53 protein-coding genes, 4 tRNA genes, 1 other RNA gene, 1 pseudogene and 1 riboswitch (1 of these 60 running past the window's edge) are annotated in these 57,671 nt (G+C 44.4%); of the genes and pseudogenes, 7 read left to right on the plus strand and 52 right to left on the minus strand.

The genetic code is table 11. The features are described 5' to 3' along the window. Nucleotides 1-187: 187 nt before the first annotated feature. From Q8R38_00005 to rpmH, 52 genes and pseudogenes are all read right to left on the minus strand, one after another. Nucleotides 188-427: an iron dependent repressor, metal binding and dimerization domain protein gene (locus Q8R38_00005; GenBank protein ID MDP3790425.1), complete on the minus strand. Its 240-nt coding sequence runs from the start codon at nt 425-427 to the stop codon at nt 188-190. Nucleotides 428-619: 192 nt separating this feature from the next. Continuing rightward, nucleotides 620-1,258 (minus strand): annotated as a pseudogene (locus tag Q8R38_00010) (ABC transporter ATP-binding protein). A gap of 4 nt (nt 1,259-1,262) precedes the next feature. Further along, on the minus strand, nt 1,263-2,408 hold the full coding sequence (locus tag Q8R38_00015; GenBank protein ID MDP3790426.1) for an ABC transporter permease: 1,146 nt from the start codon (nt 2,406-2,408) through the stop codon (nt 1,263-1,265). After that, entirely contained in the window at nt 2,398-3,690 is a 1,293-nt protein-coding gene (locus Q8R38_00020; GenBank protein ID MDP3790427.1) for an ABC transporter permease, read from the minus strand. Before Q8R38_00020 ends, Q8R38_00015 begins: the two co-directional genes overlap by 11 nt. A gap of 11 nt (nt 3,691-3,701) precedes the next feature. Next, the gene (locus tag Q8R38_00025) at nt 3,702-4,928 is read right to left on the minus strand and encodes a Fe-S-containing protein (GenBank protein MDP3790428.1); all 1,227 of its coding nucleotides are present in this window, start codon (nt 4,926-4,928) and stop codon (nt 3,702-3,704) included. A gap of 21 nt (nt 4,929-4,949) precedes the next feature. Further along, a complete protein-coding gene (locus Q8R38_00030) occupies nt 4,950-6,296 on the minus strand; it encodes an alginate export family protein (GenBank protein ID MDP3790429.1) in 1,347 nt (448 codons plus the stop codon). 36 nt (nt 6,297-6,332) lie between these two features. Beyond that, on the minus strand, nt 6,333-6,839 hold the full coding sequence (locus Q8R38_00035) for an iron transporter (GenBank protein MDP3790430.1): 507 nt from the start codon (nt 6,837-6,839) through the stop codon (nt 6,333-6,335). A gap of 28 nt (nt 6,840-6,867) precedes the next feature. Beyond that, a complete protein-coding gene (locus Q8R38_00040; GenBank protein ID MDP3790431.1) occupies nt 6,868-8,067 on the minus strand; it encodes an FTR1 family protein in 1,200 nt (399 codons plus the stop codon). A gap of 57 nt (nt 8,068-8,124) precedes the next feature. Further along, nucleotides 8,125-8,553 carry a transcriptional repressor gene (locus tag Q8R38_00045; GenBank protein MDP3790432.1) on the minus strand — a complete coding sequence of 143 codons (429 nt, stop codon included), beginning with the start codon at nt 8,551-8,553 and terminating at the stop codon, nt 8,125-8,127. Between the two features lie 89 nt (nt 8,554-8,642). Then, nucleotides 8,643-9,593 carry a 1,4-dihydroxy-2-naphthoate octaprenyltransferase gene (gene menA / locus Q8R38_00050; GenBank protein MDP3790433.1) on the minus strand — a complete coding sequence of 317 codons (951 nt, stop codon included), beginning with the start codon at nt 9,591-9,593 and terminating at the stop codon, nt 8,643-8,645. 8 nt (nt 9,594-9,601) lie between these two features. Further along, nucleotides 9,602-9,781, minus strand: coding sequence for a hypothetical protein (locus Q8R38_00055; protein ID MDP3790434.1), 180 nt, complete (start codon nt 9,779-9,781; stop codon nt 9,602-9,604). A gap of 23 nt (nt 9,782-9,804) precedes the next feature. After that, nucleotides 9,805-10,077, minus strand: coding sequence for a PqqD family protein (locus tag Q8R38_00060; protein ID MDP3790435.1), 273 nt, complete (start codon nt 10,075-10,077; stop codon nt 9,805-9,807). Then, nucleotides 10,070-11,101 (minus strand): radical SAM protein, encoded by a 1,032-nt coding sequence (locus Q8R38_00065; protein MDP3790436.1) that lies wholly within the window; start codon nt 11,099-11,101, stop codon nt 10,070-10,072. Before Q8R38_00065 ends, Q8R38_00060 begins: the two co-directional genes overlap by 8 nt. Nucleotides 11,102-11,189: 88 nt before the next feature. Beyond that, nucleotides 11,190-14,474, minus strand: coding sequence for a CusA/CzcA family heavy metal efflux RND transporter (locus tag Q8R38_00070; protein MDP3790437.1), 3,285 nt, complete (start codon nt 14,472-14,474; stop codon nt 11,190-11,192). A 1-nt stretch (nt 14,475) separates the two neighbouring features. Next, complete coding sequence (locus Q8R38_00075; protein ID MDP3790438.1) at nt 14,476-15,732, minus strand: efflux RND transporter periplasmic adaptor subunit; 1,257 nt, start codon at nt 15,730-15,732, stop codon at nt 14,476-14,478. Continuing rightward, a complete protein-coding gene (locus tag Q8R38_00080) occupies nt 15,719-17,008 on the minus strand; it encodes a TolC family protein (protein ID MDP3790439.1) in 1,290 nt (429 codons plus the stop codon). The genes Q8R38_00075 and Q8R38_00080 overlap by 14 nt, the downstream gene beginning before the upstream one ends. Nucleotides 17,009-17,092: 84 nt before the next feature. Beyond that, nucleotides 17,093-19,312 (minus strand): heavy metal translocating P-type ATPase, encoded by a 2,220-nt coding sequence (locus tag Q8R38_00085; protein ID MDP3790440.1) that lies wholly within the window; start codon nt 19,310-19,312, stop codon nt 17,093-17,095. Continuing rightward, on the minus strand, nt 19,312-20,370 hold the full coding sequence (locus Q8R38_00090) for an FAD-dependent oxidoreductase (protein ID MDP3790441.1): 1,059 nt from the start codon (nt 20,368-20,370) through the stop codon (nt 19,312-19,314). The genes Q8R38_00085 and Q8R38_00090 overlap by 1 nt, the downstream gene beginning before the upstream one ends. Nucleotides 20,371-20,427: 57 nt before the next feature. Continuing rightward, a complete protein-coding gene (locus Q8R38_00095) occupies nt 20,428-20,586 on the minus strand; it encodes a hypothetical protein (GenBank protein MDP3790442.1) in 159 nt (52 codons plus the stop codon). Nucleotides 20,587-20,604: 18 nt separating this feature from the next. Next, a complete protein-coding gene (locus Q8R38_00100) occupies nt 20,605-20,940 on the minus strand; it encodes a YHS domain-containing protein (protein MDP3790443.1) in 336 nt (111 codons plus the stop codon). 164 nt (nt 20,941-21,104) lie between these two features. Further along, nucleotides 21,105-21,392, minus strand: a complete 288-nt coding sequence (locus Q8R38_00105; GenBank protein MDP3790444.1) for a metal-sensitive transcriptional regulator — start codon at nt 21,390-21,392, stop codon at nt 21,105-21,107. Nucleotides 21,393-21,470: 78 nt separating this feature from the next. Next, nucleotides 21,471-22,085: a sulfur carrier protein ThiS adenylyltransferase ThiF gene (gene thiF / locus Q8R38_00110; protein MDP3790445.1), complete on the minus strand. Its 615-nt coding sequence runs from the start codon at nt 22,083-22,085 to the stop codon at nt 21,471-21,473. Then, on the minus strand, nt 22,082-23,140 hold the full coding sequence (gene thiH, locus Q8R38_00115; protein ID MDP3790446.1) for a 2-iminoacetate synthase ThiH: 1,059 nt from the start codon (nt 23,138-23,140) through the stop codon (nt 22,082-22,084). Before thiH ends, thiF begins: the two co-directional genes overlap by 4 nt. Before the next feature lie 11 nt (nt 23,141-23,151). After that, nucleotides 23,152-23,925: a thiazole synthase gene (locus Q8R38_00120; protein MDP3790447.1), complete on the minus strand. Its 774-nt coding sequence runs from the start codon at nt 23,923-23,925 to the stop codon at nt 23,152-23,154. Between the two features lies 1 nt (nt 23,926). Next, complete coding sequence (gene thiS / locus Q8R38_00125) at nt 23,927-24,127, minus strand: sulfur carrier protein ThiS (protein ID MDP3790448.1); 201 nt, start codon at nt 24,125-24,127, stop codon at nt 23,927-23,929. Then, on the minus strand, nt 24,099-24,752 hold the full coding sequence (gene thiE / locus Q8R38_00130) for a thiamine phosphate synthase (GenBank protein MDP3790449.1): 654 nt from the start codon (nt 24,750-24,752) through the stop codon (nt 24,099-24,101). The genes thiS and thiE overlap by 29 nt, the downstream gene beginning before the upstream one ends. A 36-nt stretch (nt 24,753-24,788) precedes the next feature. Beyond that, nucleotides 24,789-24,904, minus strand: a riboswitch (TPP riboswitch). Between the two features lie 43 nt (nt 24,905-24,947). Then, complete coding sequence (locus Q8R38_00135) at nt 24,948-25,949, minus strand: 7-cyano-7-deazaguanine synthase (GenBank protein ID MDP3790450.1); 1,002 nt, start codon at nt 25,947-25,949, stop codon at nt 24,948-24,950. A gap of 7 nt (nt 25,950-25,956) precedes the next feature. After that, complete coding sequence (locus Q8R38_00140) at nt 25,957-28,020, minus strand: phospholipase D-like domain-containing protein (GenBank protein ID MDP3790451.1); 2,064 nt, start codon at nt 28,018-28,020, stop codon at nt 25,957-25,959. A gap of 146 nt (nt 28,021-28,166) precedes the next feature. Next, nucleotides 28,167-29,483: a replication-associated recombination protein A gene (locus tag Q8R38_00145; protein ID MDP3790452.1), complete on the minus strand. Its 1,317-nt coding sequence runs from the start codon at nt 29,481-29,483 to the stop codon at nt 28,167-28,169. Nucleotides 29,484-29,510: 27 nt separating this feature from the next. Further along, a non-coding RNA gene (gene ssrS / locus Q8R38_00150) (6S RNA) lies at nt 29,511-29,674 on the minus strand. Nucleotides 29,675-29,736: 62 nt separating this feature from the next. Next, a complete protein-coding gene (gene pheT / locus Q8R38_00155; GenBank protein MDP3790453.1) occupies nt 29,737-31,776 on the minus strand; it encodes a phenylalanine--tRNA ligase subunit beta in 2,040 nt (679 codons plus the stop codon). Nucleotide 31,777: 1 nt separating this feature from the next. Beyond that, a complete protein-coding gene (gene pheS / locus Q8R38_00160) occupies nt 31,778-32,812 on the minus strand; it encodes a phenylalanine--tRNA ligase subunit alpha (protein MDP3790454.1) in 1,035 nt (344 codons plus the stop codon). Between the two features lie 33 nt (nt 32,813-32,845). Then, nucleotides 32,846-33,193 carry a 50S ribosomal protein L20 gene (rplT, locus tag Q8R38_00165; protein MDP3790455.1) on the minus strand — a complete coding sequence of 116 codons (348 nt, stop codon included), beginning with the start codon at nt 33,191-33,193 and terminating at the stop codon, nt 32,846-32,848. Between the two features lie 16 nt (nt 33,194-33,209). Then, nucleotides 33,210-33,410, minus strand: a complete 201-nt coding sequence (gene rpmI, locus Q8R38_00170) for a 50S ribosomal protein L35 (GenBank protein ID MDP3790456.1) — start codon at nt 33,408-33,410, stop codon at nt 33,210-33,212. A 24-nt stretch (nt 33,411-33,434) separates the two neighbouring features. Further along, complete coding sequence (gene infC, locus Q8R38_00175; GenBank protein ID MDP3790457.1) at nt 33,435-33,929, minus strand: translation initiation factor IF-3; 495 nt, start codon at nt 33,927-33,929, stop codon at nt 33,435-33,437. Nucleotides 33,930-33,969: 40 nt separating this feature from the next. Then, a complete protein-coding gene (gene thrS / locus Q8R38_00180) occupies nt 33,970-35,685 on the minus strand; it encodes a threonine--tRNA ligase (protein ID MDP3790458.1) in 1,716 nt (571 codons plus the stop codon). Nucleotides 35,686-35,706: 21 nt separating this feature from the next. After that, nucleotides 35,707-35,792: transfer RNA gene (locus Q8R38_00185), tRNA-Leu, on the minus strand. 16 nt (nt 35,793-35,808) lie between these two features. Then, nucleotides 35,809-35,885 (minus strand) — tRNA-Val (locus tag Q8R38_00190). A 20-nt stretch (nt 35,886-35,905) separates the two neighbouring features. After that, a tRNA-Cys gene (locus Q8R38_00195) sits at nt 35,906-35,980 on the minus strand. Continuing rightward, nucleotides 35,981-36,424, minus strand: coding sequence for a prepilin-type N-terminal cleavage/methylation domain-containing protein (locus Q8R38_00200; GenBank protein ID MDP3790459.1), 444 nt, complete (start codon nt 36,422-36,424; stop codon nt 35,981-35,983). Beyond that, complete coding sequence (locus Q8R38_00205; GenBank protein MDP3790460.1) at nt 36,421-37,068, minus strand: phosphopantothenoylcysteine decarboxylase; 648 nt, start codon at nt 37,066-37,068, stop codon at nt 36,421-36,423. Before Q8R38_00205 ends, Q8R38_00200 begins: the two co-directional genes overlap by 4 nt. Then, on the minus strand, nt 37,065-37,607 hold the full coding sequence (locus Q8R38_00210) for a flavoprotein (protein ID MDP3790461.1): 543 nt from the start codon (nt 37,605-37,607) through the stop codon (nt 37,065-37,067). The genes Q8R38_00205 and Q8R38_00210 overlap by 4 nt, the downstream gene beginning before the upstream one ends. Next, on the minus strand, nt 37,604-37,807 hold the full coding sequence (gene rpoZ / locus Q8R38_00215; protein ID MDP3790462.1) for a DNA-directed RNA polymerase subunit omega: 204 nt from the start codon (nt 37,805-37,807) through the stop codon (nt 37,604-37,606). The genes Q8R38_00210 and rpoZ overlap by 4 nt, the downstream gene beginning before the upstream one ends. After that, nucleotides 37,785-38,378: a guanylate kinase gene (gmk, locus tag Q8R38_00220; GenBank protein ID MDP3790463.1), complete on the minus strand. Its 594-nt coding sequence runs from the start codon at nt 38,376-38,378 to the stop codon at nt 37,785-37,787. The genes rpoZ and gmk overlap by 23 nt, the downstream gene beginning before the upstream one ends. Then, nucleotides 38,378-39,355, minus strand: a complete 978-nt coding sequence (locus Q8R38_00225) for a YicC/YloC family endoribonuclease (protein ID MDP3790464.1) — start codon at nt 39,353-39,355, stop codon at nt 38,378-38,380. The genes gmk and Q8R38_00225 overlap by 1 nt, the downstream gene beginning before the upstream one ends. Further along, nucleotides 39,271-39,768: a nucleoside-diphosphate kinase gene (locus Q8R38_00230; protein ID MDP3790465.1), complete on the minus strand. Its 498-nt coding sequence runs from the start codon at nt 39,766-39,768 to the stop codon at nt 39,271-39,273. Before Q8R38_00230 ends, Q8R38_00225 begins: the two co-directional genes overlap by 85 nt. A gap of 230 nt (nt 39,769-39,998) precedes the next feature. Then, nucleotides 39,999-40,859, minus strand: a complete 861-nt coding sequence (locus Q8R38_00235) for a ParB/RepB/Spo0J family partition protein (protein MDP3790466.1) — start codon at nt 40,857-40,859, stop codon at nt 39,999-40,001. Next, complete coding sequence (locus Q8R38_00240) at nt 40,856-41,713, minus strand: ParA family protein (protein ID MDP3790467.1); 858 nt, start codon at nt 41,711-41,713, stop codon at nt 40,856-40,858. The genes Q8R38_00235 and Q8R38_00240 overlap by 4 nt, the downstream gene beginning before the upstream one ends. A gap of 97 nt (nt 41,714-41,810) precedes the next feature. Continuing rightward, nucleotides 41,811-43,394, minus strand: coding sequence for a membrane protein insertase YidC (gene yidC / locus Q8R38_00245; protein MDP3790468.1), 1,584 nt, complete (start codon nt 43,392-43,394; stop codon nt 41,811-41,813). Nucleotides 43,395-43,412: 18 nt separating this feature from the next. Further along, complete coding sequence (gene yidD, locus Q8R38_00250; GenBank protein MDP3790469.1) at nt 43,413-43,622, minus strand: membrane protein insertion efficiency factor YidD; 210 nt, start codon at nt 43,620-43,622, stop codon at nt 43,413-43,415. After that, nucleotides 43,619-44,005 (minus strand): ribonuclease P protein component, encoded by a 387-nt coding sequence (gene rnpA / locus Q8R38_00255; protein ID MDP3790470.1) that lies wholly within the window; start codon nt 44,003-44,005, stop codon nt 43,619-43,621. The genes yidD and rnpA overlap by 4 nt, the downstream gene beginning before the upstream one ends. Beyond that, nucleotides 44,002-44,139 (minus strand): 50S ribosomal protein L34, encoded by a 138-nt coding sequence (gene rpmH / locus Q8R38_00260; protein ID MDP3790471.1) that lies wholly within the window; start codon nt 44,137-44,139, stop codon nt 44,002-44,004. The genes rnpA and rpmH overlap by 4 nt, the downstream gene beginning before the upstream one ends. A gap of 208 nt (nt 44,140-44,347) precedes the next feature. On the opposite strand from rpmH, the gene dnaA reads away from it, so the two are divergent. From dnaA to Q8R38_00295, 7 genes are all read left to right on the plus strand, one after another. Further along, complete coding sequence (gene dnaA, locus Q8R38_00265; protein ID MDP3790472.1) at nt 44,348-45,721, plus strand: chromosomal replication initiator protein DnaA; 1,374 nt, start codon at nt 44,348-44,350, stop codon at nt 45,719-45,721. A gap of 157 nt (nt 45,722-45,878) precedes the next feature. After that, entirely contained in the window at nt 45,879-46,970 is a 1,092-nt protein-coding gene (gene dnaN, locus Q8R38_00270; protein ID MDP3790473.1) for a DNA polymerase III subunit beta, read from the plus strand. A gap of 4 nt (nt 46,971-46,974) precedes the next feature. Further along, nucleotides 46,975-47,280 carry a DUF721 domain-containing protein gene (locus Q8R38_00275; protein MDP3790474.1) on the plus strand — a complete coding sequence of 102 codons (306 nt, stop codon included), beginning with the start codon at nt 46,975-46,977 and terminating at the stop codon, nt 47,278-47,280. Further along, nucleotides 47,277-51,098: a DNA topoisomerase (ATP-hydrolyzing) subunit B gene (gyrB, locus tag Q8R38_00280; GenBank protein ID MDP3790475.1), complete on the plus strand. Its 3,822-nt coding sequence runs from the start codon at nt 47,277-47,279 to the stop codon at nt 51,096-51,098. Before Q8R38_00275 ends, gyrB begins: the two co-directional genes overlap by 4 nt. Nucleotides 51,099-51,107: 9 nt before the next feature. Then, on the plus strand, nt 51,108-53,708 hold the full coding sequence (gyrA, locus tag Q8R38_00285) for a DNA gyrase subunit A (protein ID MDP3790476.1): 2,601 nt from the start codon (nt 51,108-51,110) through the stop codon (nt 53,706-53,708). Between the two features lie 7 nt (nt 53,709-53,715). Continuing rightward, a tRNA-Glu gene (locus Q8R38_00290) sits at nt 53,716-53,793 on the plus strand. 103 nt (nt 53,794-53,896) lie between these two features. After that, nucleotides 53,897-57,671 carry the 5' portion of a GNAT family N-acetyltransferase gene (locus Q8R38_00295; GenBank protein MDP3790477.1) on the plus strand. It continues 1,826 nt past the right edge of the window, so only the first 3,775 of its 5,601 coding nucleotides appear in the window; its start codon is at nt 53,897-53,899; its stop codon lies beyond the right edge, outside the window.

The following is a 57,671-nucleotide window of genomic DNA, read 5'->3' on the forward strand; positions in this document are numbered from 1 at the left end:
GCGCCCGGGGCACGCGTTCTTTGATATACGTGAACGGCAGAATGTCATAGAGATAAAATATTAGGCTCTTCGCGAAAAAATTGTCTTTTTGCTATGGCCGTGGTGTCTTTAGTCTAGTGCCCTCGACGGGGAGATTGGACATTTACGCTGTGTTTAAGCTGTGCCCACAAGGACGCATCCGCAACAACTAACGCTCATGTTTGCAGCATTCTCCTGAAGGTATATCTTTCCCGTGGGGACAAATCTTCGGATGCCCTAAAAAAGTACATATCTTATCGGTCGCCTCCTGAGTTAAAATATGCTCCAGCTCACAAGCGTCTTTGTTTATCCTTATCCTGTCCATATGCAAAATATTAAATAACAATGTTTCTGCTAAACGATGACGGCGGACTATATCCCTTGCCAGGATTGCCCCCTCTTCTGTCATGGAGATATTACCTTCCTGGATACGAAGCAAATTAGATCCGGATAAATGCTCTAAAAAGGCCTTGTCCACTGTTTTGAGCCTTCGCAATAATTCCGAAATCTTGCTTACCCCTCTTTCCTGCAAGGACCATATACCCTCCAGCACTTCATCTTTAGTTTTATCAAAATTACATGCGCTTACCGGAATAGCTACTATCTTTCCATGCTCTAAATATATCTGCCTATCGGCCATCCTGCCCAACTCGGGATTATGAGTCACCATGACAATGGTATGCCCCTCTGAATGCAGTTTATTAAAGATAGCCATTACCGCTTTCTCATTGGCCTCGTCGAGATTTCCCGTCGGTTCATCCGCTAATATTAAACCTGGGTAGTTAATAAGCGCCCGGGCGATACACACCCTTTGCTGTTCGCCTCCGGAAAGCTGGCCGGGCAGATGCGCGGCCCTATCTTTAAGGCCCACCTTATCAAGGGCCTTCATAGCTTCGTCTTCATCCGCCATGCTGTGATAGTATTGGGCGATCATTATATTTTCAACGGCGGTCAAATAATTGATCAGGTGAAATTCCTGAAATATAAATCCGATCCTTTCCCTTCTTATTTTCGTCAGCTCTTCATATTTCAATTTGGATAGATCCGCGCCTTCCAATGTGATTTGGCCGTTTGTCGGTTTATCCAGGCAGCCGATTAAATTAAGGAGCGTGGTTTTGCCGGATCCCGAAGGGCCCATGATAGACACCCATTCCCCGGGCCTGATAGATAATTGTATTTCTTTTAAGGCATGCACCTGGCCGTATTTTTTTGTAACATTCTTAAAACTTATCACATCCATAACATTATTCTCCTCTCAATACAGTTGCAGGCTCTATTTTTAAGGCCATCCTTATCGGCAAAAGCCCTGCCAGCGAAGATATCGCCGCTGAAACCACTACAGTTATCGGTATTACAATCAATCTGAATGATATTGCGCTTCCGAATACGCTTTTGCCGATGACCTGCACAAGGATAAAACCGGCAAGATATCCAAAGAAACCCGCGTTGACTCCTAAAAAAGTTGTTTCAGCCAGAAATTCAATCAAGATATCCCTGTTCCTGGCACCCAATGTCTTTCTTAAGCCTATCTCCTTTTGCCGCTCCAGGGTCATCGCTGTCATCGTAGCCCCCACGCAAAGAAAAGTTGAAAAAAGAACGATGATGGTCACGAGAAGAAGGAGGAGTTTTATTTTATTAATAATCAACCCTTCGGATTGAGAGATCCTGCGAATTAAACTTAAAGAAATATCACTGTAACTCTTTTCTATCCGCTTACCCAGCTCCTGTAATTGGTCTGAGCTTCCCATCATGCTCAGATACACAATATTTATCTCATCATTTCTTCCGGATAACTCCTGCGCGGACGAAAGATTACAGAATACCTGGTTTTCTTCCTGGCCTCCCGTTTTAATAATTCCTTCTATGACAAATTCCTTTGTCTTAGAAGTAAGTGTATCGGAAAGTTTTATCTTTTCTCCTATTTTGAGCCCCAACTTTTTGGCGACCTCATAACCGACCAGGATGCCGTTTTTATCTCCCCTTTCGCCGATCCATGCTCCGTTAATCTTCCAGTATGGATAGACCTTTTTTATCTCATCCGGCCATGTGCCCGCCAGGACTACTCTTTGAGCGTTAATTTCGCTTATTGTATATAGATAAGGTATTGCGCCGATAAGCTTCTTTTCATCCAGCGAGCGGATCATGCTCTTTAGATCCGCCTCTTTAAAATAATCTGCTTTCCCGGTATCGCGGGGCGAGATCACAATATTGGCGCCGTAAGAACGTAGTTCCCTGTTCATCTTCAGGTTTATATCATAATAAAGGCTTAAAAGGGCCGATACTACGCATGCGGCAATACTCAAAGCAAACAGAGCCAAAAACAACCGGAACTTCCTCTGAGTAAATGACTTTTTTATTACTCTAAAAAACAATACGATATTATTGTTCATGCAAAACCTCGATCGGCCTTAAGGCCAGGATAAACTTTATAGGTGAGAGGCTTCCTATAATCGCGATACACGTTGACAGGAAAAAAACTACCGGCAGGACAATCGGCTTAATTGAAACGCCATATCCAAAAACGCTCCTGGCAATTACTTGACAAAATAGAAAACCTGCCGCGTACCCTAATAGGCTTCCGCATATACTTATTATTACTACTTCGGCTATAAATGCTCCGGCTATTCTAAATGAATCCGCGCCGAGGGCTTTTGACAGCCCGATCTCTCTTGTCCTTTCCAGGACTGATGTAGTCATGAGGCTCCATATACCGAGGCCGGCCATTATCATCGCGAAGGCCGTCAAAATGAACATAAGGATCTTTAGTCTTGTTAAGATATTGCCCTCTGCCTCAGCCACTTTTCTTATGGGCTTGGCGCAGACGGTCGGGATTGCCTCTTCGATCTGAAAGGCCACTGAGCTGACATAAGCGGTGCAATACCATTTTTCGAATTCGGCGCTCGTCAAGCTATCGGGATCCTCGGACGCATGATCGGACAATTTATTATTGGGCGTGGTCAGCGCACTTACCTCTACCTCCTGCACATGACCCGTCAAATTCATTTTTTCCTGCAGAAACTTCAACGGGACGTAAAACTTTTTTATGTTTTGGTCGTCTCCTTTTACAATCCCTTTTACATAGAGCTCTGAGTCTATTAAACCATCCGGCCCATAAATAACTATTTTTACGGGTTCGCCGGGCTTAAGAGAGAGGGCCTTTTCGGCGGCTTCATTGACGAGCGCCGCGCTATAGTCTGATTCATCATCTATCCATTCTCCCTTTACTGCCAGGTAGGGTCTTGTTTTTTTAATCCCTTCGACAAAAGTTTCTCCCGTAGAAATAGTATTATTTTTCTCAAACCACGTCCCGTCAATGACAAATTTGTGATTATTAACCTCTCCCGTGCCGGTCAGGTGCGGAGCGAATCCTTTTATGTTATAGCGCCAAAATATCATTCTTAAGTTTTCCAGATACTTTTCCTCTATGAACGACCTGTTTTTAATAGGATTGAAATCGATCCCTTCTATTTCGAAAGGCAGGCTTCTTTCTTTTGGAATTACGAGAATATTAGCCCCGTAAGTTTTTAGTTCTTCGGCCATCTTGTCGGAGATGTCCAGAGATATATTAAGCAGAGCCGTCGCGACGCTCGCTCCTAAGGCAAGGCAGGCTATAGCCAAAACCTTATTTCTTTTCTGCCGCATAAAAGATTTTTTTAATACCCTTATAAACATATCTTAAGCCTTTACTCTCTGAATACTTCCTTCTTTTTTTCTATATCAGAAACCTTGATCGATAAGAAATCGTTTTCCTTCCTATAGGCAAGCGGGATAGGATTGCACCCACCGGGTAATCCTATCGTATCAAGATTCATCATTACATCGCAGGCCAGGCAGACGATCTGGCCTTTTTTCCTCTGATAATAGCCGACGGGCCCGCAAATATCACAGGCATCAAAACCTATGCCGAAAATACCCGCTCTTTTTTCAACGATAATAAAACGGATGTTAACCCCGTCTTCGGTAGCGCAGGAAAAACGATGCAGGTTTCCGTCGCTCACAGCTTCAACAGGAATGCGCACCGCTCCATTTTGAGGAACTGTTTTTTCGGATGGCGACAGCGTTATCTTTCTGGAGGCCCAGGCATAATTAGCGATCATAATAGCTATCACTATTGCCAAAGATAAATAGCCGGATCTTATCCAGTAATTTCTGATTAAGTGTGCGGCTTTTATCTTACGCTTTTCGGCAGGATTTAAATTGCTCCTCTGTCTATTCTCACCCTTGTACCTTCCTATAAATAAACCGGCCCCTAATACAAACAATAGCACATAACATGTCAGCTGGCGATAATTTATCAAAGGGGCCACGATAGTGACAGTCTTCGCGGTCGCGGGTAAAAATCCTAAAACGAGGAGGCCGGACGCCAGAATAATCAGAGCATGGGCCATACTGCTTATAAAAACGACGAAAACCAGGAGAAGCGATCTCTTTTTATCCAAAAACCGGCTGATCCGCGCAAAAATCTTACCCAGGATGATTGCTATGCCGCCGCCCAGCATCCCCGCGACAATCTTAAGGATAAGCTCTGTATTTAGATTGTTTTCAGCGCTAAAAATAGACCGGGAGAATAAGGATATTTCTATAAAATCCTGCAGGGATAAAAGAAAGGCGATATTGAAAATTAAAGATTTTTTAAACTTAAAGGCGTTCGGGCGCCGCATAAAAACAAATACGGCAAGGCATAGAATTATTGCCAATAATGCCCAGACCGCGTCAAATTCTTCTCTCAGTTTGAAAAACTTCAAAGGGCATGCTGATAAGACTCCGGCAAGGAAAGAACAGGCCAGGCCCCACCACAAACATTTCTTTAATCTTTGCAGATCCAGACGCTCGAGCAAGATCGCCCCGGAGGCAAAGGTTAAAGCTATCCTTATGCCCTTTTCTAAAATAAAAGCTATTACCTCTAGCATCAGCTATATTTTTTACCCTTTTTAAAATTTTATCTGCGTCTGCACATAGAAATAATTGATATCCTTACGCGAATCTACGGCGTCCTTGAAAAACCTTCCGAGAAAAAACCGGTTCGCGCTGAGTATCAAGTTTACATTTTCCGTGATTTTAAAATTGGCTATCACGTTGACTTCGCTTCCAATGTTACGGCTTATATCGGCCGGTGTTTTATCCGCCAGAAAATAATGGTAGTCGATGTTCAAGTTTATCCTAGGATGCAAATCCATTGATATGCCACCGATTATAATGTGCATACCACTTGCCCTGAAATCGCCTACTGTAATACCGCTCACATCCGGGACAAGGCTTATATCGCCTACAATGTATTGGTCATTATATATGTTTCCATGGAATTCACTGTAATATTTGTCATCCGTCTTATTATCACCGCTTCCAAAGGCATAGCCCGCGAAGAGGCGCGGATTATATTTTGATTTGAACGTGTACCCCGCTTCAACGTGCCCTCCATACGCGCTGATCGTGTCGTGGGCTCCGCGTTCCTCGTTCTCTATATTGCCGAATTGATAAAGCGGCTCAATCTCGTAATCAAACTGTTCCATGATCTTACCCGCGAACCTTGTTCCGATCGTATACCACGTGGCGTCATCCGCCAGGTCTGAATGGAAAAATTCGAAACCGCCATGGTGATAGAAGAAATAAAGATCGGCTGTCGTATCTTCCGTAATTTCGTATTGTGAGTACGCGCCATACAGGGCCGGCCTGTCTTTACTTGTCCCTTTATTAAGATTAACATATCTTGCTGCTATCCCATCTACCCAGAATTTGTCGCCCAATAAAACCCTAGCCTTTGCCGCGTCCCACACGAGACCGTCATAAAAGTCATTCGTACCCAGGAAAAATCCGGAGCCGTAACATAGCTGCTGCCGACCCACCTTTGCTTCCAACGGTATATGCTCCATATCGGAAAGTTCCGCGTATGCCTGATAGAGATTGCCCTTCGAATAATCGCTGTCGCCTTCATTGTCTTCGCGCATATAGAATTGCCCCTCGGCAAAGACTTTAAGCTCTTTTATGGGGCTGAGCAAAAAATTCACCCTGGTTCTCGAAAGTATCTGCTCATCGTGCGTATCAGGCGCGTAGCTGAAATCGCCGAGATTCTGATTTGTCACAAAATCGCCGCGCACCCTCTCTTCGGCGCCTATATTATAGGTAATGCCCTTTTTCTGGGCTGTCTTTTCTTCGTGTTCATCATGGATTTTATCGTGAATCTCGCCCCGGGTTTGGCATTCTTCATTAGCCCATAGAGGATGCGCCAATAATAAGACCGCCGATACAATTATTATTATTTGTCCTTGCTTATACCACATGCCAATATTCTCCTTTAATTTATTCTCTTCTCACTATTACCATTTTCTGGGAACATATGGAAAGTCCCATTCAACCACAATAGGCTTTCTCCAGAATCTACCCGGCACGCCGGTTTCACTGTCTGTGTGCAGCATAAAGTCCTGTTTTAAGGGAGACTCTATAATAAATGTAACCTTATAATTACCCGCTCCCGCCATCTTTATATTGGCTCCATAGTGAGGGCCGTCGTCGGCGTTCATCGGCATGAATGTGCCTTCTATCACCTGCCCGTTATTTGTATTTTTCAGCTTATACGAGATGGACAGATACGGTATCCATTCTCCGGAGCCAAAACCCACCCTGTTCCCTGCTGTCGCCTTGATATCGCATTCAAGGTGCAGATCCGATTTCTCAGGTGTTAACCCCATCATCGGCTCCATGGGAACAGGCTGAAAATATACCGCGGCTATCTCCATGAATTCAGCCTCCTGTGGATCACCGATAGGATACTCGGTAAAGCCAAACGCGCTTCCGGCTAAACAACATAATGCAAACGCTGCCATGATAAAACTAAACACACCACTTTTTACTCTACCCATGATTTCCTCCTTTTTTTGAAAACGTTACACGTAAACCGACCAGTGCGGCTATTATCAATAAACCCTGGGGTATGATGGTCTGCCAGTAGGGATATATTCCGAGAAACGGCGCACTTGGGCCGCTGATTATTAAAGACGGATCAATGAGCCCGCCCTCTATAAGTTCCATTATGCCTTTTCCCGCAAAGACAAATGCCATGTAATAGAGAAGGGCGCTCGTAGCGATAAAAAACGGTTTTAACGGTAGTCTCATGCTTCCAAAACGGACTCCTATAAATACGGCGGTGAGCGCAATACAGCCGATAATAAATCCGCCGAAAATAACCCCTACTCCTGCCGCGCCCTGGCCTGGCACAAGCGCGGAATAGAAAAGGACCGTTTCCGCCCCTTCACGATAAACCGCCAGGAATGCGGCAAACCACAAGGCATACATACTCCCTGTGGTCAATGACCTGTCCACCTTACCTTTAATATAGCTCATCCATTTATGCGCCTCCACCTTGCTGATCAACCAGAAGCTCACGAAGAAAAGAACAACGACCGCGATGAGCATGGTAATCCCTTCCATAATTTCCTGATTAGCGGCATTGATACGAAAGACCCACTTTACCAATATGCCGGTGATAATACTTAAGGCGATCGCGATAATACAGCCGTGATAAATTATCTTTACCTTATCCTTATGCCCTGTCTTGATTAAATAGGCTATGATGGCGCATATGATAAGGATTGCCTCGAATCCTTCCCTTAAGATAATGAAGAATGAATAGAAAAAGAGCGCCGCGGGGGCTTGCGACTTTTCTTTATTGCGATCCAGCTCGTGAAGCGTTACTTTAAGCTCCGCGAGCAACTCTTTTATGGAATCCTCTATGACTGGGAATGGGTCGCCTCTTTTTATCATTTTACGGATTTGAGCGAATTTAAATTCCAATTCGGAATTACGTTTGGCGGAAATGGTTCTCCGGATGGGGCCTTCCAGGTATTCAAAATTTTCGAAGTATGCGCTTTCCCATTCTGCCTTCGCGTCCTTCATCTCGCCTTTTCTATAAAGCTCCAGGGCCCTTTCGGAATGTTTCTCGATCCCGACGACATAATCACTTAATTTTTTTCCTGCACCGCTATCCTGCGCCACACAAGCATGCGTCTGAAAGGCGAGAAACAGCGCCGCAATCAGCATTATCTTTCGTATCATCTCGGTAAAAACCTCTTTCTTTATTGAAAACAATTTTCAATTACTAAACAAAAAAAACTATTTCTTATGTTTGCTGCATATCCCGAATATCTGAAGCTTGTGCCTCAACGGGGTAAAATGCTTTTCTTTCGCTAATTTTTCCTGCAACTCCTCTATTTTCGGCTTTACCACTTCCGTATAGCTTCCGCATTTGACACAGATAAGATGATCGTGATGTTCATGTCCATATCGATGCTCAAACCTTGATATGCCGTCCCCAAAATCGACCTCATTGCAAAGGCCGGCTTCTTCCAGCAATTTCATCGTCCTATATACGGTAACATAGCCTATTTTGGGGGTTTTTTTCTTCACGATTTTGTATAATTCGTCCGTAGAGAGGTGCATCTCCACCGAGAGGAATACTTTCAGTATCTCTTCCCTCTGAGGCGTGTATCTTAGACCCTTCTCCCTGATAAACTTTTCCAGTATCTCGATCTCTTTTTTCATGTCATCTTCCACCTTTGTATGATTTTTTATTGAAAAGTGATTTCAATAATATCACGCTCATCGATTCCTGTCAAGAATTATTTTTAATTTTATCTAAAAACCTTCTCTAAGATAAAACCGCAGGACATAAGCAGAGAGAAAACGATAATCAGCGCAATCGCTGAGGCATTAGCGGGAAGAAGTTTCTGAACATCCATATAGTGTTTATGCGCTGTCTTTGCCGTTTTAAAACTAAGTGGAGCGCTCAAGAATACCAAAACGCACGATAGGGGAAAGATTTTCATTATCAGACCTATCAAGGTAAGTACGAATGCTAGCGGCTGCAGCCAGATAAAAACCAGCGCCGCGTTTTTTTTACCTAAACGCACTACCAGATTTTTTTTACCGGTCTTATCATCTGCTTCAAAATCCGGAATTTCATTTATCCATAGAACCAAACCGGCTAGAATACCCGTAATAACGCCGGCACATAGGGACACCTTGTCAAAATGCCGAACTTGCGCGTAATACGCACCGCTCACCAAGAGTGGACCAAAGCCTATAACTACAGACAATTCGCCTAAGCCTCTGGCGGAAAGATTGACCCGCGGCTCGACATAGCCGACAGCCAGAAACATCCCGATTATACCCAAAACCAATACAGGCCAGCCGCAAAGAACGACCAAAACCAAGCCGATAGCCGCGCCCGCACTCAAGAGCCCGATGCCTGCCTTAAGCAAAGTCTGCGGCTTAATAAGGTTTTCTTGTATAACCCTTGAGCCGCCGCTATATGGCGTAACGGTTTCATTAATATTATCCGTTCCGCTCAAAAAGTCAAAATAGTCGTTCAAGCAGCTTGCGCCGAAATGGATGCAGGCCGAGCTCACCAAAACCGCTAAAAATAAGCCGAAGTTAAAATACCCTTGGTTATAGGCTATCGCCGTACCCAGGAGAGTTAAAACAATGGTTAATAAAACAAATGGCGGGCCTAAAACCTTAAGCCAGGCATAAACCGTTTCTGTAGGCGACTGGGCAATAAGCCGCCGAATCTTAACCGGCATTGCTTAAGTTAAAATAAGGTTGAAACGATGTAATTGCCGTCTTTCTTCAGTGCGGGCGAAACGCCAACAGCGGTCTTTAACGCAAAAGCCTCCATTGAAACCGATTCGGGTGAAGCATATTTTTTTGACCCTGTACCCTTTTTGATATCCTGGTTCTTAGTCACTCCGGTTGATCTCATCTTGCTCATGCCGTTACCCTCCCTTTCTTTATTTATTCTTCCAATATTCCTTTTTCAACAAACAAACGTGCACATTCACTAACTTCAGATAAAAGACTTGAGAAGTCTGTAGTCTCAAATTCACCTGCCACTTTTTCTGCGATTGCTTCAATGTTATTGTTACCATCGCAAAGCTGGAAAATTTTCGCGGCTACCGGGTTTAATATCCTCGGTAGAGCAAAATCATCCTTATGGACTATTACAATCTGGTCATTTTCCCCATCCAGTCTCCAACGTAAATTTGTGGCTATCCTGGGTTTACTCATAATGGATATCTTCAGTGACATAGGGGATAGTCCTCTCCGCAATCAAATCCTTCATCTGTTCGTATTTCTTTATAAATGAAATCACTTCCGGCCGCTTCCAGCCTTCCTTTAAATATTCTTCCCAAATTTGTTTTATCGACTGCTTACGTAAATTGCCATAAGTGAAAGGCAATAGCAAGTCTAGCCTTAAAGTTGCTTCCGGAGTAATGATGCACCAGATATTGGGAGCAGCCGAACGCACGCTAAGGTAAGTCTTTAAAACCTGCTTTTCCGGAGAGGGTGCAATGATTGTCATTTTATCAGAATATTTCTTGGCCGATTCATCCAGTGATTTAAAAAATTCGGTATACTGTTTATCGCCCAGGGCGATCGAAGCGGAATTCAGGGCAGCCCGGCCTGTCAAGACCAGCATATCCGTGACAAAATACTCCAGATCCATTTCCGCGCAGAGCGCGATCACATTACCCACATCGAAATAATTCACGCTGGAGGGCACAAAGGAAACATGGACGCGCACGCCGTTATTTTTAAGCAGTTTTACCGCAGCGACGGATTTTTCCCAGCTGCCTGCCAAGCCTCTCGCTTTTTCATGGGTTTCGGCCGTTGAGCCGTCTATGCTGATCTGCACCCACTTTACCTTGAGTCGCGCCATTTCTTTTGCCGCGGCCTCGTCTACCTTGGTGCCATTGGTAATTATCCCTACTTGTATATCATATTCTCTTAACTTGCTGACGATCTGCGCCCAGTCATCGCGTAACAGTGCCTCGCCGCCGGTAAGATAAACCTCGAATACCCCTAATTCTCCCAACTGTTGGGCGATCTTAATAGCTTCGGAGGTATTAAATTCTTTTGCGGAAGACTTTGAATTAGCATTGTAATAACAATGTACGCAGGAAAGGTTGCATTTATTGGTCAATTCCCAAAGCCCAAAAATGGGGGCCTTAAAATACTTTGGCAGTATCTCTTTCTTATTTAAGGTATCGATGCGCTGCGTAAAACTATTTGTAAATGTTGGCTCGGACATAAGTTAGCATTTTATCTTGTTAACCTTATTAAATCAAGGGGAATTCCACTATTTTAAATTGTGCCAGTGACTATTTATCGAGGGTTTTTTAAATGTGCTTTCCGGACGAGAGACTGCTAATATCGACCGTTCCGTGCTTCATCTCATATTTCCATTTCCAAATCGCATATATGGGCGGGTAGACTAATAACTCCATAATAAAACTTGTAAATACACCGCCTATCATGGGGGCCGCGATACGTTTCATCATGTCAGCGCCGGTGCCCATGGACCACATGATCGGAATTAAACCCATAAACATAGCCATAACCGTCATCATCTTCGGCCTTATGCGCTTTACGGCGCCGTGAATTATCGCTTCCTTCAGATCTTCGTATGTCTTCATCCTGCCCTCTCTTACTCTCTCATTATATGAAAGATCCAGGAATAACAGCATAAAAACACCTGTTTCCGCGTCCAGGCCCATCAGCGCTATCATGCCTACCCAGACAGCGATAGAAATATTGTACCCAAGTATATACAGTATCCATATCGCTCCTACGAGGGAGAATGGCACCGCGAGCATGACTATGGAGGCCTTTACCGGAGACTTGGTATTCATGTAGAGCATGACAAATATTATAAAAATAGTTATCGGTATCACAAGCTTCAGTCTTTCTCTGACCCGCATCATATTTTCATACTGGCCGCTCCATTGTAAGCTATACCCTGTGGGTATTTTGAATTCTCTGTTTACTATATTTTTTGCCTCTGTAACGTAACTGCCGATATCGCGGCCGGCAATATCGACATAGACATAACCTGAAAGCATGCCGTTTTCGTCCCTTATCATGGCGGGGCCCGTGACGAGGTGTATGTCGGCGAGCTGGCCAAGCGGTATCTGCGCGCCGCTCATCGTAGGAACAAGTACGCGGCGAAGTTTATCCAGATCATCTCTTAATTCACGGGCATAACGCACATTAACCGAATACCGTTCTCTGCCCTCAATAGTAGTTGTAACACCTTCGCCTCCTATCGCTGACATTATCACCATTTCAGCATCTTTTATTGTCAGGCCATATCTGGCCAGTTGGTCGCGTTTAATATCAAAATCAACAAAATAACCGCCTGTGACACGCTCGGCATAGATAGAGCGCGTGCCTTTAACGCCCTTCAAGATCATTTCAAGATGCGTGCCTATTTTTTCTATTTCATCCAGATTCGCGCCGTATATTTTTATTCCCACAGGCGTGCGCACCCCTGTCGATAGCATGTCTATCCTTGCCTTGATAGGCATGGTCCAGGCATTCGTTACGCCGGGGAATTGGAGTTTTTCGTCCAATTCATTTATTATATCTTCCCATGTAATACGATCTCTCCAGATGGCCTTAAACGGCGCCTGTAATATATCCGGCATCCATGAATACCAGCGATGCACTTTTCTCCATTGATCTTCCGGCTTCAATATTATTGTGGTCTCCATCATGGAAAAAGGCGCCGGGTCCGTGGATGTCTCCGCCCTTCCCGCCTTACCGAATATCCTCTCAACCTCAGGCACAGTCTTTATAACTTTATCCATGGTCTGAAGCAGCGCCTGAGTCTCTGTTACGGATATGCCGGGTAAAGTGGTGGGCATGTAAAGTATAGAGCCTTCATTCAAAGGCGGCATGAATTCGTTCCCCAGCTTAAAATATATGGGGATGGTTAAAATCATTAATACTATGGCCGCTATTATTGTGGTCTTGCGGTATTTCAGGACAAACTTACAGGCAGGTTCATAAATAGCGAATAAAATTTTACTCACAGGATGTTTTTCTTCTGGATAATATTTTCCGACGGTAATCGCATTGACTATATTTGATAACCATTTGGGCTTAAAGTGCTTATAATCCATTCTTGTAAAGAGCATGCGCAGCGCAGGGTCGAGCGTGATGGCCAATATAGCGGCGATCGCCATGGCCAGGTTTTTGCTGGCCGCGAGCGGCCTGAATAATCTTCCTTCCTGATCGACGAGAGTAAATACCGGCAGGAATGCCACTGCTATGACCAGCAACGAAAAGAATACTGATGGGCCCACTTCCTTTAAGGCCTTCAGCCTGACCTCATGAAAATCCCCGACGCGCCCTCCCGACTGCCACAACTCCAGCTTCTTATAGGCATTCTCCACTTCCACGATTGCCCCGTCGACCAGAACTCCTATTGATATCGCTATGCCGGATAGCGACATGATATTTGAGGTCAACTTGAGTCCATATAAAGGTATGAATGAAAGCAGCACCGCAATCGGTATTGTAACAATGGGTATTATAGCGGAAGGAAAATGCCATAAAAATATCAGGATGACAATACTTACTATTATCATCTCTTCCGTCAATTGATGCTTCAAGGTGTCGATGGAGCGTTTTATTAACTCCGAGCGGTCGTAAGTGGTAACGAGCGCTACCCCTTCGGGTAACGAGGCCTTGACCTCCTGGATCTTTTCTTTAACACTGTTGATCACATTAAGGGCGTTCTCGCCCTGACGCATGACGATTATACCGCCTACTGTATCGCCCTCGCCATCAAGGTCAGCGACGCCGCGGCGTATATCCGGCCCTAGAACAACCGCGCCGACATTTTTTACTAAAATGGGCACTCCGGACTTGTCAACGCTGATAACTATATCCTCGATATCTTTGACGGATTTCGCGTAACCTCTGCCGCGTACCATGTATTCTTTGCCTGAAAATTCCACGAGCCGCCCGCCAACGTCATTATTTCCGTCGCGGATGGCGTCCACTATTTTAGCTATCGGGATGTTGTACTGCAGAAGAGCGGATGGGTTAACATTGACCTGATATTGTTTCTGAAAACCGCCTACGGACGCGACTTCTGCCACGCCCGGAACACTCTGCAGCCAATAGCGCAAATACCAATCCTGGAACGACCGAAGTTTTGCCAGGTCGTTTTTACCGGATTTGTCGACAAGCGCGTATTGGTACACCCAGCCCACGCCTGTCGCGTCAGGCCCCATTTCCGTTTTTACGCCTTCGGGCAATTTGGGGATTATCTTGCTTAAGTATTCCAACGTGCGGCTGCGCGCCCAATATATGTCTGTCCCGTCTTTGAATATGACGTATACGTAGGAAAATCCGAAGTCAGAAAATCCGCGGATCGCCTTGACTTTCGGCGCACCGAGCATCGCGGTTACTATAGGATATGTTACCTGATCTTCGATAATATCGGGTGAGCGGTCCCAGCGCGAATAGATTATAACCTGGGTATCGGACAGGTCGGGGATAGCATCAAGGGGTATATTCCTGACACAGTATACTGCCGCAACTATGGCCGCAACAGTAAATATTATTACTATATATTTATTCTTTGCGGAAAACTCTATTATTCTTTCGATCATATTATTGGCCGTGTTTGTGTTCGGCGCTTTGGGATGCGGCCTTTAACTTGCTTTCCGAATCTATCAGAAAATTGCCGCTCGTTATCACTATATCGCCTTCTTTCAAACCATCCAACACTTCATAATAACCTTCGGCCTTGGGGCCCAGCCTGACTTCGCGCGACTCCAAAACGCCGCTTTCTTCCGACAGGTAGACTATCTTTCTTAAGCCCGTATCCAGAACAGCGTCTTGAGGCACCGCCAATTTTTCGCCCATGTTTTCTTTGATCTTGGCGTTAACAAACATCTCCGGTTTTAATTTGTCGTCAGGATTCGGTATCTTCACCCGCACCTGATTGGTTCTTGTCGCAGGATCCAGCACCGGATTAATGGAAACTACAACGCCTTTGAATATTTCGCCCGGATAAGCAACCGCCTCTATCTCTACAGGTGTGCCGACTTTAACAAGGCCTATCTCGTATTCATAGATAGCTACATAAGCCCATACGCTTTCTCCTTTTGCGGGAAGGTAAAGGCTCGTATCGGCTTTTCTTGAATTTTGCAATTCGACTATCTGTTCATCGCTCATGCCGAGAAGCTTCAACTTGCGGCGAGCTGCCTGCGTAAGCGACTTTGCCCTTTCCACAACATCCAAAAGCGGCGAATCCTTCACATTATCTTCATTCTTAATTGCTTGAATAAATTCTTCCTGCGTTACCATCAATTGCGGGTCATACGCTATCTTGCCCGACGCGCGTATGGCCCTTATTAATTCTAATCTTTTGACGAGCTCGGTTCTCACCCCTATAAGCTGTTGTTTTTCAGGGCTTATCATCACGGTGGTACCGGAAACTGCTGCGGCTTGCGGCTGTTTTGTTATCTGGATGACCTTGCCGCTGGCCGTAGATATTACCTCTCCGCAAATAGGGCAGATTATCCTTTCGCCCGGTTTCAGCATCGTCTTCACGTACATGGTGCAATCTTTCATCGTGCAATCGTGTTCTATGCATACTTCTTCTAAGCTTTTTTCCGGCGCCTGCGTTACGGTTTTTGCGGGCTCCGGGGATTTTTCTATCTTCACTAATTTCATGCCGCATATAGGACAATCACCAGGCCTGTCTGATGTGTATGCCGGATGCATAGGACAACGGTACACGACCTTGTCTTGACCTGAAACGGTGCCTTCTTTTTGGGCGCATCCTTGAATTACAAACGATATGCCAAAAATCAGTACAAGCGCCGTTATCACTACTATAATATTCTTGCTATTTTTTCTCATTAGCTTCCTTCTCCTGTAATTCATCTAAAGTAATACCCATAGCCTTTTCAAGATCGGCAAGCGCTATCCTAAGTTCTAAGATCGCCTTGTAGTGGTCGATCTTAAAGTCTTCCAGATTACGCTGGCTGTCTAATAATGTCAGAAAATCTGTTACCCCCGAAGAATAGCCTTTTAACGAGGCCTTTACGGTCTCGTCTGCCTGCGGAAGAAAGGCCGTCTCATACAACTCCACCACTTTTTTATTGGCTTCCACTCTCGCGTGAGCATCCCTTACGTTGAACAAAACCATATTTTCTTTAGCTCTGTATTCCGCCTTTAACATATCAAGTTCGGCCTTCATCTCTTTTACGCCGAAAGCCTGTTTTTGAAAAAACCAAAGCGGCACCGTAACGCCGAGCATGCCTGCCCACATTCTTTTTTCAGTCTTGTCGGGCCCGACCATCTGTCTGAATCTTACGACAAAGTTCGGCATGAATTCATTGATCGACAAATCATATGCTGCTTTGCCCCTCTCTATGCCGTACCGGTACGCCTTAAGCTCCGGGTTATAAAATTGCGCGGTCGCATAGAATTTTTCGAGCGGATAATTAAACGAAATTGCGTCCTCAGCCGAAGGAAGCCCCATCTCTTCCTTAGGGTCTCTGTTCATGAGGGTATTGATCTTAGCCTGCGCGGAGAGCCTTTTCTGCTCGAGCATAATAAGTTCATTATCTATCTTTGCCAGTTCCACCTGGGCCCTCAAAGCGTCGGCTTGCGTCCCGGTATCTGTCGAATATCTTGCGGTTGCGCTTTCTGAGAATTGTTCGAGAAGATTTTTCTGGTCCTTTATCACATCAATTGATTTATAGATGAGAGAGAGTTCCGCATAGGCACTCTTGACTTGTGATATTATCTCTCTCTCTTTAGTTTTATAATTTTCATACGCCATCTTCGCCAATTTTGACGCTATCTTAGCGCGCAAATACAATTTCGTCGGGAAGGGGATCTCCTGCGTGATGCCGTAGGTAGTCATCGGTTTGCCGCTTAAGTCTCTGTCTGCGGTGATTCTATCATATTCCATATCGAACATCGGATCATCCAGGCTTGCCGCCTGCCAGATTCTGGCGCTCGCTGCTTCATACGCTCTTTTGACTACGGAAATTTCGGGGTTAGACTTGAGAGTCTCGTCGATAGTGGCTTTTAGGGTAAATGACCCTTCTGCAAAGGCATCATAATAGCCCAGCATGACACCCCCCAGAATCAAAATAAGAATTATAGCTATATATCTAATCTTCATATAATTATGTTATTATCGCAAATATAGCACATGAAACTTGTTTTGGCAAATACCGGCTCTTAACCGCCATAGTATAATCTGCTCTTATCCGCTTCTTTTGTACCTTCTCATTAACAAAGAGTTTCCTACTACCGAAACAGAACTAAATGCCATTGCCGCCCCAGCTATCATTGGATTCAGCAAAAATCCTGTAAAAGGATAGAGCAGCCCCGCGGCAATGGGTATTCCGACAATATTATAAAAAAACGCCCAAAAGAGGTTCTGCCTTATTTTACTCATGGTATATCCCGACAATTCAATAGCAGCGACCACATCCCGCAGGTCATCCTTTATCAAAGTAATATCCCCGGATTCAAGGGCTACGTCCGTACCTGAACCTATAGCAATACCCAAATCCGCCTGCGTCAGGGCAGGGGCATCATTTAGTCCATCGCCAACGAACGCGACTTTTATCCCTTCGGATTGTAAGCGCACGATCTCCTTTAGTTTTTCTCCCGGCAGTACTTCGGTTAAAACTTTATCTATGCCCAGCTCCTTCGCAATTACCTGCACTGTGCGCCTATTATCTCCCGACATTATAAGTATTTCTTTCCCCATTTTTTTAAGTCTAGAGATTGTATCATGCGCAAAATTTTTTAAACTATCTCTGAACGCCAAGAGCCCAGTTAACTTTTCATCTTTTATTAAATACACTACGGTCTTGCCTTCATTTTCCAACCTTCTCACATCCTCTTCCGCCATGCGGACATCAATACTTTTCTTTTGCATGAGGCTGCGGTTTCCCACAATAATTTCGCTGCCATTTATACTGCCTACTATGCCATTGCCCGGCAAAGACACGAATTTATCTACCGAATAAAGAGAAATTTTATTCGACTTCGCGGCGTTTATAACGGCTTCGGCTAAAGGATGTCCCGATTTGTTTTCTAAAGATACGCCGAGCCGTAAAACTTCCCGTTCGTCACAATTGTAAGTTTTTATATCCGTAAGCTGCGGCTTACCAATAGTCAGGGTCCCGGTCTTATCGAATATTACTACCTTAACCTGCCCGGCTATTTGTAAAGAGGCCGCGTTTTTGATAATAATCCCATTTTCCGCGGCCTTACCCGTGCCTACCATAACAGCCGTTGGTGTTGCTAATCCCAATGAGCATGGGCAAGCAATGATTAGTACGGATATAAAAGCACTTAGCGCAAAAACAAAATCTTTTCCTAAAAAAATCCAGCCAAAAAACGAAAGGCAGGCAATTATCAATACTGTTGGAACAAAGATGGCGGCGATTTTGTCTGCCAACTGCTGAACAGGAGCCTTAGACCCCTGCGCTTCTTCAACCAACTTTATTATCTGGGCCAGAGTTGTTTCGCGGCCCACCTTTGTCGCTTTAAATTTAAATGATCCGCTTTTATTTATTGTTCCCCCGATTACGGTATCGCCAATTGTCTTTTCAACCGGCATGCTTTCACCTGTGACCATAGACTCATCTACGCTTGAATAACCTTCGATGATCTTGCCATCAACCGGAATTTTTTCTCCGGGCTTAACTATAATGATGTCACCTATAATTAATTCCTCAACGGGCATTTTTTCTTCCATGCCATTTCTTACAGTGGCGGCTATTTTTGGCTTAAGACCCATCAGTTTTTTGATCGCTTGTGATGTTTTCCTTTTGGAAATCGATTCGAGGTATTTTCCCAACAAGATAAAAGTGGGCAGAAAAGCGGCTACTTCATAATAAAGATTTTGCATGCCAAATGACTTATCCTGTGACCATATCATAATGCTTACAAATAGACTATACAGGTAAGCGCTCCCCACCCCCAAAGCCACCAGGGTATCCATGCTGGCTCGATGTAGTTTAACTATGGTAGAAAATCCTCGACTGAAAAATTGATAGCTGCAGATTAAAACCCCTGTCGCCAAAATAAACTGCCATAATGCCATGGCCTCCATAACAAACTCAGGAACTGGTAAATCAACACAGGAACCCATCGAGATATACATCAGTGTGGAGGAGAGCGTTACCGCTATAATAAATTTTAATTTTAAGCGGTTTGTTTCTTTATCGGATTGTCTTTCCCTATTTAAAGAGGCATCTTCGGGCTCCGCGCTATAGCCTGTTTTTTTAATCGCTGTTATGATATCGAGTGTATTTATTGTTTCGGGATTATACTCTATATATGCCTTTTCTGAAGCAAAATTGACACGAGCGTTCTCGATGCCCTTAAATTTCTTTAAAGAGATCTCTATATTGGCTGCGCAGGAGACGCAATGCATCCCGAAAATATTTAAAATGATTTTTTTCATTATTTGATTCCCATTTGCAGAAGATATTTCTTTACACTTAGGGATGCCTTAGCCCCTTCTCCCGAAGCGATAATTATTCTTTTTCCAAAACAATTGGTAACATCGCCGCAAGCGAATATGCCTTCGACATTGGTGGAACAGTCGGGGTTTATTGCTATTTCTCCTTTTTCATTTAACTTAACCAGGTCCCTGCAAAATTCAGTGTTTGGAATAAAGCCCATCTCGATGAATACGCCACTACAGGAGACCTGTTTTGTTGTCAACTTATCGGAAGATTGGATGACAACACCATCTATTCTATCTTCCCCTTTGATTTCAATAACAGTATTGTTCTCGATGATATTTACAGCACCGCCCCTTTTAAGCTCTTTAATATTATATGGGTTGGCGGTAAGCCTATCTTTTGATATAAGCGATACTTTGCATCCCGCATTTTTAAGTTCGGTAGCTGCCCCAACAGCAAAATCTCCTCCCCCCACAACAACTACATCTGCTTCTTTAAATAACGCGGCGTCCTGGACATAATAATATGAAACTCCGCGCCTCACAAACTTCTCTTCACCTGGTACACCCAGTGTCTTTTGTTTTATCCCTGTAGCAATGATAAGCGCATAAGTAGTTATGCTGCTTTCGTCCTTGGTAAATACCTCAAAAATGTTTCCTTTCCGGATAATCTTAACAACTTCGTCTATCTTGTGCTCTAAGTAATGCTCATGTAAAAATTGACGCTCAAATTTCTCCACGAGCTCTTTCCCGCTAATAAAATCAAAACCCATGTAGTTTTTAATTTTTGCGCTGTTAATAGCCTGACCGCCGATATTATTTGTTACCACGAAAGTGTCGATTTTTAAAGCAGACGCATAAACAGCTGCTGTCAATCCTGCCGGGCCTGCGCCGATAATAACCAGGTCGTAAACATATTTCGCCATGGCCTCCTCTGAAGACCCCTTAAATTTTTCCAAGCATCCCTTGGAACAAAAAAAGTATTTTTTGCCTCCAATCTCAAAAACGAATTGTTCGCTTTCCACTCTCATGCCGCAAATAGGGTCTTTGATCATTCGAGCCCTCCTTTATTTAAAGAGTGAATGAAAAGATTTAAATCAAGATCCTTCTAATCAGTGCTTGCTGCCATGCTCGGTATTTTCATGTATAAGGCTATGCTCGATTGCGCCTATTCTTAAACATATATCAACAAGCGTGATGGTTGTAAAAATAATATATACAACGCCGGCGGCTACTAATAGTTTCCAGTAAATGGGCTTTATTTTATTCATAACCTTTTCCCTCATTTGTTAACGCGTATGGCCTTCATGTGTTGTATGTTCGCCGCTGGTAACCTCTTTCGCCTTTGCGATATATTTCTCCGGATTATTTTTGAATGCGTCGATGCACATCGGGCAGCAGAAATTGTAGATCTTGCCCTTATGTTCATAAGTCGTGTTTCCGTCCACTTCTTCACCGCTTATAGGGCAGGTCTTATTGCCTACATTAACGGCATCTGTGTCCTGCGCATATGCTTGACCTGAATCTTTATGGCTATCCATATCACACGACATGGCAAAAGATATCCCGCTCATCCCGAAAATAACTATCGCCGCAAACAATATAATTTTTATTTTACCGATCATCTTAATCTCCTTCCGTTATCTTTTTTCCATTTTTACTATTTCACTATGGGCAGTTTAACGTCTTGCCCCGGACAATATACAGCACCCTTCTTTACAACGCGCCACGGGTCTAATAAGCCAACGAATATAGTTTCTCGCCATTTTGATCATCCCCCTTTCTGATATCAGCTCGTCTTTCTAAATTTGGAGATTGTCTCCACCACTTCATTGATTTTCTTTAACTTTTCTATCTCGGACTTTCCTTTAAGAGCGGTGACAACACAGCCTTCCACATGCTTTTTGAAAATCTCATCCTCAACCCTGTAGAGCGCGCCTATGATAGAGCGTATCTGGGTAATGATATCTATGCAGTATCTTCTTTCCTCAATCATATGCTGTATGCCGCGGATCTGGCCTTCGATCTTGTTTAAAAACTTTATCTGCTCTTCATGCGTGGTTATCTGTTTTTTCATAGATATGCTCTCCTTTTTATACAGTGTAAGTATACCATACCCCCCTATGGTATGTCAAGTATTAAAAAATAAATGCGGCTAAATTTTTCTTACCACGTATTCCAAAATACAGTCGGCCTGTTTGGCAGCAGCTACATTCACTCGCGGTGATAAGGCGGGCTTATGGCAGATATCGGACTTAAGATCCCCTATCATGACGAGATTATCTTTTATCCTATGGACCCTTATATCGTCGCTTGAGCCGACACCGCCAAGACCTGAAACCGCTACGATAAACTTTTTCATCTGAAGTAGCTTTTCCAGAAGCATCCTCTTGTATTCGGCCGTATCAAGGCACTCCGCCACGATATCACATCCGCCGAATATCTCATCTATATTATTCTCGTCTATCTTTTTATTCACTGCTTTAAGTTTAAGGGCCGGATTTATCCTTAATAGGTTTTCTTTAAGCGCCTCTACTTTAATCCTGCCCACCTGATCCAGAAAATAGAACTGCCTGTCGAGATTCGTGGCATCCACCGTGTCGAAATCCGCTATAGTGAGATTCGCAACGCCCGCCCTTACTAAATTCATGGCGCAATTCGACCCTAAGCCTCCCGCGCCCGCGATCCCAATTTTAGCGGCCTGGACTTTTTTGAAACTCTCTTTGCCCAGCTTCTTAGCTATATCAGCGTGAAATATATCTATCGTCATATATGCATCCAATCTTTGAATACTGCCTGATACCCATTCTTGTCGAGCATCGCCTTTATCTCTTCTACGCCTCTTGAGTCTGATATCTCAAATTGGGCTGTGCAGTCATCGGCTTCATATTTTATCGTATGGCCTCCGACGCGTGTAGTGGAGCCAGCGGACATCCTCGTAATGCCCAAGGGTATCAGGTTCTCGCGCAATTCCGGCCTTTCGCGCGTAGACAGCGCTATCCCCAGTCTCGGAAGAAAAATTCTTAGGGCCAGTATTATCTGGACTAAATTTTTATCACTTACTTCATGATCCGCTCTAAAACCGCTTACCTGAGGCCTTATTCTGGGAAGCGACACTCCTATCTCAACATCCGGAAATTTGTCCCGCAGATACTTCGCGTGAAGGCCAAGAATAAATATCTCTTTTCTCCAATCGGCAAGCCCCAGAAGAACACCTATATTTATATTTCTCATGCCGGCCTTTGCTCCGCGCTCCGGCGCGTCGAGACGAAAACGATAGTCACTCTTTGGCCCTTTTGGATGCATATTATCATATATATTTTCGTCGTATACCTCCTGATATATAGTAAGCCCGTCGGCACCTTCGCAAATAAGCTGCGAATATTCTTCCTCGGTAAGAGAGTAGACTTCTATCGATATGGATGAAAAATATTTTTTTAGCAGCCTGACGCAATCTCTGATATAACTTACCGGGCTCATCGATCTGGATTCGCCTGTAAGTATGAGAATATGCCTTAAACCCGTCGAAGAAATGGCGCGGGCCTCATCTTCTACCTCTTTGAGAGTAAGCGTTCTTCTCTCTATCTTGTTATTAACATTGAAGCCGCAATACAGGCAAAGATTATCGCAGTAATTTGAAAGATACATCGGCGTATATAGCCCGATGGTCTTGCCAAAATATCTTAATGTAAGGCCACGGGCATTTTGAGCCATCTCTTCCAAAGAGCCTTCTGCCGCAGGAGACAGCAGGGCAGTAAATTTTTGAATCTCGGATTCATAACTGCCGGAATTTTTATATCTTGAAAATACTTCATAAAAACTCATATCTTTTCCTGCTAACTCTCTCTTAAAAATCCGGTTAATGGGCTGGATGCGCTTGCATTAATAGATTGGGACGGGATACCACCCAGATATCCGAGCCTTCCGGCCTTGACAGCTATGCTGAATGCTTTTGCCATAACGGCAGGATCTTGGGCTATAGCTATCGCCGTATTTACTAATACAGCCGCACAGCCTAATTCCATACAGTCGCATGCGTCGGAGGGCCTGCCAAGCCCCGCGTCTACAATAACCGGGATCTTTATCTCTCGCACTATGATCTCGATCAGCTCTCGTGTCTTAACACCTCTATTGCTTCCTATCGGAGAGCCCAGCGGCATTATGGCCGCCGCTCCTGCATCGACCATCCTTCTTGCTGCTGATAGATCAGGGCTCATATATGGGAATACCTTAAATCCGTCTTTGGCCAGTATCTCGGTTGCCTTTAATGTCTCCATGTTATCCGGCAATAAATATTTATTGTCCTGGATAACTTCTATCTTGACCCAATCGCACGCGCCAGTTGCCCTGGCCAACCGCGCTATTCTTACGGCCTCATCGGCATTTCTCGCTCCGGACGTATTAGGCATAACTATACAATTTTTTGGCACATAGTCCAGTATGTTTTCCGTCTTAGAGGCGCTATCAACCCTTCTTAAAGCAACGGTGGCCACTTCTATCTCTGATTCCTCCAGCGCCCGTTTCATTACAGAATAATTAGAAAATTTGCCTGTGCCGATAAAGAGCCTGTTTGATATCGATTTACCACCTATATTCAATATATCCTGCACTTTATCCTCCTCCAACAAAGCTGACTATCTCGACATTGTCGTTTTCTTTCAACGCGATGCCCCGCCACTCGTCTTTTGAAATTATCTTAAGGTTGTATTCTACCACTATATGTTCCGGCACGAGCCCTTTTGCCGATATGAGTTCCATCAAATTCACCGGTTTATCTATCGATTCACTTTTGCCGTTTATCTTTAGTACCATTTTTGATTGCCCTCTTAAATTCTTTGGTTTTTTTAACTACATCATCTGCCTGGGTAATGCCTCTTATTAAAGCTATATTCTTCGCCCCCTTATTAAGGCAGCCGCCTATATTCGCGAGATCTATCCCGCCGATAAAGAATACCGGTTTTTTCGCTATATTTAATACTTTATCTACTCCATCGATACCTATGCAATAATCCTTTGTTTCCGTTTCAAATAGAGGGCCAAACGCCACATAATCAAAATCTTTTTCGTTAGCTTCCCTGAACTGTTCTTCCGAATGAGTCGATATGCCTATTATTTTTTTGCGCCCCAGAAGACGGCGGGCCATTTCAAGAGAAAATAACTTAATGTCCTCCTGGCCCAGGTGGACCCCGTCGGCGCCTACCTCTTTCGCGAGCATAGGATCATCGTTGACTATGAATGTCACGTTGTTGTTTCTACAAAGACCCGACAACTTCTTGCCAAGCTCAACAAGTTCTTTGGCGGTCTTATTCTTCTCTCTCATCTGGATAATATCAACTCCGCCTTTAATGGCGTGCTTTGCGATCTCAATGGCATTGCGGCCGCATCCATATTCTTCGCTTATCACCAGGTATAGACTATAATCTTTTATTTTTTTCATACTCCTCAATAAAATGACCCTTGTGCCGAAGCATAAGGGTCCTTAAAATCTATTCCCCACGCTGGCATTATCCAGATCGGGTCCATTGGGTAATCCGCTTAAATCTTGCGGAACTCTCAGACCGAAATCATCGGCCTCCCCTCTTGTTCTGTATATTAAACCACCTGCCAAAATGTTTGTCAAACGAATACTTTATTATATTCTCAAGCTCTCGACTGTTTCTTTGTCTGCGGGTTTGGCAAAAATAGTATCTTTGGGCAAAGAGCCGGCCTCCCAATAATTAACGGCTACTGATTTTTCGCCGCGAAATTTGGTATGATATGCGGCCACGCTTGCCGCCAGATTAACAAGCTTATCGTCTGCCTTGCCTCTTAATATAGATAGCGGGCCCTGGTGGTCTTTCATTATAAAAATAATATCGCCGGATTTAGCAAGCGATTCTAAGATCTCGTTTTCCGCGGCGTCCCTGCCCACGACGAGCCTTACACTATCAGAAAGCCTGAAATGCCTGCCTACGGAAAGAATAGCAAGATTTTCTTTGATAAACTCGCCGTGCTTCATAGCTTCCTTAACCCTTTGCGCAAAGCAGGGGTCTGTAAGTAAGCATCCTCCGGCGGGGCTCGGATATTTTGTAATGCCAAATTTTTCCGCTAACGCCATCTGCGGCTTGCGGGACCTTCCTCTTATATCCAGAAGCTTTTCTCTGTCAACTATGCCTTCGAGCTCAGGCTTTGTGAGAGGCAGATTTTTTGCCGTAAGCGGCCTCAAAAGAATACCTCTGACTCCGGCGGTCTTCTCGATAAGATTAAGAGCGTCCTTCCTCTGCGACATCGGCCGCTCGCCCAGGACCTCCCCTGTCACCAAAAATGACGCGCCAAGCTTTTCCATGAGAGACTTGGCGTGTTTAAGCATATAAATTTTACAGTCTATGCAGGGATTTATGTTAGAGCCGTGGCCATACCGCGGATTCTTTACGATCTCGACAAAATCATCGGTTATATCTATGGTCTTTAGCTCGACTCCGAGCATCTTTGCCGCGGCCTGAGCGGGGCTTTCGCCCGTTTTTTTCGTGCCGCACATGCAGAGTTTCGCCGAAAAATTGACCGCAATGACATCGATACCCTGTTCAAGCATCAATTTCACCGCAAGGATGCTGTCTAACCCGCCGGAAAGCAAGACTATCGCCTTCTTATTCATCGACACATTATATATCATGGTTAGGATAACGGGAAGGATTTTTCAATGCGGTAAAATAACGCCAGGCCCTGCATCGCCTGTCCCACCATTGCATAGTTTCGGTAATATATAATACGAAACCCTTTTTTATATAAGAATCATTTACAAATATTTGATTGCCATCGCCGCCTTTTACTTTTCCATACAGGAAGACCGTTCCTTTTTTTATTATAACAACTCCTTTATATTGCGCGTCGTTCCAATATAACAAGTTGAGGTTTTTCTTAATCCTGGAAGGGGAGAAATCGACGTCTTTTTCTTCAGCAAACCAACGCCCATAGGTAAATACAGCTTTACCGGCGCCTTCATAAATCGTCCAGCTATCAGATACTCTATATAGAACAAAATCTTCTTTGGCTATCAATAACCCTTGTTCCTTCTCAGCAAAATCTTTTTTATATTTATTAAGCTCTTCGAGTTCTTTGCCAATGATCTCGCCTCTGTATAGCTCGGCAACTGTATGTATTTCCTTGCGGGGAGGCGGAGAACGCGCTGAAGAGCATGAACTGTCATCAATCCTGTCTTCGTCGTAGCCCTCACGCCACAAACTTTCAAATTCATCATAATATTCTCCGACTTTAAATGGGATTAAAATTAGGTTTTCCATGTTCTTATTTTCGGCGGCTTTAGTCCAATTGTAACTACCTGTAACTGTATTATTCCCTATAATTGCAAATTTATTATGCATCATGCCGCCTTTTATCCTGTAATATTTTATTACCATATAGCCACGATTTTTTTTAGCCATTCTGCCGGGATCTATATTGCGCATGTCGTCTTCAAATCTATGCAGATGCCTTACCGCTGAAGCAGGGTGGTTTTGTTGGATCTTATCGAGAACTATCTCTATATTCACTCCGGACTCTTTAGCGTCAAAGAGTTCTTTTGCGATTTTTTTATTGGTAAAATAATGCAGGGCGATCTTTATTGTATATGGTATTTCCGGCCTGCATTCTTTGTTTGCCCTAGCTTCACTTATCAGCCGTATCAATTCATCTTCGCATCTCCCTCTTGGGGAGAATAAAGACATGATCCCGCGGCATAGCGAAGGCCCGCGGATTTTCGGCGGCGAACGATCCTTACACCCCCACAAACAGCAGAATTCCTCCTTAAAAGACTCTATAAAAGGAAGGATTATTAGGTTCTCTCTGTTTAATTTTTCCGCCTGACCTGTCCAATTATAACTACCTGTATATATCTTTTTATCGTCTATTATCATAAACTTGTTATGCATCAGGCTACCTTTTTTATAATAATATTTTATTTTTACATCGTAAGATTCGAGTTCTCCTGCCAGCTTATTTGAGTCGCGCTTGCCGTTCAGAAATAATCTCACCTTAACACCCCTTGATGCCGCTTTCTTTATCGCTTCGGCAATTTTTATACTGCTAAAATCGCAGATAGCGGCATCTATCGTACAACGGGACGCGTTGATCGCATCTAATAGCTCGTCTTCGCATCCGCCCTCCGGAGAAAAGAGCACTTTGATGTCATTTGCCAGCTGGGCATATAGCTCACTGCTGATAGATTCGATATGCAGATAGCTGTGCGGCCCCACAGGTAACGTTATATACTTACTCGCATAACTATCTTTTTCATCCAGAAAATAATGTAAAATCGAAGCGCGGTATTCGGATGTTTTTTGATAGGTAACATACAGCCCCTTGCTCTTGGGGATCTTTTCCACGTGCAGCTGCCATGCATAATATTTTTTTAGTTCCTCTCTTATTGCCGATATATCATAATTATTCTGCAGAGCTTTAGCGATGAGGAGATTGATGTAGAGATATGAAAATTCTTTTCTATTTTGTTCTTCTGCGGCTTTGCCGTTATCCGACACTGCGATACCTTTGTCCGAATAAACGGTAGACACTATCGGATGACTATTCAATGGCGGGCTTATAGATCTTAATGGAGAATCAAGGCAGGCATCTGTTGATATTGAAAACAACAAAAAAGACCATATAGTTATCAGGCTGATAATGCTATATGGCCCAAAGATTTTTTTTACAACGCGTGGCCCTTCTCTCATAGGTGTTACCCTTTCGAGACATAGGCGCAACAATTGTTCAATTTTTTACAGCATGCTTCTCCTTACTTAGCGTCTAAAAAAAGTATAGCCCCGAATTGCCGAATGGCAATAAGGAATCGCCAGCTTTTGTATTACTTAATTTTATATTATTCTGGTCTCTGTTTTAATTTGGCGAGCCACTCTTTGATCTTCTTTTCGTGCCCGATATCGGTGGGGATATAATAGACTTTATCTGAAGGCTTATATTCCTGTTTCACGTAATGATCCTCAAAATCATGGGCATACTTGTAGTCCTTGCCGTGCCCGAAGGCTTCTGAATCCATCGTCGCGTCTTTTAGGTGGTCCGGCACCTCCAAAACTTTTCCCTGCTCAACATCTTTGAGGGCGCTCTCTATTCCCAAATATGCCGCATTGGACTTCGGCGCGCATGCCACATAAACGGCCGCCTGCGCCAATGGTATACGCGCCTCCGGCATTCCGACAAATTCAACCGATTGAAGCGCCGCGGCCGCAATCACAAGAGCCTGCGGATCGGCGTTGCCTACGTCTTCAGAAGCGCAGATTATAATGCGCCGGGCTATAAAACGTGGATCTTCGCCCGCATATATCATCTTCGCGAGCCAGTATAGCACGGCATCCGGATCCGAGCCGCGCATAGATTTTATAAATGCCGATATCGTATCGTAATGCCCATCCTCGTCCTTGTCATAAACAACCGCTTTTTTCTGGATAGACTCTTCGGCTATCTTGAGCGTAAACCGGATTTTTTTATCCTTGTCCGGCGCGGTGGTCAATGCCCCGATCTCAAGCGCCGAGAGGGCGCGCCTGGCATCGCCTTCGGAGATCTTCGCAAGGAATGCCGTTGCCTGGTCATCCATAACTATCGGCATCGCACCAAGTCCGATAGTCTTATCGGACACTGTCTTCTTTATAAGTTTAAGGATATCGCTTTCAGAAAGTTTTTTGAATTCAAATACCTGTGAGCGAGAAAGTAGCGCCGCATTGACATAGAAAAATGGATTATGAGTTGTGGTGCCTATCATAACCGGATTGCCCGCTTCGACATCCGGCATCAAGACATCCTGCTGGGCCTTATTAAAACGATGTATCTCGTCGACAAGAAGAATGGTGCGCCTGCCACCTATAGATTCGCGCTTCTTTGCAGCGTCTATGATCTTACGCATATCCGCAACGTTGTTCGACGCGGCATTGATCCTTTCAAAATGCGATTTCGTCTTTTCGCTTATTATGAGAGCTAGTGTGGTCTTGCCGCATCCTGGAGGGCCGTAAAGTATCAGCGAGGAGATCTTGTCTGATTCAATGAGCCGGCGCAGTAGCCTTCCTTCACCGAGAATATGCTCTTGCCCGGTAAAGTCATCGAGTGACTTCGGCCTCATCCTCATCGCCAAAGGCTCGTTGTCTTTTTTCGTCTTCCGCGTTTCGTCGTTCGTAAATAAGTCCATAAATATATAAGATATCCCGCCTAATTAAAAATCCCCGCGATTGCCGTGTGAAATCGAATTATCTTGATCCTGTTATTTACAGGTGGGTGCCCTCCAGATAAGCGCTAAAAGCTCCTACCCGAGTTAGGCTCCCAATATTAATGCTATTGGCTCAAGATTCTTCGCTCAAAGCACGCGCACCGCAGGGAATTTTTTACTTCCAAGACAAGTATAGCACATAAAATAGTGTAAATCAAATTGCGGTAAGCCTTGGCTATCTTAAGCTGGCGCCAAGATTGTCCTGAAGTGCGCGCACCGCGCGAGAATGGGCGTCCTGGACCTCTTTTTCCTCGAGCGTTCTATTAATATCCTGGTACTCCAGCCTGTAGGTAAGAGAAACTTTTCCTTCGGGGATCTGCCCGCCGCGGTACCTGTCTATGAGCTGAACCTTCTTCAATAATTCGCCCGCGCTTTCTTTTATAAGAGAAGATATGCTGGCGTTCGACACGCTGCCGTCAACGACTATTGACACATCCCTTGTCGATGATGGGTATCGCGCGATGTTTTTGAAGCGCTTCTCCATCGACGCGAGTGTTAAAAGTTCCTCGCAATTGATTTCAAACATATAAACTTTATCTTTTATATCAAAATTCTTTGCGACCACGGGATCGATTTCGCCTATAATGCCTACAGGTTTTCCTGCGGCCTCTATAAGGGCACATGCGGCAGAAGAGAAAGTCTTGTCTTGCGCCTCTTTTACGGAAAATTTTTCAATACCCAGGCTCATAAAAAGTGCTTCCAATACCCCTTTCAGATCAAACAGGTTCACCGGGCGTGATTTGCCGACCCATCCATCATATATTTCACCGGTAAGGCCCGCTGTGAGATTTCTTCTCTCCTCAAAAGAGTTTGCGCCTCTCGCAAAATAGACCCTGCCGAGCTCAAAAAGTTTAAGATCGTTATTTTTTCTATTTATATTATACCGAATGGTCTCGAGCATCCCGGGCATCGCTGATGGACGCAAAATTTGCTGCTGGGCTGATAAAGGATTTTTTACGGCCGCGGCGTCTTTATCGTCTATCCTCGCGAAAGCAAGTTCTTTTCTGCTAAGAAGACTATATGTAATAATCTCGAAAAGATGCAAGCTCTTTAAAACTTCGCGGATCTTATTATCTACATTGATGCCAAGAGGCAACCCCGGGCCTTTTTCCGTCACAAACGGCAGCGTCTCCGGAATATTATTGTACCCATATATCCTCGCCACTTCCTCTATCAGGTCTATTTCATTTTGCAGGTCCTGCCTGAAGTTCGGCGTTTCAAATTTTAATACGCCTTTCGACTGGGATTTGCTTTTTAAACCAAGGGATGCGAGAATCTTGTTTATCTTCGAGGACACTATATCTGTGCCCAGCACATTGTTAACTTTATCTACGCTGAGGCTTACTACTTTTTTTACCGGCTTTGCCTTCCCTATATCTATATAGTCCTGTGCTTGCCCGCCCGCGGCTTCCAATATAAGCGCTGTCGCCCTGTCCGACGCATATTTGATATTATCGATATCTACTTTTCTTTCGAACCGATAGCTTGATTCGGTTGAAAGAGCTAATCTTCTCGCCGTTCTTCTGACGGAAACAGGGTCAAAATATGCCGCTTCTAATAGGATATCTTTTGTGCCGCTGCCGACTTCTGTCCTTACGCCTCCCATTACTCCCGCTATCGCGACAGGGCCGGAAGCATCCGCTATCACCAGCATAGATTCATCAAGAGCTCTTTCAGAGCCGTCTATGATAACTATCTTTTCGCCTTTTTTAGCGTTACGGACTGTGAGGCTATTTCCGGAGAGATTACCCAGATCAAAAGCATGCATAGGCTCTCCCGTTTCGAATAAACAGAAGTTTGTAATATCTACTATATTATTTACACTTCTTAGCCCTATCGACTCGATCTTGTCTTTTAGCCATTTGGGGGACTCACCCACTTTAACATTTCTTATTATGCGGGCGGTATACCGCGGACACAACTTCTTGTCTTCTACCTTAATAGGGAATCGGGATCCGGGGGCTGCGGGCCGTATAGTTTTTACAAAAGGGGGTTTTAACTTCTTTCCGGTGATCGCCGCGACTTCACGCGCCACGCCTATATATGAAAGCCAGTCCGGCCGATTCGAGGTTATCTCTATCTCAAGGACAGAATCCTGGCTTTTTCGTTCTATAGAACCTACGGATAAACCGGCCATGGTAAGAATTGCCGCGAGCTTTTCGGCGGGCATGCTTATATCAACGTAATCTTTTAACCAGCTATATGATACTTTCATACTAAAATTGTCTTAGCATCCTTATGTCATTTTCAAAAAACATTCTTATGTCTGTGATACCATACTTTAATATAGCTATTCTCTCCACGCCCATGCCAAACGCGAAGCCTGTAACTTTTTCCGGGTTGTAACCTACATTCTTAAATACTTTGGGGTTTACCATGCCTGCGCCCAATATTTCGAGCCACCCATTGCCTGCGCATAGGCTGCATTTTTCTTGACCTTTGACCCTTGACCCTTGACCCTCGCATAATATGCACGAAATATCCACCTCGGCGCTTGGTTCAGTAAACGGAAAGAAGCTGGGGCGGAATCTCATCCTGGTCTTCTCACCAAACATCCTCTTGGCGAAAGTGATAAGGGCTCCTTTGAGATCGGAAAATTTTATATTTTCTCCGACCGCAAGGCCTTCAACCTGATGGAACATAAATGAGTGGGATGCGTCGGTAGCGTCGGGCCGGTAAACCTTGCCCGGTATGACTATCGCGAGCGGCCAGGGATTTTTTTCCATAAACCGCGCCTGCACCGGTGACGTGTGGCTCCTTAATAACCATTTATCGGAAAGATAAAAGGTATCAAACGCGTCGCGCGACGGGTGTTCCAAGGGTATATTAAGGGCTTCAAAATTGTAATGCTCGTTCTCTATCTCCGGCCCCTCAACGACTTTAAACCCAAGCGATACGAATACATCGCAAATTTGACTTATTGTCTGTGAGATAAGATGGGTGGCGCCTAATTCCGCCGGGATACCGGGAAGTGTTATATCGACTTTCTCCAGTTTCGCGCCGCCGGTTGCGGACGCGCCTTGCGCCTTCTCATCAAGCGCTTTCGTAACATCGCTCTTCAGCGCGTTAATAAGCTGCCCGACCTCTCCTTTTTGCTCGGGCGGAACCTGCCCCATCATTTTAAATAATTCTGTGATAAGGCCTTTTCGCCCCAAATATTTTATACGTAGTTTTTCTACAGCATCGCTATCTGAAGCGGCGCCTATGTCAGCGAGCGCATTGGTCTTAAGATCTTTGATTTTTTCTTTCACCTATAAAATCCTTGCGACCCTAAAAAACTTATTTTACGCCTTAGCCATCTCTACAAGCCTACCAAATGCCTTCTTATCCGAAACAGCCAGTTCGGCAAGTATCTTTCTATCGACAAGAACTTTCAGCTTTTTTAGCCCAGCCATAAATTTTGAATAAGAGATATCGTGTTCCCTGCACGCCGCGTTTATTCTGACTATCCAAAGTGAACGGAAGTCTCTTTTTTTGGCTTTCCTGTCTCTAAAAGCGTAGCTTCTTCCTTTTGCCACTGATTCCATAGCTCGACGGTAAAATCTGTGACGCCCGCCCCACTGGCCTTCAGCAGCCTTAAGTATTCTTTTTCTGTGTCTTTTTGTCGCAACCGCGTGTTTTACTTTACTCATTTCCCCTCCTCCTTAATTACGCACCGTAAGGCAAAAGCAGTCTTATCGCTGAGCTGTCTGCCTTAGAGACGTACCCGGCCTTGCCAAGCTGTCTCTTGCGCTTAGACGCTTTCCCGCCCAATAGATGCCTTCTGCCTGCCTTCCAATGTTTAATCTTACCTCTTTTACTTATACGTATTCTTTTTTTGACACTTTTACTTGTCTTAAGTTTTGGCATTGTATCGCCTCCTAAAGATTATATTTATTTTGCCCTGATAATCATATTGATAAATCGGCCTTCGAGCCTTGGAGACTCCTCGATCTCTCCTATGCTTGAAATATCACTCGACAACTTATCCAGGATCTTGCGGCCTAAATCGATATGCGCCATCTCTCTGCCTCTGAATATCATAGTAACCTTTACCTTGTCGCCTTTCTTCAGAAAGTCCTCGAGATGTCTTAGTTTAAATTGGTAATCGTGTTCGCCTATCTTGGGCCCCATGCGGATCTCTTTTATATGCACTACCTTCTGCTTTTTCCTGGCTTCCTTCTCCTTCTTTTCCTGTTCGTATTTATACCTGGAGTGGTCCATGATCCTGCAGACAGGCGGCACTGCGGTTGGAGCTATCTCCACCAAATCGAGCCCCACTTCCTCGGATTTTTTCAGCGCGTCCTGGATACTCATTACACCCAGCTGCTCGCCGCTATCACCAATAACTCTTACTTCTCTGGCCCTTATTCTATGGTTGATTCGTATCTCTTTCTTAAAAATACTAAACCACCTCCCCTCTCGTTTTTTACCTGACCTTCTTTTCTATCTCTTCTTTTATTCTCTCCACAAATTCGCTTAATTTCATTCTGCCGATATCGCCCTGCGCCTTCGATCTTACAGAGATCATCCCTATGGACTCTTCTTTTTCTCCGATAACTATCATATAGGGTATCTTTTCCATTTCCGCGTCACGCACCTTTTTCTGCAACCTTTCATTTCTGAAATCTATGTCCACGCGAATGTCCAGGCCCATAAGCGTCTTTCTTATATTTTCGGCGTATACACTCGCCTTGTCCGAAACCGGTATTATTATGCATTGGACCGGCGCGAGCCATAAAGGCATTGCCCCCGCGAAATGCTCTATCAGGGCCCCCATAAACCTTTCAAGACTGCCGAGTATGACGCGATGCAGCATTATCGGGCGGTATTCTTTGCCGTCCTGCCCTATATATTTCAGGTCAAACCTTTCGGGTAGCGCAAAGTCGCATTGTATAGTCGCGCATTGCCACTCTCTTTTTAGCGCATCTTTTAATTTTATATCTATCTTGGGGCCATAAAACGCGCCCTCGCCCTCATTTATCTCGTAATTCAATTGTTTTTTCTTCAGAGAATTGATAAGTGCCGCCTGCGCTAGTTCCCAGTCCTCATCCGTGCCGATAGACTTTTCCGGCCTCGTAGAAACTTCTATCGAAAAATCATCAAATCCAAACGCGTTCAGCGTATCTATGACGAAGTCTATGACATTAACGATTTCGTCTTCAACCTGGTCCTTTAAACAAAATATATGCGCGTCGTCCTGGGTAAAACCCCTGACACGCAGAAGGCCGTGCAGGACTCCTGATTTCTCATTTCTATAAACGGTGCCGAGTTCAAAAAACTTTAGAGGCAGGTCCTTATAGCTCCTGGTCTTGGACTTGTACACCATTATATGATTGGGACAATTCATAGGCTTAATGGCATACTCCTGCTTCTCTATCTTGAACATGTACATATTCTCTTTGTAATAATCGTAGTGGCCGCTTTTAATCCACACGTCACTTTTAAGTATGTGCGGGCCTATTACAAGTTCATACCCCCGTCTTAGGTGTTCGTTTCTTATATATTCTTCGATCAGCGTCCTAAGCCTCGCGCCCTTGGGGTGATATAATACGAGCCCCGGGCCCATTTCATCGCTTAAGCTAAAATATTCAAGTTGCTTGCCAAGGACTCTGTGGTCTCTCTTCTTGGCTTCCTCGATCATCTTTATATAATTTTCCAGATCTTTTTGCGTCGGGAATGCCGTGCCATATATACGCTGCAGCATAGGATTTGTCTCTATGCCGTGCCAATAAGCGCCGGCTACGGAAAGAAGCTTAAACGCTTTTATCTCACCTGTGGAGTGTATATGCGGCCCGCGGCAGAGATCTACAAAATCCCCGTTTTTGTATAATGAAACTGTATCCCCAGGGATCTTTTCTATTAATTCTATCTTGTACTTCTCGTCCATTTTTTTAAAAAGTTTTAACGCTTCTTTTTTGCTTATTTCTTCTCTCTCAAAAAGATAGTCTTTTTTTACAATATCGCGCATCTTCGTTTCTATCTTATTGATATCGTCAGGAGAGAATGGTTCTTCGCGCTCAAAGTCGTAATAGAATCCGTCCTCTATCGACGGGCCTATGCCCAATTTAGCGTCGGGCCACAAGATTTTGACTGCCTGCGCCATAACATGTGCCGTACTATGTCTTAGTGCGTCTAAGTCCACTTATCACCCTACGTCTTTAATTGGTGGGCAAGGAGGGAGTTGAACCCTCACGACCTTGCGGCCAAAGGATTTTAAGTCCTTCGTGTATGCCATTCCACCACTTGCCCACACAATTTGCTTTTATGGTGGACGCGACAGGACTTGAACCTGTGACCCCTTCCATGTCAAGGAAGTGCTCTAGCCAACTGAGCTACGCGTCCATCATCCTGCTTCATAAATTTGGAGGCGCGGAGCGGAATTGAACCGCTGTATAGGAGTTTTGCAGACTCCTGCCTTACCGCTTGGCTACCGCGCCCTATCTCGGCTTACCGGCGGTGCTCTGCACCCACTCCACAGAGCCGTTAACCCTTACAAGGTTACGGCCGAGCTTGCCGTGGTTGCCATCCTTATCGTAAAGGATGACTTCCGTCCCGCTGGAAGATTCTGTAAGACCGCTAATATATTCATAACTTGCTTCTTCGGTCGTGCCTCTTACAGAGCCTGCCGGACAATCAAAGATCTTTTCTTTCTTAATATATTCCGGATATAATTGCGTTAAAGAACCGGGGAATGTTTCATCGTGATCCGCCGCGTACATATGCAGCCCAAGGCTCACCATCCGCGCGTTATTCGAGCATTTTATAATATTGGATCGTTCCTTCATTTTATTGACGAGCGGAGTAAGCGCGGCGAACGTAAGTGTAAATATAACCACCACTATCAACAGCTCTACTAATGTTACCGCCCTATTTGCTCTCATGCTCTATTTCCCGCCCCAAGCTTCAAAGCCTTGTCTATAATCATTCCGGCCAGTTCCTTTTTTGACTTATTGTGTATTCTGGCCTTATTCCCAAACTTATCTACAGTGACCACATCTATTGCCTTATCGCCGAAGATGTTAGATTTTCCCGCGAGCCTGTTCGCTACGATAAGATCCAGATTTTTGTCTTTTAATTTTTTGAGCGCGTTTCTTTCCAGGTTCTCGGTTTCGAGCGCAAACCCAACTGCTATCCTATTTCTCTTTTTTGCGCCCAGCTCGGCTAATATGTCCGGAGTTTCTATCAATTCTATCGTCTTTTTGGGACTTTTCTTTATCTTCCTCTTCGCGGAATATATCGGACGCCAATCCGCGACAGCGGCCGTCATCACGACACAATCGGCTTTCCTAAATTCATCGAGAACCGCGCGCCTCATATCGAGCGAGCTCTCCACGCTAATAAACTTTACACCCGATGGAGCTTTTAAGGCCGTTGGCCCGCTTATAAGCGTCACCGTAAGCCCGCGCCGTTTCGCCTCTTTAGCGATTTCGTACCCGAATACTCCTGTAGAATAATTTGATATGAACCTTACCGGATCGATTCTTTCCCTGGTCGGCCCCGCCGCGACAAGAATTCTTTTAATCATCTTCTGACGAGCTTCTTTACTTCTTTAACTACATCTTCTGTACAGGATATGTGGCCGATGGCATCATGGCCACACGCAAGATGCCCTTTAATTGGGCCGACAAATGAATAGCCCACTTTTTTAAGCTTTGCTATATTTTCCTGCAGTATAGCGTGATTATACATTTTTTCGTTCATCGCCGGCGCTATTAGTATCGGCGCCTTTGTAGCATAGACAACACATGTTAAAAGGTCATCACATATGCCGCCGGCTAACTTGCCTATAACATTTGCGGTGGCCGGCGCTATGAGAACTAATGACGCGCTGTCTGCCAGTGATGTATGCACCGGTTCCCATTTTTGCGGAGGCTCAAACATGTCGGTGAATACTTTGTTGCCCGACAGCGCCTGTAAAGTAAGCGGAGTAATAAAATTGGCGCCTTCTTTTGTAAGTATAACCTTTACATCGAACAACGATTTCTTTAGCGCGCTTACTATCTCACACGCCCTGTATGCCGCTATACTGCCCGTAACTCCTACTATTATCGTTTTTGGCGTCACTTTACCTCTTTGATTTTATATTCGACCTTGCCGGCAAGTATTTCATCCAGCGCAACGTGCGCGGGTTTGGTGTCCACAGGATCATCAACCAGCTTCTGTGCCCCGTCGGCAAGTTCTATCGCGCGCCGTGAGGCTAAGATAGTAAGTTTATAAATAGAGTGCGTCTTATCGAGCAGCTTATCCATCGGTATGTCCTGCATTTAGAGTCTCCTTCTTTATTATGTTTTTGAGCTTTCTGCAGGCCGTATCGAGCCTGTCATTTACTACTACGTAATCGTATCTTCCTTTATATTTAATTTCATGCTTCGCTATCTTCAGCCTGTTAGATATAGAATGCGCCGGGTCGGTCATTCTTGATTCAAGCCGTTTTTTAAGCACCCCCAGCGTGGGCGGCATTATGAATATCAATACACTTTTGCCAGGATAAAGCGCGCTTATCCTGGCCGCGCCCTTTACATCTATGCTCAAAAGAACGTTCTTGCCCTTCGCCAGCAGGTTCTCGACAAATTTTTTAGGCGTTCCGTAAAAATAACCGAAATTCTCCTCGTTCTCTAAAAATTCTTTCCTCTTCGCCATCGCGCGAAACTCTTCCAGCGAGACGAAAAAATAGTCCTTCCCTTCGATTTCGCCTGGACGGGGAGGACGAGTGGTGACTGACACCGAGTGGCTTAAATTTAATTTGTGCCGCAAGAGCTTCTTGCACAAGGTCGTCTTGCCGCAACCGGAAGGAGCGGAGACTATAAAAAGTTTTCCCTCGCGCATAGAGTGCATTATTCTATATTCTTCGCTTGTTCGCGTATCTTTTCGATTTCGCTCTTTATCTCTATGACGTTCTTTGATATCTTAAAGTCGCTCGATTTTGAGCCTATCGTATTTGTCTCTCTGTGCAATTCCTGGGCGATAAAATCTATCTTCTTTCCGGCCTCGCCATTAAGGGCCATCGTCCTTTTAAAATTCGCCAGATGATTCTTAAGCCGCGCGATCTCCTCGGATATGTCGCTATTTTTCGCGAATATCGCCACTTCCATCTCAAGCCTGCCCTTGTCTATATTGTGGCCGCTGGTCAAATCTTTGACTCTCTCGGCAAATCTTTCTCTGTATTCCTTGATATTAAGATGCGCCCTGGATTTTATTTCGGTAAGCATCTTAACTATATTATCTACTCTCTTACACAGATCGCGATATGTGGCATGGCCTTCTTTTTCCCTGTCTACGACTAATCTGCCAAGCGCCAATAACAGGGCTTTTTCCACCTTCGGCCATAAACTCGTCAGCCCTTCTTGTGTTACTTCATAATTTATTACGCCCGGCAAAGCAACCATGTCCTTCATGCCAAGCGAATCTTCGAAACCGAGATGTTTCTTCAGGCTCAAAAGACCCGTATAATAACTCTTTGCCAATTTTTTATTTATTGTTATTATCTCTTCTTTAGAGACCTTGTTATCGTAAATTATACTTACGTTTACCTTGCCCCTTTGTATCTTCTTTTGTAAAACTTCTTTTATTCTATCCTCAAACGGCATCACCACTTCGGGAAGTTTAAGGCTGGCATCAAAAAATTTATGATTAACGGTCTTTATCTCGACTATTATTTCGCCGCCTTTAAACTTTACTCCCGCCTTGCCGAATCCTGTCATCGACTTAATCACGATTATCCCCCGCCCTATGCCCAAACAAGTTTTTCTACGCTCTTTTTCGCCGTCTTCGTCGGATAGAGATCCACTATTATCTCCTCCGGCTCGAACCATAGCTTTATTTCGCGCTCCGATTCCTCCGGATTGGTAGAGGCATGTATAACATTTTCATAAACGCCTTTTGTTGTTATGCGGCCGTAAGCGCCTCTTATCGAAACGGGATCGGCCTCTTCCGGGTTTGTCGCACCGCAGATATCTCTCACTTTCTTTATCGCGTCCTCTCCCCAGTATACCAGGGCCATTACTTTCTTCTTGTGGTACTCGCCCATTATATACCTTAGCAGCTCCGGGAAGAACGGCTTATCTTTAAGAAAGATATAGTGGTTCTCCGCGAGCTCTTGTGAAACCTTTACTATTCTCGCCCCTACGATTTCAAGCTTGGTCTCTGAAAGGCGTGTCAAAATATTGCCCGTAAGAGACTTCTTTAACCCATCCGGCTTTATCAAAACAAGTGTGGCTTGTTCCATAATATCCCCTTATCTATTATGATTCATTGGTACGCTTTTAGGTAAATATTGTATTTAACTATAATTTGGATTGTTTGTCAACTGTAAACGGTCTACTTCGCAATCGACTATCATTAAATCGTATGCTTCGTAGAACCTGTCCCTACGAAGCTCAAAGCTGACCTGCCTCTTCGTAGCTTTAGCGAAGAAGGGAAAGCTTTGAGCGAAGTAGGACGGAAGATTGACTGACCCTATGCCTTATTGGATGTTATCAGGCCCAATATCCTATTTAGGTCTTCCACAGAGTAATATTCTATCTGGATGGTTCCGCGTTTTTTGCCGTGGCATATCTTTACACGCGTGCCGAGCACATGCTGCAGTTGATTTGCTATATCATCGAGGCCGGCATCTTTTTTAACTTCCCTTTTCTTAGCGCCGGAGGTTCTTCTCGATACCAATTTTTCCGCTTCCCGGACAGACAGCCCTTTATTTATTATCAGGTTGCACACCCTGTACTGCTCATTTTCCGTCGGAAGAGTAAGCAGCGCCCTGGCATGCCCTGCCGTGATAGAATTTTTCGATACATAATCCTGGATCTTTTTCGGTAACGACAATAATCTTATGATATTAGACACTGTCGACTTATCCTTGCCTAAAACCTGGGCTATCTTATCCTGCGTAAAATTAAACTCCTTGACGAATCTTTCAAAGGCGGTTGCTTCTTCTATCGGGTTCAACTCCTCCCGCTGTATATTCTCTATCAGGGCGATTTCGAGCATATCTATATCATTAACTTCTTTCACGATCGCCGGTATATTTTCCATATTCAAACGCTTCGCCGCCCTAAACCTTCTTTCTCCGGCAATAAGTTCATAGCCGTCCTGGGATTTCCTGACCAGTACGGGCTGTATTACGCCTTTTTCCTGTATCGATTTTACAAGATCATTTAACTTTTCTTCGTTAAATTGAACTCGCGGCTGATATTTGTTTGTCTTAATATCTTTCAACGAGATGTTCATAACTTTTTCTTGTTTTTCTGTGTCAACAAAAACTACCTCTCTTGGTGGAATAAGCGCGCCCAGACCTCTGCCTAAAGCTCTCTTTTCTATCATTTAATTTCTCCCCCGCTAATTTGTTTTAATTCTTTGTCATCATTTGAGTTATGTTTAATATTATCATCTACACTTTGCTCAACATGTGTGTCTTTCTTAATGCCTAACAATTCATTCGCGAAATCTTCATACTTCTTTGCCGCGATTGAATTTTTATCATACATAGCTATGGGTTTACCAAACCCCGGAGCTTCCGCCAAACGGATATTACGCGGTATCACCGTAGTATAAACTTTGTTACCAAAAAATTTCTTTACTTCATTTATAACTTCGTTGGTAAGATTGGTACGATAATCGGCCATGGTCAATAAAACACCTTCGACTTCCAGGCCTGTATTTATATTTTCTTTAACAAGATTTATAGTATTCACCAACTGACCTAATCCTTCGAGCGCATAATATTCGCATTGGATCGGTATAAGCACCGCATTTGCGGCGGAAAGGGCATTCACCGTCAAAAGCCCGAGCGACGGAGGACAATCTATCAGTATAAAGTCAAATTCGTTTAAAAGACCCGCCAGGGCCTTTTTAAGCTTATGCTCACGGCCTAATATTCCTACTAATTCGACTTCGGCTCCGGTTAGATTCAGGTTGGATGGGAACAGAAACAAATTATTGACTTGGGTGCTGATCATAATGGATCTTGGATCCGCGTCATCTATCAATAGATGATAAACACTATGTTTAATATCATGCTTATTTATGCCAAGACCGCTTGTGGCGTTGCCTTGTGGGTCAATATCGATCAACAGTGTTTTTTTGCCGGATAAGGCGAGATATGTGGCGAGATTTATCGCGGTTGTTGTTTTGCCAACACCGCCTTTTTGATTACAGAGCGCTATTACTTTTGCCATCTTACTTTATGTATTAGTTTTCACGTGACAACTATTAGCCATGCCGTACACTACAAACAGATATTACACTACGTTTTCAGTAAAGTCAAGCCCTGCATTATGTCTTTTTCAATATTACAGACTGCTCAACTATTGTCAGCACAGTATTCACCACCCAGTAAAGCACCATACCGGAGGGCATGTTATAAAATATGAACCCAAACATTATCGGCATTATGACAAGCATTATCTTTTGCTGCTGTCTTTGCTCTTCGGTAACGGCTCCGCCCATAACTTTAGACGATATCTTCTGCTGAACAACCATAAGCGCTACCATCATCAGTGGTAATACGTTTATGCTGTTGCCGAATATCGGCAAGGAGAATGGTATGCCCACGGCGTCCGGCATAGAAAGATCGCTTATCCATAAAAAGCTGGCGCCCCTTAAATCTATCGATTTTGTAAGCGCCTGGTATAACGCGACAAATATCGGCATTTGAAGTAAAAGAGGCAGGCAACCACTTAATGGATTTATCTTATATTTTTTGTACAGCTCTAATACTTCTTTATTGAGTTTTTGCGGATTATCTTTGTTCTGCGCCTTGAGCTTTTCCATTTGTGGATGCAGTTCGTGCATCTTCTGCATAGACTGGAAACTTTTTAATGTGAGAGGGAAGAGCACTATATTTAAGAATATCGATATAAGTATTATCGACAGCCCCCAGTTGTGAACGAGCTTATAGAAGAAAGCTGTGATCACCAGCAACAGCTTTGCTATGCCACCAAAAAATCCATAATTTATCGACTCTTCAAATTCTAAGCCTAACTTCTTGAGTTCCGCACCGATACTTGGACCCGCATATAAAACGAATTTATTCTCCACTGAAGAATTTGCGGGGATCAAAAGCTTTTCCATTTCGATTCCGGAATATATCTTATCTCCTGCGGCATATCCGTGATACTGACTTTTTGTTTGCCCATACGGCTTCATTATGAGCGAGAAATATCTTGTTTTTGCCGCAACCCAACTAACTATCCCTGGATTTACAATAACATTTTTGTTGGGTCTTTTGAAACCAACCGTCTTACCATCAACTTTTGAGATTACCTCAATTAGATTCTTGTCCTCGGTCCTTGGTTCAACCAGGCCCGATCCGGATATAATTTTGTATCCGAGTTCGGCAGGAGACGATGAGTAGTTTTTCACTAAGAGTTGTAACTCTATTACATTGCTTGAGTTGCGTAAAGTATATATTTTTACTATCTCCAAATTCTTTATCGCCAGGGTGTAAATAATCTTGTTGTCATCGCTATCAAGTTTATATGCCATTTGATTCAATGGCAAAGCGCCAAGCGTGTCATTAATGGAAAAAAGATAGTTCGAGGGGGTTTTTTCTTCAACCAGCGGCATCGGGTCGTTAGATTTCAGTTTTTTATAGTTCCTTAACTCTATTTTCTTGATAGCGCCGCCGATATTGCTGAATGTAACTATATATCTGTCGGTAGATGCCAAAAACTCCTTTTCGTCAGCGGGAGGGGTTGGCGTAAGATACTGTATATTTTCAACCTCTTTTTCTTTTACCACCGCGGCTTCCTGCGTCTTACCGGGCATGGGCGCTTGTTTTGGCGACGGAAACAGGTATTGGAACCCCACTATTATAAGCACTGAGAAGGCTATAGCTAAAATCAGTTTTTTTTCCATGATATTCCTTTATATTGTTTACTTTACAGGGTCATATCCGCCGCGTGAGAACGGGTTGCAGCGTAAAACTCTCCAAATGCTTCTTACGCCGCCGGAGATTACCCCGTGTTTTTGAACAGCCTCTATGGCATATTCTGAACAGGACGGATAAAATCTGCAGCAACGTATGTTTATTATTGACAAATACTTACGATAAAACTTCAAGGCCGATATTACTATATACTTCATACTAATATCCTTGCTTTTCTGGCCAGGTTTAAAAAAATGTTTTCGGCATCCTTATAAGAAAATTTTACCGCGGGATCTTTTCTCACAACGAGTGTCATGTCAAATCCGTTTTTGAGTTTCCCCTTGGTCAGTCGAAAAACCTCACGGAACAATCTGCGCACACGGTTGCGCCTAAAAGCTTTCTTGATGCTCCTGGAACTTATCGAAAACCCTATACGGTTTAGGCTTAAGGTGTTGGGCAGGACTTTTAGAACAAACGGCCCGCTGGATAATGAGCTTCCGGATTTATAGATCTTCCTGAATTCGCCCGTTTTTATCAGGCGCTCTTTTTTTGGGAAAGTCCGAGGACCAGATAATGCAGTTTTCTCGTCGGAGCCCATCATACGGTGAGCTTATATCTGCCCTTCTGTCTTCGTCTTTTTAAAACAGCTCTGCCATGGCGCGTGCGCATTTTCTTCCTGAATCCGTGCGTTCTCTTTCTCTTAATATTAGAGCCGGCTTTTAAAGTATACTTCATTGGTTTGGTCCTTTCGTAAATTTATTGGAAGATTGATTATACCACAACGTCTTGCCGAGTCAATCTTTTTGTTTTTGCTTGCAATTACAATTTTTTTCCTCTATAATGGGTGCGATTCTGGAAGGTTTTTGTTAACAACCTGTGTATAACCTATGTGCTACATATGGAAAAACGGCGTATTCACTGTGGATAATTTTTGGCAGGATAAATGACAAGCAACGACTCTTCAATCTGGCTCAGGGCCAGAGAATTTATAAAGAAAGATCTCGATAACGACCAGGTATTTAATATTTGGTTCGGCCCTATCAGGCTTGTGTCTTCGACAGAAAGCTCCATAACGCTGGAGGTCCAGAACAAGTTATTCCAGGAGATGCTTCTCGACCGCTATCTGAAGATCATAAATTCCAGCGTCGCTAAATCGTGCGGCAAGGAGATGCGCGTTGAATTCGTATTAACGGAGTCTTCCGACGCGCCCAAACAGGCGCAGCCTCAGGATATACCAAAAACTCCCGGCAAACCATTCTGGCCTTTTGCGCGCGAAAAACAGGATACCGGCAAAGAGATAGGCTTAAACCCGAGATATACATTCGATAGCTTTGTCGTCGGGCCAAGCAACCGGTTCGCGCATGCCGCGACAAACGCCGTATGCGATTCCCCCGCAAAAGCATATAATCCTTTGTTCATCTACGGCGGCGTCGGTTTGGGTAAGACCCATCTAATGCACGCTATCGGCCACAAGGCTTTACAAAGGGCTCCGAAGACAAAAATATTATACATATCCAGCGAGGACTTTACAAACCAACTCATAGCTTCTATACAAAACAGGACCACCATGAAGTTCCGGGAAAAATACCGCAATGTCGATATCCTTCTCATAGATGATATACATTTTATCGCCGGCAAGGAGTCGACACAGGAAGAATTTTTCCATACATTCAATACTCTTTACGACGCGCATAAGCAGATAGTCGTTTCCAGCGACAGGCCGCCAAAAGAGATACAGTCTCTCGAGGAAAGGCTTGTCTCCAGGTTTGAGTGGGGGCTTGTCACCGACATCCAGCCGCCTGATTTTGAAACGCGAATGGCCATATTGAAGAAAAAGTCCGAGCGCGACGGAATAGTTTTGCCCGACGATGTATACTACTTCCTGGCGGAGAAAGTAAAGTCTAACATCCGCGAGCTTGAAGGTGCGCTCATACGCGTTGTGGCATACGCGAAGCTTATAGGCAGAGAGATAACCGTGGATATGGTTAAAGAGGTTTTAAAAGACATGATCCGTGAAGGTGAAAAAAATATAACGATCGATTTAATACAGAAAAAGGTGTGTGAGTATTTTGATATCAAGCTATCTGATATGAAGGTAAAAAAGCGTTCGCGGGGCATAGCATACCCAAGACAGATAGCAATGTATTTAGCCCGTCAGCTCACGGATTACTCTCTACCTGAAATAGGCGAATACTTTGGCGGCAGGGACCATACCACGGTAATGCATGCCTTTGATAAGATACAAAATGATCTAAAGATTAAGAAGGGTTTGAGTAGTTTGATTGAAAGGGTTACCGAAAACATACAGTCGTCTTAGGTTTTATTGTGGATAAGCCTGTGGGCTTTGTGGTTAAGTTAATTTTACACAACATCTTGGGGCAAAATAGGTTGGTAACTTATACACACTATCAACACCACTACTAATGCTACTACTATTTTCTTATCTATAGAATAATAACAGAAGAGGTGAGTGAATGAAGTTTGACACGACAAAGGATGTTCTAACAAAAGGAATACAAGACGTCCAAAGCGCCATAAACCCAAAAACAACATTACCGATACTATCGAACATATTAATGGAAACCGGCAAAGATAATCTATCACTCACAGCAACAGACCTTGATATAGGCATAATATCAAACATACAAGTTAAACCAGGGACAGAGGGGGCTATAACCATCCCGGCAAAGAAATTTTTCGATATTATAAAAGAATTACCCGAAGGGGATGTGTCTGTATCGGTAAAAAAGAACAATTTAGTGCACATAGAATGCCCAAGCTGTTTATTTAAGATAATGGGCCTGCCAAAAGATGAATTTCCTCAATTACCGGATTTTAAAGACAAGGACTCAATAGCGATACAACGGCCGAGACTGAAAAAGATGATCGCGATGACAAGTTTCGCGATAAGCCGCGATGAAACAAGGTATGTGTTAAACGGTGTATTGTTTATAATAAAGCCAACATATATAAGGATGGTGGCAACTGATGGGCGCCGACTCGCAATGGTGGAAGAAAAGATACAGGCGCCAAAGACGCAGGAAAGAAAGGTTATAATACCGGCCAAGACTATAGCGGAGCTTGGGAAGTTGTTGGGAGATGAAGGCGAGGTTAAGGTTTGTTTTGGGAATAATCAGGTGCTGTTTGATATGGGCGGGACAAAAGTTGTGTCGCGGCTTATTGAGGGAGAATTCCCAAACTACGAACAGGTAGTGCCCAAAGAGGTTAAGGACAAGATTGGTGTGTCGCGGGTAAAGCTTCTTGCGGCGACAAAAAGAGCCGCGTTGTTTACAAATACCGACTCTCTCGCAGTCAAGATAGAATTATCCAAAGACAAGATGGTTCTTTCAAAGAGCGCACCGTATATAGGCGAAGCGCGCGAAGAGATCGTGGTTGATTACAAGGGCAAAGACATTGCGATAGGGTTCAACCCTGATTATCTTGTAGACGCGTTAAAAAACATAAATGAAGAAACTGTAAACCTTGAAATTTCCGACCCTGAAAAGCCGGGGGTGATAAGAATAGGCAATGAATATGTTTATGTAGTACTGCCGATGCAGTTATAATTTTATGGCCGGCGCCAGCGACAAACCCTTAGAAGATGTATTAAAAAACATAATAGGTGGCATTAGTAAAAAGGGCGGTTTAACCCAGGAAGAGGTCACTGCCGCGTGGGAAAGCGCCATCGGAAAAGGCGCGGCGAGGCATTCAAAGGTGCGCCTGCTAAAAGACGGGCGGCTGGTTATAAACATGGATGATTCGAGCTGGTTGTATGAGCTCACAGTGCAAAAAAAAGAGATATTAAAAAAGCTGGAAGAAACTTTAAAAAGCAAAAAGATAAAGAGTATAACGCTAAGAATAGGTGATATTAAATGAGTGAGAAAGAGAAGAAGAGCAAAGAACAGATAGCAAAAGATAAAGAAGCGGCGGTAAAGAAATACGACGCGACTACGATACAGGTGTTGGAAGGCGTCGACGCGGTCAGGAAAAGGCCGGCCATGTATATCGGCGACACAACGTCGCGGGGGTTGCACCACATGGTGTACGAAGTAGTCGATAACTCTATCGACGAATGCATGGCAGGTTACGCCACGGCTATCGAGGTTATCGTGCATGCCGACAACTCCGTCACGGTAATCGATGACGGGCGAGGCATTCCGGTCGACATACATAAGACGATGAATAAGCCTGCGCTTGAAGTCGTCATGACCACGCTCCATGCCGGCGGTAAATTTGACCACAAGGCGTATCGGGTATCGGGCGGGCTGCATGGCGTGGGCGTAAGTGTTGTCAACGCGCTTTCCGAATGGCTTGAGGTAGAATCGAGGCGCGACGGCAAGATATACCATCAGGAGTACGAGTGCGGCAAGGCCGCTTCAAAGGTAAAAGTTATCGGCACCGCCCAACACACAGGCACATCGGTGTCATTCAAAGCCGACAAAGAGATATTCCCCTTGGGCATAAATTATTCTTTTGATATTTTGTCTAACCGCTTAAGAGAACTCGCGTTTCTAAATAAAGAGTTAAAGATAAAACTAAAAGATGAACGGGCTAAGGGCCGCGAGGCCGAGTATCAGTTTTCCGGGGGCATCGTCTCATTCGTAGAATTTTTAAATAAAAACAAAAACGTTCTCCACAAAAAAGTAATATATTTTTCGAAAGAAAAGGATGGCATCCAGGCGGAGATAGCCGCGCAGTATAACGACGGGTATGCCGAGAGCATATACACTTTCGCTAATAATATAAATACCATAGAAGGCGGCACGCATCTGACAGGATTTAAATCCGCGCTGACCAGGACGCTAAACCAATATTGCAAATCCAAAAATCTTTTGAAGAACGAAGACTCGTCTATTTCGGGCGATGATACGAGAGAAGGCATAAGCGCGGTAATAAGCGTTAAAGTTCCAAACCCGCAGTTTGAGGGCCAGACAAAGACAAAGCTCGGCAATTCCGAAGTCGAGGGTATTGTGGAGTCTATAGTCAATGAAGCTCTCGGGTCATTTTTGGAAGAGAACCCGCCAGTTGCCAACAAGATAATCGAAAAAGCCGTATTGGCCGCGCGCGCGAGAGAAGCAGCGCGAAAGGCGCGAGAGCTTACCCGTCGCAAGGGCGCCCTGGAAGGAGCATCGCTCCCGGGCAAGTTAGCCGATTGTCAGGAGACGGATGCATCATTATGCGAAGTCTATTTGGTGGAAGGGGATTCGGCCGGTGGCTGTTTTTTTGGAGACACAGAAGTTGCTTTGGCCGATGGGAGAAACCTCAGCTTTAAAGAGTTAGTTCGTGAATGGGAAAACGGCAAGAAGAATTATTGTTTCACAATAAAAGATAGCGGCAGCATGGGGATAGCAGAAATAGCAAGCCCTAGGTGTACGCAAAAAGAGGCAGCCGTTGTCAACGTTGTGTTAGATAATGGTGAAGAGATAATGTGTACCCCCGGTCATTTATTTATGGCAAGAGATGGATTTTACGTTCAGGCTAAGGATCTGCAGCCCGGCGAGTCTCTTATGCCGTTTAGGACGAAGCTGTCTTCGTTGGGAAAAGGTGTGACCATAGAAGGATACCCCATGGTTTTTGACACGGCAAAAAACCAATGGATATTCTGGCATCTTTTGGCAGATGCTTACAATCTTGAGCGGGGGGTGTATAAAATATACGACGGAGACAACAGGCACCATGTGGATTTTAACAAGCTAAATAATTGTCCCGACAACATTGTAAGAATGAGCAGAAATGAACACCTTGAGCTTCATAGAAAGCACGCAAAGAAGGTGTTGCATGCAAAGGAAGTTGTAGAAAAATGCAACAGAACAAAAAGGACACCCGAATATCGCAAAAAAATCTCCGATATTATGAAACAAATGTCGCCAATGCTTAGCGCTAGAGCCAAGAAGCAATGGGAGAACCCCGCGTATAAGCAGTACATGGTTAAGAAATATATGGAATTCTATAATAAGGATGAAACATTCAGAGCTCGGGTGCTTGGGCTTATTGATAAAGCTCAGAAAAAGCATTGGGCGAAGCCTGATAATAGGCTTAAGCAATCTTTAAAAACGAAGAAATATTTTGAGGCCCACCCGGAACACAGGGAAAAGCATTCCGATATAGCAAAACAACAATGGGATGACATCACTCTTCGTTTATGGCGGCGGGAAAAGACAAAAGAGCAATGGACCATAGGTTTCCGGTTAAAACGTAAACAAGCATATGACCAAACATATTTTAGGCATAGCATGGCGCTGGCAAAAAGAGTTATCAATGAAGGCAAAGACATTGCTCTATATGAAAAAGAGAGGAAGCGACTTGCGCCTCGTAATAAGAACCTATTAACACTTGATACGTTAGCGCAAAGATTTTTCGATAACGACAAAAATAGACTGCGCGAAGCCATAAATAATTATAATCATAAAGTAAAACGAGTGGAATGGCTGGTCGATCGGGTGGACGTTTACGATATAGAGGTCCCGAATACACATAATTTTGCTCTTGCCAGCGGCGTGTTTGTGCACAATAGCGCAAAACAGGGACGCGATAGGCGCTTTCAGGCCATACTGCCATTAAAAGGTAAGATACTGAATGTTGAAAAAGCCCGGCTCGATAAGGCGCTTTCAAATGAAGAAATAAGAACCATTATAACAGCCATCGGCAGCGGCATAGGAGAAGAGTTTAATATCGAGAAGCTTAGATATCACAAGATAATAATAATGTGCGACGCCGACGTCGATGGGTCACACATAAGAACGCTTCTTTTGACATTCCTGTATCGTCAAATGCCGGCATTGATAGAAAACGGCCATATCTATATAGCTCAACCGCCCTTATACAAGATCAAAAGAGGCAAAAGAGAGGAATATATACAAACGGAAGATGATTATAATAATCTTCTGCTCGAGCTGGGTTCAGAGGGCATGGCCCTTGTCCGCGTTAAAGACAAGCACCAGTTTACAGATAAACAGCTAAAATCTATCCTTGACGCATTGATAGAGCTTGGGAGCATGGGGAACGCTATTGAAAGAAGTGGAGTAAGTTTATCAAAATACATCAGCTTGAGACAGAAGAAGACCAAAAAACTACCACTTTATATGATAAAAGTGGATGGAGAAGCCCATTTCTTATACAATGACGATGAATTGTCCGAGTATATAGGAGAAGAGGAAGAACCCAAGACAAAGAGCAGGGAAAAGGCAGTGGATTCAAAGGGCAAGAAGGAAGAAAAGAAACCAGAGCCAAAACCTAAGGCTCAAGACTATATGGAGTTTTACGAGGCAAGGGAGATAGAAAAGATAGTAGATAAAATAGAAAAGCTTGGGGTGGATATTGAGGAGTATGATGTTGAGGAAGAAGATCATGCACAGGGCAGGTCTTTAAAGAAAGAAACGCGCAAGCCGATATTTACAATAAAAAGCGAAAAAGGCCATGAAGGCTTCTTCAGCCTGAAGGAAGTTTTAGGATATGTTAAAGGCGTGGGCAAAGAAGGCATGTCCATCCAAAGGTACAAAGGTCTCGGAGAGATGAACCCGACACAGCTATGGGAAACGACCATGGACCCGGAGAGAAGAACATTGTTAAAAGTAATGCTGGAAGACGCGGTTGAGACAGACGCGATGTTTACAGTTCTGATGGGCGAGGCGGTGGAGCCTAGGCGAGAGTTTATAGAAAAACACGCCCACGAAGTAAAAGTACTAGATATATAAAGGAGAGACATGTACGCGAGAAATGAAAAATTAGTTCCGGTATACATAGAAGAGGAGATGAAAGACTCCTATATAAATTATGCTATGAGCGTTATCGTTGGCCGCGCTCTTCCGGATGTGCGCGACGGGTTGAAGCCCGTTCATCGTCGTATATTATTTGCGATGAAAGAACTCGGCGTAGAGCATTCCAAGCCCTACAAGAAATGCGCCCGTATAGTCGGAGAGGTTTTGGGAAAGTTCCACCCTCATGGAGATGTCGCCGTGTATGATACTCTTGTGAGAATGGCGCAGGATTTTTCTTTAAGGTATCCTTTAATAGAGGGCCAGGGGAACTTCGGATCTGTCGACGGAGATTCGCCGGCCGCTATGAGGTATACCGAAGCCAGGCTTAGCCGCATAACAGATTACATGCTTCTCGATATAGAAAAGAACACAGTCGACTTTATGCCGAACTTTGACGGATCGCTCGAAGAGCCGATGGTTCTGCCGGCATGCCTTCCGAATTTGTTAGTAAATGGTTCAAGTGGTATAGCGGTTGGCATGGCTACAAACATCCCGCCGCATAACCTGACAGAAGTCGCGCAGGCCGTGATGTTTGTTATAGACGATCCAAGCTGTGACCCTAAAGATCTTTTAAAGATAGTCAAAGGTCCGGACTTCCCCACGGGCGGTATTATAAGAGGTTATGAAGGTATTAAGAATGCGTACTCAACGGGCAGGGGGCTGTTAAGGGTTCACGCAAAAGCATTCATAGAAGAACAGAAGAATGGGAAAGAAACAATTATAGTAAAAGAACTGCCATATCAGGTCAACAAGGCCAATCTTATCGAAACGATAGCGGACCTTATCACAGATAAGAAGATCGACGGTATAACGGACTTGAGAGACGAGTCGGATAAAGACGGCATGCGCATCGTCATAGAGATAAGGCGCGGCGCTAACGCAAAAGTTATACTAAACCAGCTCTACAAACACACCCAGATGCAGACGACATTCGGCGTGATAATGCTGGCGCTGGTTGAGGGCCGGCCCAGGGTTCTTAACTTAAAAGAGGTTTTGGAAGAATTCATCCGCCACAGAAAAGAGATCGTTATCCGTCGGACGAAATACGATCTTGAGAAAGCGCAGGATCGCGCCCACATTCTGGAAGGATTAAAGATTGCCTTAAAGGAACTGGACAAGGTCATAAAGATAATACGCGGCTCAAAAGACCCGCAGGAAGCGAAGGCCGAGTTAATAAAAAAGATAGGGCTGTCCGACAGGCAGGCGCAAGCTATTCTTGAAATGCAGTTACAGCGCCTTACGCATCTGGAGCGCGACAAAATTGACAAAGAATACCTGGAGCTGATAAAGAAGATAGAATTATTCAAATCTATCTTAGAGAGCGAAAAAAAGGTCCTCGAGATAATCAAGCAGGAGATGAAAGATCTGATAGAAAAGTTCGGAGACGCGCGCAGGACGGATATATTGCCGGAGACCGAAGAACTTGATATAGAGGACCTCATAGCCGAAGAGGACGTTGTCATAACGATAAGTCACGCCGGCTATATTAAGAGGCTGCCGGTTTCAGGATACAGGAAGCAGCGGCGCGGCGGTAAAGGTGTTACGGGCGCAGACATGAAAGAAGAGGACTTTATAGAGCACCTCTTCATAGCTTCTACCCACGACTACATGCTATTTTTTACCGACAAAGGCATAGTGCATTGGCTTAAGGTGCATGAAATACCCGAAGCCGGGCGCACTTCCAAAGGAAGACCCATAGTGAATTTGCTTACCCTTGGCGCCGGAGAGAAGGTAAGCGCCTTTGTCCCGGTAAGACAATTCAAAGAGGGCGAATTCCTGGTGATGGCCACCAAAAACGGCACGATAAAAAAGACGGCCCTTACGGCATATTCGAATCCGAGAAAAGGCGGCATTATTGGCATAACTCTTGAGAAGGACGATGAGCTTATCGAAGTCCAGCGCACCGACGGGAACGCCGAACTGCTTATGGCCACGCGCGAAGGCAAGGCGATACGCTTTAAAGAATCACAAGTCCGGGATATGGGCCGCGGCGCAAAAGGTGTGCGCGGGATAAATCTCGGCAAGAAAGACGCGCTGATAGCGATGGAAGTGGCGAAGGCCGACCAGACGATTCTTACAGTCACGCAGGAAGGCTTCGGTAAGCGCACACTATTTAAAGAATATCGCATACAATCGCGCGGCGGCAAGGGTATAATCAATATAAAAGTCACCGGCAAGAACGGCGAAGCCGTCGGAATAAAGACAGTTTCCGATAGAGATGAAATTATGCTTATTACAGAAAAGGGCATGATAGTCCGTTCGCCGATCAAGGATATTAGGGCGACAGGCCGTTCAACGCAGGGCGTGAGGCTCATGAAACTTGACAAGGGTGATAAAATATCCTCTGTGGCAAAGATAGTCCCCGAGGATGAGGCAGCGGAAGAAGAGAAGATAAAAGAAGCGGGGGCCAGCGCTGGGAAGGAAACTCCCGCTCCCAAGAAAGAAGAAGCGGCTGTAAAAGAAGAAGCAAAGAAAGAAGTTATAAAAAAAGAGGAAGTAGAGCAGAAAAAATCGCCTAAGAAAAAAGCTATAAGGCGCAAAAAATAATTTAAGCGCCCCCATCGTCTAGCCTGGTCTAGGACATCAGATTTTCATTCTGATGACACCGGTTCGAATCCGGTTGGGGGTGCCACTCCTTAAAAAAACACCCAAATACAACACCCCGGTTAGGAATTTCAAAAGCTGGCTATCTTTTCATTGACTTAACGTTATTCTGTGGTACAATCTCCCTACGTATGTTTCTATACAATATTAGATATAGCGTATTATTTAAGGCTATGGCCCTGGCGTTGGTGTGCCTATTTGTAGCTAGTGATCTCATTTACGCTACCCCAGAACTCCGCACTGCTTCTCAATCCACTCTCGCCGCACTTACACAACTTAACAAGCCTGAATTTAGAGAAGCAGCTGCCATCAGAGAATGTCTGCTTGCATCCAAAGGAGCGGATAAGTATATAAATGAGCAAATCCCCAAAGAAAAAGGCATCTTTGGCAAAGAATGGGAATCTCAGCGAACCGAACGCGTAAACATATATGATACAGAGCTAAAAGGTCGAATAAACGGTAAGCCAATAGCAGGACTGGATTCCGTGCTTTTTATCAAGCTCGCAGGGTTTTTGGCTTCCACAGGCCAGCCATTTCAGGCTGATCTTGCCGGCAAAGGTTATGACGGTCTTCCAGTAGTGTATATCGACAGCGCATTGTGCAATACACCTGACAAATGTATTCAAAAGCACGAGATAGACCAAATCCTGCAATGGGAAGACCTAAGAGTAAATATGCTACATATCGCCGATAAGAAAGCGATGAGAAGATGGGTCAGAAGATATATCAACGATGCCGACCAGGCGCTTCAAGGTACCCCTTACGAAGGAATGAACTCACGCCAGATCGCAAAACTCTTCCACGGATATTCCTATCCTTTAAGAGATCCCTATAAAAAATTATTCCGTGAAACTGACTATGACTACGAATATATAAGGACGATGCTCTCCATTTATGGTACCGACGAAGAATCGGGCGAGCTTAAACTAGTCGCGCGGCGCGAAGAAACCCCCGCGCCCCACGTTAGGCCAGCGGCCGCGGGAACTGGAGTAGCACAAAATATGCTATCCCCGGAGTTTACCTGGCTTATCATGACTTCCCAGGTCACTACTGACATAGAATCGATTTCTACTTATTTGAAGCCGATACAGGACACGATAGAAAGTTTAGACAGCTCCGGCGCAAGATTTTCACCTTATACCAGAAAGGTTTTAGGTGATGCGCGCAAACAAGGAGCTTACCTTTGCGAACAATTAAAAGTTATGATCCAGAAAACAAAAGGATTGTCCTCTGGGCCCATAAACAGACAAGCAGCAGCTTCCCTGCTTAATAAAATCGACAATGGTGGGAGGTTTGACGAGGTATTGGGTATCTTTTACCACGATGTATGGGATATCATAAGAGAAACACCTCCCACAGAGCAAGCAGAATCATTAAAAGATGCATTTGAAAAGCTCCATAGCCGGCATGACCGTATCCGTTCGCAATTACTCGCCCTTGCACATCCGCAGATATTTACAGGTAAAACGGGCGCGCTTTGCTACCCTCCCTGGCTTATAAAAATTCCTGAAGCACCGAGAAGTCATATCGAAATTAATCTTTGGGAGCTTCTAAGCGGGCGCCGTGCCATCTCATATGATTCTTGGCCGTCAAAGCATGAAAGACGAGAACACATTCTCCCAATCGAAAATGAACACAGGTTTTTTGAAAGACGCTTTGCGAAACTCCCTGAATTAATCACAAGCGGCGCATGGATGGGAATTAACAGAGACTTTAAGACTTTTGCCATAGAGCTTATCTATCTTTACGGGCTTTCTCTGGATTATTTTCGAATTCAGAAGCAAGTCTTGGAAAAGGCCGCGATAGATCCAGACCAGGTAAAGGACGTTCTCGACCTGGGAACAAATTCATGGCCTTATGCTTGGTGCTTTGAAGAAATCTTTCCCAATCTTGAAAAGGCGTATGGCATTGAGGGTAGATGGAAACATTCCAAGGAATTCCAGAATTTTTGGGCGCCCTTATCCGGCTTGGATCCGACTAAATATAAAATCATCAACGGAGACTTTCTGGAGATAGAAGAGATACCCGAACTCTGGCCGTCAAGCGAGACGGGAGGCTCTTTCGATCTTATTTTTGCGCATGGTTTTAAGCCGGACTTTAAGGTATCGAATGGCGCTAATGAAGACGCGTATTATTACAAATTATTGCTCTCCGCAAGCAGGTTGCTTAGGCCCGCGGGGCACATTGTTTTTATTATCAAAAAAGATGAATTGGATAAATTCCGTAAGATGCTCGCGCTTTTAGAGGGTCGGAGCTGGGCCGACAGGGTGATGAACATGGCGGGCTTTGCGCAAATAATTTATGAAGATGTCGATGTTTTTGTTATTTCTCAAGAAGACCTTGTCAGACATGAGAAGATTTTGGAGCAAGGAGTTCAAGCCCGCGAGGCCAGACACGAATATGCCGAAGCAGCCGCATTTTATGAAAGGCAAAGCGATCTCGAGGCCGATACGGCCAAGCCCTATGTTTTAGCGGGAGATGAGTGGCTGAAGGGGGCCGAGTCATTCATAAAGACAGCAAAAAAATGGCGTCGGAAGCCCTCCAACGATGATGAGTGGATCAGCTGGATGCTTGAAAACGCTATCGATCGATATAGCCGCTATTTTAAAGCGCCAAAACAACGGAAAGATGATATGTATGTCCGTCAACAACTCGATAGGATCTATGAAATAATAATAACAATGCGTCAGGGGTTTTTTGATGACGAAGAAAGCCGATTGTTTGTTTCGAAATTCCCAAAAAAGCCCGCTACCGATTCACAGCGGGATCAGCTGATAAATTATTTTTTCCTTAAAGACTCCGGTGGAGATCCTTTAGAAAGCGCTCCGGGCAGCCTGCCATTAAATGTGCCACAGAATACCGATGCGGACCGTTTAATAGGCGAGGCCCTGGCAGAAATCGAAGCCGGGCAGCGTTTGTTGGTGCAAAAAAAGGCAGAGGCGAAAGCACAAGGAAATGCGAGTATTTTGTGGAACCATATACGGGAAAGCAGCATCCCCGATTATGAGCTGCGCCTTCGACTGCTATATCATATGGGGATTTTAAGGGGCAATCTTTTGTATCCTTTGATGGGCGATGATTGTATTCCCGCTTATTTTACAGCCACCTTCGGTATAAACTATTACACAGGTATCGGCAAAACCAAAGATATCGAAGCCGCGGAAAAGGCGTTGTTAAAAAATGGGTTGCCTCCTGCTTACAAGGGTCGGCCAAAGGATCTTACGGTAATGCCGGTTAATGCGTTTGATCGCGGGGTATACTTCCCGGCGCTGACAAAAAAAGGCGGTATAGACACGGTTCTGGTAAAAGGATTGACATCCTGGTCGATGACTTATGAAGGCAGGCGCTCAAATAAAGACATTTGGGAGCTAGTCGAAAAGATCGGCAACAATCTGCTCCGGCCGGGAGGTTGCATAATAATTGCTGACGAAAAGGATTTGTGGCTGGCACAGTACCTTGAAGAGAAATTAGGTTATGAAGACTTGCTGGCCGGGCAGGGACATCAAAGAATCAAGCAGGCATTAAACAATGAGTGCGCCAGCTATGAGGCGTACCTGGGGGATATGTTCACTATTTTTGGAAGGGTGCCAATAAGGGTTTTGAGGAAACCCGATTTTTCCCCCGGCCCGACCGTGGAAACCGGAGTAGCACAAAATGAACCGTCCCCAAAAGCCACAAAAGTCTTCGGCCGTAACACGGTAGGCGCTGCCCAATTGCCGCCGGGATATGACAAGAGAGACCCGGGCCTGGTCGGGCAAATTAAGATACTACGGCTAAGGCAAGCGGATGGAAAAATTAAATATTGGGCTAATCAGATAGTAGGTCTCGATCGCAGGATAGGAATAATAAAAGAAAAACAGGAATACATAATCGGGTACACAAAAAGAGCGGACCCATTGATTCTTT

It is taken from the genome of Candidatus Omnitrophota bacterium (assembly GCA_030695905.1).
Lineage (GTDB): Bacteria > Omnitrophota > Gorgyraeia > 2-01-FULL-45-10 > 2-01-FULL-45-10 > CAZHPY01.

Coding starts and splice junctions, on each gene's coding strand:
- Q8R38_00005 (MDP3790425.1), bottom strand. CDS start 427: ATGACAGAAGAGGGGGCAATCCTGGCAAGGGATATAGTCCGCCGTCAT.
- Q8R38_00015 (MDP3790426.1), bottom strand. CDS start 2,408: ATGAACAATAATATCGTATTGTTTTTTAGAGTAATAAAAAAGTCATTT.
- Q8R38_00020 (MDP3790427.1), bottom strand. CDS start 3,690: ATGTTTATAAGGGTATTAAAAAAATCTTTTATGCGGCAGAAAAGAAAT.
- Q8R38_00025 (MDP3790428.1), bottom strand. CDS start 4,928: ATGCTAGAGGTAATAGCTTTTATTTTAGAAAAGGGCATAAGGATAGCT.
- Q8R38_00030 (MDP3790429.1), bottom strand. CDS start 6,296: ATGTGGTATAAGCAAGGACAAATAATAATAATTGTATCGGCGGTCTTA.
- Q8R38_00035 (MDP3790430.1), bottom strand. CDS start 6,839: ATGGCAGCGTTTGCATTATGTTGTTTAGCCGGAAGCGCGTTTGGCTTT.
- Q8R38_00040 (MDP3790431.1), bottom strand. CDS start 8,067: ATGATACGAAAGATAATGCTGATTGCGGCGCTGTTTCTCGCCTTTCAG.
- Q8R38_00045 (MDP3790432.1), bottom strand. CDS start 8,553: ATGAAAAAAGAGATCGAGATACTGGAAAAGTTTATCAGGGAGAAGGGT.
- menA (MDP3790433.1), bottom strand. CDS start 9,593: ATGCCGGTTAAGATTCGGCGGCTTATTGCCCAGTCGCCTACAGAAACG.
- Q8R38_00055 (MDP3790434.1), bottom strand. CDS start 9,781: ATGAGCAAGATGAGATCAACCGGAGTGACTAAGAACCAGGATATCAAA.
- Q8R38_00060 (MDP3790435.1), bottom strand. CDS start 10,077: ATGAGTAAACCCAGGATAGCCACAAATTTACGTTGGAGACTGGATGGG.
- Q8R38_00065 (MDP3790436.1), bottom strand. CDS start 11,101: ATGTCCGAGCCAACATTTACAAATAGTTTTACGCAGCGCATCGATACC.
- Q8R38_00070 (MDP3790437.1), bottom strand. CDS start 14,474: ATGATCGAAAGAATAATAGAGTTTTCCGCAAAGAATAAATATATAGTA.
- Q8R38_00075 (MDP3790438.1), bottom strand. CDS start 15,732: ATGAGAAAAAATAGCAAGAATATTATAGTAGTGATAACGGCGCTTGTA.
- Q8R38_00080 (MDP3790439.1), bottom strand. CDS start 17,008: ATGAAGATTAGATATATAGCTATAATTCTTATTTTGATTCTGGGGGGT.
- Q8R38_00085 (MDP3790440.1), bottom strand. CDS start 19,312: ATGAAAAAAATCATTTTAAATATTTTCGGGATGCATTGCGTCTCCTGC.
- Q8R38_00090 (MDP3790441.1), bottom strand. CDS start 20,370: ATGATCAAAGACCCTATTTGCGGCATGAGAGTGGAAAGCGAACAATTC.
- Q8R38_00095 (MDP3790442.1), bottom strand. CDS start 20,586: ATGAATAAAATAAAGCCCATTTACTGGAAACTATTAGTAGCCGCCGGC.
- Q8R38_00100 (MDP3790443.1), bottom strand. CDS start 20,940: ATGATCGGTAAAATAAAAATTATATTGTTTGCGGCGATAGTTATTTTC.
- Q8R38_00105 (MDP3790444.1), bottom strand. CDS start 21,392: ATGAAAAAACAGATAACCACGCATGAAGAGCAGATAAAGTTTTTAAAC.
- thiF (MDP3790445.1), bottom strand. CDS start 22,085: ATGACGATAGATATATTTCACGCTGATATAGCTAAGAAGCTGGGCAAA.
- thiH (MDP3790446.1), bottom strand. CDS start 23,140: ATGAGTTTTTATGAAGTATTTTCAAGATATAAAAATTCCGGCAGTTAT.
- thiS (MDP3790448.1), bottom strand. CDS start 24,127: ATGGTACTAAAGATAAACGGCAAAAGTGAATCGATAGATAAACCGGTG.
- thiE (MDP3790449.1), bottom strand. CDS start 24,752: ATGAAAAAAATAAAAGATTATAGTCTATACCTGGTGATAAGCGAAGAA.
- Q8R38_00135 (MDP3790450.1), bottom strand. CDS start 25,949: ATGAATAAGAAGGCGATAGTCTTGCTTTCCGGCGGGTTAGACAGCATC.
- Q8R38_00140 (MDP3790451.1), bottom strand. CDS start 28,020: ATGAGAGAAGGGCCACGCGTTGTAAAAAAAATCTTTGGGCCATATAGC.
- Q8R38_00145 (MDP3790452.1), bottom strand. CDS start 29,483: ATGGACTTATTTACGAACGACGAAACGCGGAAGACGAAAAAAGACAAC.
- pheT (MDP3790453.1), bottom strand. CDS start 31,776: ATGAAAGTATCATATAGCTGGTTAAAAGATTACGTTGATATAAGCATG.
- rplT (MDP3790455.1), bottom strand. CDS start 33,193: ATGAGTAAAGTAAAACACGCGGTTGCGACAAAAAGACACAGAAAAAGA.
- rpmI (MDP3790456.1), bottom strand. CDS start 33,410: ATGCCAAAACTTAAGACAAGTAAAAGTGTCAAAAAAAGAATACGTATA.
- Q8R38_00200 (MDP3790459.1), bottom strand. CDS start 36,424: ATGAGAGCAAATAGGGCGGTAACATTAGTAGAGCTGTTGATAGTGGTG.
- Q8R38_00205 (MDP3790460.1), bottom strand. CDS start 37,068: ATGATTAAAAGAATTCTTGTCGCGGCGGGGCCGACCAGGGAAAGAATC.
- rpoZ (MDP3790462.1), bottom strand. CDS start 37,807: ATGCAGGACATACCGATGGATAAGCTGCTCGATAAGACGCACTCTATT.
- gmk (MDP3790463.1), bottom strand. CDS start 38,378: ATGCACTCTATGCGCGAGGGAAAACTTTTTATAGTCTCCGCTCCTTCC.
- Q8R38_00225 (MDP3790464.1), bottom strand. CDS start 39,355: ATGGTTCGAGCCGGAGGAGATAATAGTGGATCTCTATCCGACGAAGAC.
- Q8R38_00230 (MDP3790465.1), bottom strand. CDS start 39,768: ATGGAACAAGCCACACTTGTTTTGATAAAGCCGGATGGGTTAAAGAAG.
- Q8R38_00235 (MDP3790466.1), bottom strand. CDS start 40,859: ATGATAGAAAAGAGAGCTTTAGGCAGAGGTCTGGGCGCGCTTATTCCA.
- Q8R38_00240 (MDP3790467.1), bottom strand. CDS start 41,713: ATGGCAAAAGTAATAGCGCTCTGTAATCAAAAAGGCGGTGTTGGCAAA.
- yidC (MDP3790468.1), bottom strand. CDS start 43,394: ATGGAAAAAAAACTGATTTTAGCTATAGCCTTCTCAGTGCTTATAATA.
- yidD (MDP3790469.1), bottom strand. CDS start 43,622: ATGAAGTATATAGTAATATCGGCCTTGAAGTTTTATCGTAAGTATTTG.
- rnpA (MDP3790470.1), bottom strand. CDS start 44,005: ATGATGGGCTCCGACGAGAAAACTGCATTATCTGGTCCTCGGACTTTC.
- rpmH (MDP3790471.1), bottom strand. CDS start 44,139: ATGAAGTATACTTTAAAAGCCGGCTCTAATATTAAGAGAAAGAGAACG.
- dnaA (MDP3790472.1), top strand. CDS start 44,348: ATGACAAGCAACGACTCTTCAATCTGGCTCAGGGCCAGAGAATTTATA.
- dnaN (MDP3790473.1), top strand. CDS start 45,879: ATGAAGTTTGACACGACAAAGGATGTTCTAACAAAAGGAATACAAGAC.
- Q8R38_00275 (MDP3790474.1), top strand. CDS start 46,975: ATGGCCGGCGCCAGCGACAAACCCTTAGAAGATGTATTAAAAAACATA.
- gyrB (MDP3790475.1), top strand. CDS start 47,277: ATGAGTGAGAAAGAGAAGAAGAGCAAAGAACAGATAGCAAAAGATAAA.
- gyrA (MDP3790476.1), top strand. CDS start 51,108: ATGTACGCGAGAAATGAAAAATTAGTTCCGGTATACATAGAAGAGGAG.